Annotated in this window: 61 protein-coding genes (1 of these 61 running past the window's edge); all 61 read left to right on the forward strand. The window is 35.5% G+C overall.

The features are described from left to right. Positions 1–212 precede the first annotated feature (212 nt). Positions 213–557, forward strand: a complete 345-nt coding sequence (gene rplS, locus AC6HVZ_RS08305) for a 50S ribosomal protein L19 (protein ID WP_497557682.1) — start codon at positions 213–215, stop codon at positions 555–557. Between the two features lie 166 nt (positions 558–723). Beyond that, complete coding sequence (gene lepB, locus AC6HVZ_RS08310) at positions 724–1,284, forward strand: signal peptidase I (RefSeq protein WP_497557683.1); 561 nt, start codon at positions 724–726, stop codon at positions 1,282–1,284. Positions 1,285–1,291: 7 nt separating this feature from the next. Then, positions 1,292–2,140, forward strand: coding sequence for a ribosome biogenesis GTPase YlqF (gene ylqF, locus AC6HVZ_RS08315; protein ID WP_497557684.1), 849 nt, complete (start codon positions 1,292–1,294; stop codon positions 2,138–2,140). A 90-nt stretch (positions 2,141–2,230) separates the two neighbouring features. Beyond that, the gene (gene rnhB, locus AC6HVZ_RS08320) at positions 2,231–3,004 is read left to right on the forward strand and encodes a ribonuclease HII (protein ID WP_497557685.1); all 774 of its coding nucleotides are present in this window, start codon (positions 2,231–2,233) and stop codon (positions 3,002–3,004) included. 18 nt (positions 3,005–3,022) lie between these two features. Continuing rightward, on the forward strand, positions 3,023–4,816 hold the full coding sequence (locus AC6HVZ_RS08325; protein WP_497557686.1) for a TP0910 N-terminal domain-containing protein: 1,794 nt from the start codon (positions 3,023–3,025) through the stop codon (positions 4,814–4,816). Continuing rightward, on the forward strand, positions 4,813–5,085 hold the full coding sequence (locus AC6HVZ_RS08330; RefSeq protein ID WP_497557687.1) for an EscU/YscU/HrcU family type III secretion system export apparatus switch protein: 273 nt from the start codon (positions 4,813–4,815) through the stop codon (positions 5,083–5,085). The genes AC6HVZ_RS08325 and AC6HVZ_RS08330 overlap by 4 nt, the downstream gene beginning before the upstream one ends. A 347-nt stretch (positions 5,086–5,432) precedes the next feature. Further along, entirely contained in the window at positions 5,433–6,593 is a 1,161-nt protein-coding gene (sucC, locus tag AC6HVZ_RS08335; protein WP_497557688.1) for an ADP-forming succinate--CoA ligase subunit beta, read from the forward strand. A gap of 276 nt (positions 6,594–6,869) precedes the next feature. Continuing rightward, positions 6,870–7,772, forward strand: coding sequence for a succinate--CoA ligase subunit alpha (gene sucD, locus AC6HVZ_RS08340; RefSeq protein ID WP_497557689.1), 903 nt, complete (start codon positions 6,870–6,872; stop codon positions 7,770–7,772). Positions 7,773–7,832: 60 nt separating this feature from the next. Beyond that, positions 7,833–8,744 carry a DNA-processing protein DprA gene (gene dprA, locus AC6HVZ_RS08345; RefSeq protein WP_497557690.1) on the forward strand — a complete coding sequence of 304 codons (912 nt, stop codon included), beginning with the start codon at positions 7,833–7,835 and terminating at the stop codon, positions 8,742–8,744. A 122-nt stretch (positions 8,745–8,866) separates the two neighbouring features. After that, a complete protein-coding gene (gene topA / locus AC6HVZ_RS08350; RefSeq protein ID WP_497557691.1) occupies positions 8,867–10,945 on the forward strand; it encodes a type I DNA topoisomerase in 2,079 nt (692 codons plus the stop codon). A gap of 204 nt (positions 10,946–11,149) precedes the next feature. After that, entirely contained in the window at positions 11,150–11,305 is a 156-nt protein-coding gene (locus AC6HVZ_RS08355; RefSeq protein ID WP_497557692.1) for a hypothetical protein, read from the forward strand. Then, entirely contained in the window at positions 11,268–11,465 is a 198-nt protein-coding gene (locus AC6HVZ_RS08360) for a hypothetical protein (RefSeq protein ID WP_497557693.1), read from the forward strand. The genes AC6HVZ_RS08355 and AC6HVZ_RS08360 overlap by 38 nt, the downstream gene beginning before the upstream one ends. 273 nt (positions 11,466–11,738) lie before the next feature. Then, complete coding sequence (xerC, locus tag AC6HVZ_RS08365; RefSeq protein ID WP_497557794.1) at positions 11,739–12,680, forward strand: tyrosine recombinase XerC; 942 nt, start codon at positions 11,739–11,741, stop codon at positions 12,678–12,680. 26 nt (positions 12,681–12,706) lie between these two features. Further along, a complete protein-coding gene (gene hslV / locus AC6HVZ_RS08370; protein ID WP_497557694.1) occupies positions 12,707–13,252 on the forward strand; it encodes an ATP-dependent protease subunit HslV in 546 nt (181 codons plus the stop codon). A 181-nt stretch (positions 13,253–13,433) separates the two neighbouring features. After that, positions 13,434–14,840 carry an ATP-dependent protease ATPase subunit HslU gene (gene hslU / locus AC6HVZ_RS08375; protein WP_497557695.1) on the forward strand — a complete coding sequence of 469 codons (1,407 nt, stop codon included), beginning with the start codon at positions 13,434–13,436 and terminating at the stop codon, positions 14,838–14,840. A 25-nt stretch (positions 14,841–14,865) separates the two neighbouring features. Next, on the forward strand, positions 14,866–15,645 hold the full coding sequence (codY, locus tag AC6HVZ_RS08380) for a GTP-sensing pleiotropic transcriptional regulator CodY (protein WP_497557696.1): 780 nt from the start codon (positions 14,866–14,868) through the stop codon (positions 15,643–15,645). Between the two features lie 339 nt (positions 15,646–15,984). Beyond that, a complete protein-coding gene (gene flgB / locus AC6HVZ_RS08385; protein ID WP_497557697.1) occupies positions 15,985–16,380 on the forward strand; it encodes a flagellar basal body rod protein FlgB in 396 nt (131 codons plus the stop codon). Positions 16,381–16,382: 2 nt separating this feature from the next. Further along, positions 16,383–16,832, forward strand: a complete 450-nt coding sequence (flgC, locus tag AC6HVZ_RS08390) for a flagellar basal body rod protein FlgC (protein WP_497557698.1) — start codon at positions 16,383–16,385, stop codon at positions 16,830–16,832. A gap of 22 nt (positions 16,833–16,854) precedes the next feature. Then, positions 16,855–17,163: a flagellar hook-basal body complex protein FliE gene (gene fliE, locus AC6HVZ_RS08395; protein WP_497557699.1), complete on the forward strand. Its 309-nt coding sequence runs from the start codon at positions 16,855–16,857 to the stop codon at positions 17,161–17,163. Between the two features lie 72 nt (positions 17,164–17,235). After that, on the forward strand, positions 17,236–18,828 hold the full coding sequence (gene fliF / locus AC6HVZ_RS08400) for a flagellar basal-body MS-ring/collar protein FliF (RefSeq protein WP_497557700.1): 1,593 nt from the start codon (positions 17,236–17,238) through the stop codon (positions 18,826–18,828). Positions 18,829–18,840: 12 nt separating this feature from the next. After that, positions 18,841–19,854: a flagellar motor switch protein FliG gene (gene fliG / locus AC6HVZ_RS08405; protein ID WP_497557701.1), complete on the forward strand. Its 1,014-nt coding sequence runs from the start codon at positions 18,841–18,843 to the stop codon at positions 19,852–19,854. Further along, positions 19,847–20,587 carry a flagellar assembly protein FliH gene (fliH, locus tag AC6HVZ_RS08410; protein WP_497557702.1) on the forward strand — a complete coding sequence of 247 codons (741 nt, stop codon included), beginning with the start codon at positions 19,847–19,849 and terminating at the stop codon, positions 20,585–20,587. The genes fliG and fliH overlap by 8 nt, the downstream gene beginning before the upstream one ends. Positions 20,588–20,589: 2 nt before the next feature. After that, a complete protein-coding gene (gene fliI / locus AC6HVZ_RS08415) occupies positions 20,590–21,909 on the forward strand; it encodes a flagellar protein export ATPase FliI (RefSeq protein ID WP_497557795.1) in 1,320 nt (439 codons plus the stop codon). Beyond that, positions 21,909–22,355, forward strand: coding sequence for a flagellar export protein FliJ (fliJ, locus tag AC6HVZ_RS08420; RefSeq protein ID WP_497557703.1), 447 nt, complete (start codon positions 21,909–21,911; stop codon positions 22,353–22,355). The genes fliI and fliJ overlap by 1 nt, the downstream gene beginning before the upstream one ends. A 5-nt stretch (positions 22,356–22,360) precedes the next feature. Continuing rightward, the gene (locus AC6HVZ_RS08425) at positions 22,361–22,954 is read left to right on the forward strand and encodes a MotE family protein (protein WP_497557704.1); all 594 of its coding nucleotides are present in this window, start codon (positions 22,361–22,363) and stop codon (positions 22,952–22,954) included. Between the two features lie 36 nt (positions 22,955–22,990). Beyond that, positions 22,991–24,361, forward strand: a complete 1,371-nt coding sequence (locus AC6HVZ_RS08430) for a flagellar hook-length control protein FliK (protein ID WP_497557705.1) — start codon at positions 22,991–22,993, stop codon at positions 24,359–24,361. A gap of 9 nt (positions 24,362–24,370) precedes the next feature. Then, on the forward strand, positions 24,371–24,856 hold the full coding sequence (gene flgD / locus AC6HVZ_RS08435; RefSeq protein ID WP_497557706.1) for a flagellar hook assembly protein FlgD: 486 nt from the start codon (positions 24,371–24,373) through the stop codon (positions 24,854–24,856). 1 nt (position 24,857) lies between these two features. After that, a complete protein-coding gene (locus AC6HVZ_RS08440; protein WP_497557707.1) occupies positions 24,858–25,232 on the forward strand; it encodes a TIGR02530 family flagellar biosynthesis protein in 375 nt (124 codons plus the stop codon). Positions 25,233–25,315: 83 nt separating this feature from the next. Then, positions 25,316–26,155, forward strand: a complete 840-nt coding sequence (flgG, locus tag AC6HVZ_RS08445) for a flagellar basal body rod protein FlgG (protein WP_497557708.1) — start codon at positions 25,316–25,318, stop codon at positions 26,153–26,155. Between the two features lie 48 nt (positions 26,156–26,203). Beyond that, positions 26,204–26,422, forward strand: a complete 219-nt coding sequence (locus tag AC6HVZ_RS08450) for a flagellar FlbD family protein (protein ID WP_497557709.1) — start codon at positions 26,204–26,206, stop codon at positions 26,420–26,422. Continuing rightward, the gene (gene fliL / locus AC6HVZ_RS08455) at positions 26,415–26,834 is read left to right on the forward strand and encodes a flagellar basal body-associated protein FliL (RefSeq protein WP_497557710.1); all 420 of its coding nucleotides are present in this window, start codon (positions 26,415–26,417) and stop codon (positions 26,832–26,834) included. The genes AC6HVZ_RS08450 and fliL overlap by 8 nt, the downstream gene beginning before the upstream one ends. Positions 26,835–26,870: 36 nt before the next feature. Further along, positions 26,871–27,869, forward strand: coding sequence for a flagellar motor switch protein FliM (fliM, locus tag AC6HVZ_RS08460; RefSeq protein ID WP_497557711.1), 999 nt, complete (start codon positions 26,871–26,873; stop codon positions 27,867–27,869). Beyond that, positions 27,859–28,977, forward strand: coding sequence for a flagellar motor switch phosphatase FliY (gene fliY, locus AC6HVZ_RS08465; protein WP_497557796.1), 1,119 nt, complete (start codon positions 27,859–27,861; stop codon positions 28,975–28,977). Before fliM ends, fliY begins: the two co-directional genes overlap by 11 nt. 25 nt (positions 28,978–29,002) lie before the next feature. Beyond that, a complete protein-coding gene (locus AC6HVZ_RS08470) occupies positions 29,003–29,365 on the forward strand; it encodes a response regulator (protein WP_497557712.1) in 363 nt (120 codons plus the stop codon). A 40-nt stretch (positions 29,366–29,405) separates the two neighbouring features. Beyond that, the gene (locus tag AC6HVZ_RS08475) at positions 29,406–30,038 is read left to right on the forward strand and encodes a flagellar biosynthetic protein FliO (RefSeq protein WP_497557713.1); all 633 of its coding nucleotides are present in this window, start codon (positions 29,406–29,408) and stop codon (positions 30,036–30,038) included. Continuing rightward, entirely contained in the window at positions 30,031–30,696 is a 666-nt protein-coding gene (gene fliP / locus AC6HVZ_RS08480; protein WP_497557714.1) for a flagellar type III secretion system pore protein FliP, read from the forward strand. Before AC6HVZ_RS08475 ends, fliP begins: the two co-directional genes overlap by 8 nt. 37 nt (positions 30,697–30,733) lie before the next feature. Beyond that, positions 30,734–31,003, forward strand: a complete 270-nt coding sequence (gene fliQ, locus AC6HVZ_RS08485) for a flagellar biosynthesis protein FliQ (protein WP_497557715.1) — start codon at positions 30,734–30,736, stop codon at positions 31,001–31,003. Between the two features lie 3 nt (positions 31,004–31,006). Further along, entirely contained in the window at positions 31,007–31,786 is a 780-nt protein-coding gene (gene fliR, locus AC6HVZ_RS08490) for a flagellar biosynthetic protein FliR (RefSeq protein ID WP_497557716.1), read from the forward strand. 1 nt (position 31,787) lies between these two features. Then, positions 31,788–32,867: a flagellar biosynthesis protein FlhB gene (gene flhB, locus AC6HVZ_RS08495; RefSeq protein WP_497557717.1), complete on the forward strand. Its 1,080-nt coding sequence runs from the start codon at positions 31,788–31,790 to the stop codon at positions 32,865–32,867. Positions 32,868–33,033: 166 nt separating this feature from the next. Next, on the forward strand, positions 33,034–35,067 hold the full coding sequence (gene flhA, locus AC6HVZ_RS08500) for a flagellar biosynthesis protein FlhA (RefSeq protein ID WP_497557718.1): 2,034 nt from the start codon (positions 33,034–33,036) through the stop codon (positions 35,065–35,067). Beyond that, a complete protein-coding gene (gene flhF / locus AC6HVZ_RS08505) occupies positions 35,064–36,191 on the forward strand; it encodes a flagellar biosynthesis GTPase FlhF (protein ID WP_497557719.1) in 1,128 nt (375 codons plus the stop codon). The genes flhA and flhF overlap by 4 nt, the downstream gene beginning before the upstream one ends. Continuing rightward, the gene (locus AC6HVZ_RS08510; protein WP_497557720.1) at positions 36,184–37,047 is read left to right on the forward strand and encodes a MinD/ParA family protein; all 864 of its coding nucleotides are present in this window, start codon (positions 36,184–36,186) and stop codon (positions 37,045–37,047) included. Before flhF ends, AC6HVZ_RS08510 begins: the two co-directional genes overlap by 8 nt. A gap of 5 nt (positions 37,048–37,052) precedes the next feature. Next, complete coding sequence (locus AC6HVZ_RS08515; RefSeq protein ID WP_497557721.1) at positions 37,053–38,108, forward strand: protein-glutamate methylesterase/protein-glutamine glutaminase; 1,056 nt, start codon at positions 37,053–37,055, stop codon at positions 38,106–38,108. A 1-nt stretch (position 38,109) separates the two neighbouring features. Beyond that, positions 38,110–40,128 (forward strand): chemotaxis protein CheW, encoded by a 2,019-nt coding sequence (locus AC6HVZ_RS08520; RefSeq protein ID WP_497557722.1) that lies wholly within the window; start codon positions 38,110–38,112, stop codon positions 40,126–40,128. A 423-nt stretch (positions 40,129–40,551) separates the two neighbouring features. After that, positions 40,552–41,025 (forward strand): chemotaxis protein CheW, encoded by a 474-nt coding sequence (locus AC6HVZ_RS08525; protein ID WP_497557797.1) that lies wholly within the window; start codon positions 40,552–40,554, stop codon positions 41,023–41,025. Positions 41,026–41,029: 4 nt separating this feature from the next. Continuing rightward, positions 41,030–41,665: a chemotaxis protein CheC gene (locus AC6HVZ_RS08530; protein WP_497557723.1), complete on the forward strand. Its 636-nt coding sequence runs from the start codon at positions 41,030–41,032 to the stop codon at positions 41,663–41,665. Continuing rightward, complete coding sequence (locus AC6HVZ_RS08535; RefSeq protein ID WP_497557724.1) at positions 41,658–42,155, forward strand: chemotaxis protein CheD; 498 nt, start codon at positions 41,658–41,660, stop codon at positions 42,153–42,155. The genes AC6HVZ_RS08530 and AC6HVZ_RS08535 overlap by 8 nt, the downstream gene beginning before the upstream one ends. Before the next feature lie 34 nt (positions 42,156–42,189). Then, positions 42,190–42,963 (forward strand): FliA/WhiG family RNA polymerase sigma factor, encoded by a 774-nt coding sequence (locus AC6HVZ_RS08540; protein ID WP_497557725.1) that lies wholly within the window; start codon positions 42,190–42,192, stop codon positions 42,961–42,963. Positions 42,964–42,983: 20 nt separating this feature from the next. Continuing rightward, positions 42,984–44,357: a flagellar assembly protein A gene (locus AC6HVZ_RS08545; protein WP_497557726.1), complete on the forward strand. Its 1,374-nt coding sequence runs from the start codon at positions 42,984–42,986 to the stop codon at positions 44,355–44,357. Positions 44,358–44,401: 44 nt separating this feature from the next. Then, positions 44,402–44,704, forward strand: a complete 303-nt coding sequence (locus tag AC6HVZ_RS08550) for a hypothetical protein (RefSeq protein WP_497557727.1) — start codon at positions 44,402–44,404, stop codon at positions 44,702–44,704. A gap of 12 nt (positions 44,705–44,716) precedes the next feature. Continuing rightward, the gene (locus tag AC6HVZ_RS08555) at positions 44,717–45,151 is read left to right on the forward strand and encodes a hypothetical protein (RefSeq protein WP_497557728.1); all 435 of its coding nucleotides are present in this window, start codon (positions 44,717–44,719) and stop codon (positions 45,149–45,151) included. Positions 45,152–45,472: 321 nt separating this feature from the next. Further along, the gene (gene rpsB / locus AC6HVZ_RS08560; RefSeq protein ID WP_497557729.1) at positions 45,473–46,219 is read left to right on the forward strand and encodes a 30S ribosomal protein S2; all 747 of its coding nucleotides are present in this window, start codon (positions 45,473–45,475) and stop codon (positions 46,217–46,219) included. Between the two features lie 342 nt (positions 46,220–46,561). Next, positions 46,562–47,446, forward strand: coding sequence for a translation elongation factor Ts (gene tsf, locus AC6HVZ_RS08565; protein ID WP_497557730.1), 885 nt, complete (start codon positions 46,562–46,564; stop codon positions 47,444–47,446). Positions 47,447–47,546: 100 nt separating this feature from the next. After that, the gene (gene pyrH / locus AC6HVZ_RS08570) at positions 47,547–48,269 is read left to right on the forward strand and encodes a UMP kinase (RefSeq protein WP_497557731.1); all 723 of its coding nucleotides are present in this window, start codon (positions 47,547–47,549) and stop codon (positions 48,267–48,269) included. A 2-nt stretch (positions 48,270–48,271) separates the two neighbouring features. Then, positions 48,272–48,829: a ribosome recycling factor gene (gene frr / locus AC6HVZ_RS08575; protein ID WP_497557732.1), complete on the forward strand. Its 558-nt coding sequence runs from the start codon at positions 48,272–48,274 to the stop codon at positions 48,827–48,829. A 212-nt stretch (positions 48,830–49,041) separates the two neighbouring features. Continuing rightward, complete coding sequence (uppS, locus tag AC6HVZ_RS08580; RefSeq protein ID WP_497557733.1) at positions 49,042–49,803, forward strand: undecaprenyl pyrophosphate synthase; 762 nt, start codon at positions 49,042–49,044, stop codon at positions 49,801–49,803. 15 nt (positions 49,804–49,818) lie between these two features. Continuing rightward, positions 49,819–50,613 carry a phosphatidate cytidylyltransferase gene (locus AC6HVZ_RS08585; protein WP_497557734.1) on the forward strand — a complete coding sequence of 265 codons (795 nt, stop codon included), beginning with the start codon at positions 49,819–49,821 and terminating at the stop codon, positions 50,611–50,613. 126 nt (positions 50,614–50,739) lie between these two features. Further along, entirely contained in the window at positions 50,740–52,005 is a 1,266-nt protein-coding gene (gene rseP, locus AC6HVZ_RS08590; protein ID WP_497557735.1) for an RIP metalloprotease RseP, read from the forward strand. Positions 52,006–52,132: 127 nt separating this feature from the next. Next, on the forward strand, positions 52,133–56,422 hold the full coding sequence (locus AC6HVZ_RS08595) for a PolC-type DNA polymerase III (RefSeq protein WP_497557736.1): 4,290 nt from the start codon (positions 52,133–52,135) through the stop codon (positions 56,420–56,422). A gap of 321 nt (positions 56,423–56,743) precedes the next feature. Further along, positions 56,744–57,214: a ribosome maturation factor RimP gene (gene rimP, locus AC6HVZ_RS08600; RefSeq protein ID WP_497557737.1), complete on the forward strand. Its 471-nt coding sequence runs from the start codon at positions 56,744–56,746 to the stop codon at positions 57,212–57,214. Positions 57,215–57,229: 15 nt separating this feature from the next. After that, on the forward strand, positions 57,230–57,671 hold the 5' end (the start) of the coding sequence (gene nusA / locus AC6HVZ_RS08605) for a transcription termination factor NusA (protein ID WP_497557738.1). 659 nt of this gene lie beyond the right edge of the window; 442 of the gene's 1,101 nt are visible here — the first part of the coding sequence; the start codon lies at positions 57,230–57,232; its stop codon lies off the right edge, out of view.

Genomic DNA, 57,671 nt, shown 5'->3' on the forward strand with positions numbered 1-57,671 from the left:
TTTTCAAAAAAAATAAAACCTTTATTTTTTTGCTCGTAAAACTAAAAAAGTGGCACATCGCAAAAAGTTCAGTTCTGAAATTAGTTGAACTTAAGATTGTATTGTGCTATATTAATAGTTGTGCTTAAAGTAATAACTTTAAGGCTTATAAACGATGTTCCGCTGTCACCTTAAGAGAGATAAGAGCATTGGTTTGGAAGGAGTGAAGTAGGATGCAAAACCTAATTGAAGACATCACAAAAGATCAACTTCGCACAGATCATCCTGATTTTCGCCCGGGTGACACTGTAAAAGTTCATGTTAAAGTTGTAGAAGGAACACGTGAACGTATTCAGGTATTCGAAGGTGTTGTAATCAAACGCCAAAATGGTGGAATTAGCCAAACATTTACAGTAAGAAAGATTTCTTACGGTGTAGGTGTTGAACGTACTTTCCCAGTACATTCCCCTCGTATTGATAAAATCGAAGTAAGTCGCCGTGGAATTGTACGTCGTGCAAAACTATACTATCTACGTAATCTACGCGGTAAAGCAGCACGTATTAAAGAACGTCGCTAAACTGCTTAGACTGGATAAAGATGTGATTGGAAAGGAGCTTGGCAATTATGCACAAGCTCCTTTTTGTTTTAATCGATAAATAAATGTGGAATGATTAGGTACAGTTAGTTTAAAATAAGCTATAAGGAATGTTAATGGAATATAAACGGTTGTCGGAGGAAAATTCATGGAAAAACGAAAAAAGAAAAAGAGTGAATGGTTTGATTGGGTTAAGGCAATATTAATTGCCTTTGGACTGGCGTTTATTGTAAGAATGTTCTTTTTTGCACCAATAGTTGTGGATGGTCCATCGATGTTGCCGACTTTACATGATGGGGATCAAATGATTGTCAACAAATTTACTTACCGAATAAACGAACCCGACCGTTTTGATATTATCGTTTTTCATGCATCAATACAAAAGGATTTTATTAAGCGAGTTATTGGGCTACCAGGTGAACATGTTGAAGTAATAGAAAACGTGTTATATATTGATGGTAAAGAAATAGAAGAACCATTTTTAGAGGGAAAAGATGGTTTGTACCAAGCGGTTACAAATGATTTCACGCTTGAGAGTCTGCCTGGAGAATATGAAACCATACCTGAAGGACATGTGCTTGTTTTGGGTGACAATCGAGGAAATTCAACAGACAGTCGCATGATAGGCGTCATTTCAATGGATCAAATTGTGGGAAAAACAAGTTTAGTTTATTGGCCTTTAGATCGTATGCAAATGATAGGAGAGTAGATTTAAAATGACAATACAGTGGTTTCCTGGACATATGGCGAAGGCAAGGCGGGAAGTAGAAGAAAAACTAAAATTAGTAGATTTTGTCATGGAATTAGTCGATGCACGAGCACCACTATCATCACAAAATCCCATGTTGCAACAAGTTTTGCAGAACAAATCAAAAATGATTATCTTAATGAAAAGGGATTTGGCCGATAGTCAGGAAACAGAAAAGTGGACTTCCTATTTTAAAGAAAAAGATATTATGGCAATTGCAATTAATGTAAATGATAAGGCTGATATCAAACGGGTTATTCAATTTGCAAAAGAACTGGGACAGGTAAAGATGGATAAACGAATTAAAAAAGGAATTCAACCTCGTCCTGCAAGAGCAATGATTGTTGGTATTCCAAATGTTGGTAAGTCCTCCCTAATTAATCGACTTGCGAGTAAGAAAATTGCTAAAACAGGTGACAGACCTGGTGTAACAAAACAGCAGCTTTGGATTAAAGTAAAAAAGGATTTTGAACTGCTTGATACACCAGGTATATTATGGCCGAAATTCGAGGATGAACTAGTAGGCTACCGTTTAGCAGCAATTGGTACAATTAAGGATCAATTACTTTCACTTCAGGATATTGTTGCTTTTGTTATTAAATATATGCAGGAACACTATCCTAACTTAATTGAAGAGCGATATAATATATCTCGTGATATGGATGATATGTGGCAAATATTTGAAGATATCGGAAAGCAAAGAGGTGCACTTGAAAGTGGTGGAAGTGTTAGCTTTGATAAAGTTTCAGATATTGTTATACGTGACTTGCGTACAGGAAAGCTAGGTAATATTACGCTGGAATCAGCCCAGGATTAAATGGCATTTATCTTAGGATAGATGTCATCTTTTTTTCTGTTAACATAATTGTTGCAGAAGCCGATATAAGATAGAGAGACAGGGTGTATAATGAAAAAAAAATCAATTATTGATCTAAAACAATTATTTAAAGCTGGAGAAATGAGTGAAGAATTAATTTTAAAATTGAAATTGGATGAACGAAAAGGAGTTCAACAGCTAATAAAAGTCTATGAAAGGCAAAAGTTAAAGGAATCAGCACTGGAAAAACAATTTGCTAATATGTGTATTTATGAAGAAAAGAGTTATCAGAATGGTGGGCAGTATGTAGCTGGTATTGACGAAGCGGGCAGAGGTCCACTGGCAGGTCCTGTTGTTGCTGCAGCAGTTATTTTACCAAAAGACTTTAAATTGCTTGGATTAAATGATTCGAAACAGATAAATGAAGCAACACGTAATAAATTTTATACAATTATCAAGGAAAAAGCAGTTAGCTATGGGATATCAATTATTAGTAATCAAAAAATAGATGAAATTAATATATTTGAAGCAACAAAATTAGCGATGCATGAAGCCATCAATCAATTGCAGATAAAACCGGATCATGTATTGATTGACGCAGTCGATCTTAAAGGCTTACCCTGTACATCAGAAGCCATTACAAAAGGCGATGCAAAAAGTATTTCCATTGCTGCTGCAAGTATTTTGGCAAAGGTTACACGGGATAATTTGATGAAGGATTTACATAAAGAATATCCGGTATATGATTTCGCATCAAATATGGGATATGGAACAAAACGTCATATGGATAATTTACTGGAATATGGCGCTTCACCATACCATAGAAACTCATTTGCACCAGTTCGAAGTTTAGTTAATCATTAAATTGGAGGGTGGTTCTGCATGAGTATACATAATGTAACTGGTGAACGATTAGCTAAGATTATAAAATCACAGCAATCACTTCGAGAGGGTCAGATTATTCAAGGCAAAATCCTGAATATTTATCCGGATAATAAAGCGCAATTACAGCTTGGCACACAAAAAATGGTTGCTCAATTAGAAGCTTCCTTAATGGTTGGTGAGAAATACCATTTTCAGGTACAAACAACAGATGATGTTATTCATTTAAAGGTATTAGGAGATAGAATAAAAAGTCAGGCAAATGCAATCAATCTCATGAAACAGCTTGGCTTGGGGACATCGAGAATAAATACCGCATTTATTCAAACACTCTTAAATGAAAAAATACCATTTGATAAAAATCAATTGGCTAAAGCTCTACCGCTGTTGTCTGATAATGTAAAAAGTACAAGTCAAACACAGCAAATTTTAAAAGAAATGATACGAAGAAAACTTCCGATGAATGACTCAGTATTTCAAGCTTTATTGATAAAGAATTCACATACTTTATCTTCACAAATGAAAGGGTTACTGGGTCAATTAAAATCCGATATGAACTATTCACAATTAGTGGAACGTCTAAGCCTAATGATTGAACGCCCATTGACTGCCAGGCCAGCCATTTTAAATGAAATTATTACAGAGACAGCTAGTAATAATCAACAATTTTTCAATACTTTAAAAGCAACCGGAACCATAGACCCGTCAATTGATTTCAATTCATGGAGATCACAATGGGAGCCAATTCAAGCACTTATGAAGCAAAATGGAAATGTAACTAATGAACAGTTTTCCGGGATTAAATTGCCAATCCAGCTAAATGAAATGAAGATCGTTCAGGCGTTAGAACAAATGATTAATAATAAGTCCGGGTTATTTAATCAAACACAGGAAATCATCCAATTATATGACAATAAAATTAATCAGGCCGCAATAAATAATCTCGGATTAACAGAGCAAGATTTCACAAAATTAAAACAACAGATTTCACAAACTTTAATACCACTTTTAACAACTGAACAGCAGGTACGAATGACAGGTCTTTTGGAAAATCATCCACCTAAATTGCAGCAACTCTTAGCTTTAGTAAAAATATTAAATTCAGAACAGGTTTATACAAAGGCAGATAATTTTGTGAAATTATTAAATCAAGATAAAATGTTCATGCTATCGAATCCAAAAGAACAACTTCTATCACAGATTAGACAAACACTGCTTTTCACAGGTCTGTCCTATGAGAGCCAGCTAGTTAATAATAATTTGCAGCAGGAAATTACACCTGTAAAGGCGATGCTTTTGCAGTTAATACAGCAAAGTAAAGGGATAACACATGAACGTTCCCAGCAGCTTTTACATTTTATTAATGGCATGCAGATACAATCCGTAAATGAAACCAATAATTTTATTCAGGCAAATTTACAAATACCTGGGGATAAGCTTGGTTTGAGCAATGATTTTGAACTGCAATTTGAAGGCGGGAAGATGGAGAATGGAGAAATTAATCCTGATTATTGCCGGATTTTATTTTATTTGGATCTTGCACATTTAAATAAAACCGTTATAAACATGAAGATACAAAAAAGGTCGGTAGCGGTAACGATATTCAATGATCAGGAAAATATGAGAGAGAAATCACTAAGTTTACAGCCCATGTTAAAGAAAGGGTTGGAACAATTAAATTATCACCTGTCAACCGTTTCATTTAAACCGTTAAAGCAAACTGAAAATCAAAAAATAAATCAACTTGTAAAATCTGCCAATCCATCCTATAAAGGAGTTGATTACCTGATATGAGTGAGATCAGAAAAAAAGCTGCAGCACTTCGTTACGATCAAACGAAAGAAGGTGCTCCAGTCATTGCTGCAGCAGGAAAAGGACTATTAGCAGATAATATACTAGAAAAAGCGAAGGAAAATAATGTACCGATTCTTGAGGATTCCTCTCTAGTAGAGTTATTGGCTGAATTAAATATCAATGAAACGATTCCGGAAGAATTATATCAGGCCGTTGCGGAAGTTTTTGCATTTATTTATCGTACGGATCAGCAAATAGGAAAGGCTTAAAAATAGGTTCTTTTTCGTAAATTTTGGCACTAAACTTCGTTCGCCTTACCAAAATACTGGGAATGCGTACTACTCGCCCCATCAAGAACCATTGTCAAAGGCGCCTTCATGACTAACATCTTGTTAGCCCGAGGAGGATGTACCCGCTAAAAAGCAACGATCCCCAGTGGAAAACAACCAAGCACATATGGCGCAATATATATATTTTGTAATAAAAAGACAATCTTTTAGAAAACATATCATACAAAAGCGACCATCTTTTGGCGACAAATTTCGCTTATTCTTGTGAAATTTGTTGTTTTTTAATACAATGGAAATGCAGTTGAATTTTGATGGGAGGATTAAGGATGAATATTCATGAATATCAAGGAAAAGATATTTTGCGAAGCTATGGCGTAAATGTTCCGGCAGGCTATGTTGCATACACAGTAGATGAAGCTGTCGAAGCTGCAGAAAAACTGGGAAGCTCAGTTACCGTAGTTAAAGCACAAATCCATGCTGGTGGAAGAGGTAAAGCCGGTGGGGTAAAAATCGCAAAAAATCTAGAAGAAGTGCGTACATACGCTGATGAAATTCTTGGGAAAACTTTAGTAACACATCAAACAGGCCCTGAAGGTAAGGTGGTAAAACGTTTACTTATTGAAGAGGGTTGTGATATCAAGAAAGAATATTATGTTGGAGTAGTTTTAGATCGTGCAACTTCCCGTGTTGTTATGATGGCATCAGAAGAAGGCGGTACAGAAATTGAAGAGGTAGCTGAAGCAACACCTGAAAAAATATTTAAAGAAGTAATTGATCCGGTTGTTGGACTTTCAGGTTATCAAGCTCGAAGACTAGCATTTAATATAAATATTCCAAATGAATTAATCGGCAAAGCCGTTAAATTCATGTCAAGTCTATATACTGCATTTGTTGAAAAAGACTGCTCCATTGCAGAAATTAATCCACTTGTAACTACTGGTGATGGTGAAGTTTTGGCACTTGACGCAAAATTAAATTTTGACGATAATGGATTATTCCGTCAAAAGGATATACAGGAACTTAGGGATTTAGATGAAGAAGACGAAAAAGAAATCGAAGCATCTAAATACGACTTAAGCTATATTTCATTAAATGGAAATATTGGTTGTATGGTAAATGGTGCCGGACTTGCAATGTCTACAATGGATATTATTAAGCATTATGGCGGCGATCCCGCAAACTTCCTTGATGTTGGGGGCGGTGCAACTGCTGAAAAAGTAACGGAGGCATTTAAAATTATTTTGTCCGATTCCAATGTAAAAGGAATCTTTGTAAACATTTTTGGTGGAATTATGAAATGTGATGTGATCGCTGAAGGTGTAGTGGAAGCAACGAAACAAGTTGGCCTTGAAATTCCGCTTGTTGTGCGTTTAGAAGGTACAAATGTTGACTTAGGTAAGAATATTCTAAACGAGTCAGGGTTAAATATTACATCAGCTGATTCGATGGCAGATGGCGCAGAAAAAATCGTTTCCATGGTCAAATAATAGTTTAAAGTGTAGGCTTACCGTATAGCGAGGTATGGACTGGACTTAGCCGAATGGGATAAAGAAAACACGGAGGGCCTGCAGGATGTAGGTCAGTTCAGTGTTGCGACAAAAATTTTCGGGGGAGACGAGTAAGCGCAGTCCCTGGACGTTGTGATTTTACCTGAACTTCCCCTGGCAGGTTCGTACTTGACTTATCGTAAAGAGGGGAAAGAACTACATTAGTCGCTGGTAGCTGGAACTGGATAAAAGATTATGTAGAAAGGACGGACAAAAATGAGTGTATATATTAATAAAGATACAAAAGTAATTGTTCAAGGAATTACTGGTGGTACTGCTAAATTCCATACAAAACAAATGCTTGAATATGGTACAAAAATCGTTGGTGGCGTAACGCCGAAAAAGGGCGGTACAGAAGTAGAGGGTGTTCCTGTATTTAATACAGTACAAGAAGCTGTTGAACAAACAGGTGCAACTGCATCTGTAATCTATGTACCAGCTCCATTTGCTGCAGATGCAATTATCGAAGCAGTTGATGCAAATTTAGATATTGCCATTTGTATTACAGAGCATATTCCTGTGTTGGATATGGTAAAAGTAAAACGTTATATGGAAGGCAAGAAAACTCGTTTAGTCGGACCAAACTGTCCTGGTGTCATTACTGCAGATGAAAGTAAAATTGGAATTATGCCGGGATACATTCACAAAAAAGGACATATCGGAGTTGTTTCACGCTCAGGTACATTAACATATGAAGCTGTTCATCAATTGTCTGAAGCAGGTTATGGTCAAACTACTGCAGTAGGTATTGGTGGCGACCCTGTTAATGGAACTAACTTTATTGATGTATTATCAGCATTTAATGAAGATTCAGAAACAGAAGCGGTTATTATGATTGGTGAAATTGGTGGGACAGCGGAAGAGGAAGCAGCTGAATGGGTAAAGGCAAATATGACGAAGCCCGTAGTCGGTTTCATCGGTGGTGCAACAGCTCCTCCAGGAAAACGTATGGGACATGCTGGTGCGATTATTTCCGGTGGTAAAGGTACTGCTGCAGAGAAAATCCGCGTGATGAACGAATGTGGTATCCAAGTTGCTGAAACACCGGCAGTTATGGGTGAAACTATGATTAAAGTTTTAGAAGAAAATGGCTTAAAAGAAAAATGTAAAACGCATTAAACTTAAAATTGGAACCTGAAAGCTTAAGATACTTTTAGGTTCCAACTATATAAAAAGGACGTGATTACACTGAGATCTACAAGAGATCGATTAATTCATTTACATCGATGCCGTGGTATTACTCGACGAATACTTCGAAAAATCATCCATCATGACCCTACATTAAATAATATTTACCTTTTGTCTTCCACACAAATCAGCCAACAATATTTACTATCTTCTAAGAATGCAACATTACTTTTTTCAGATCTCCATAGCGAAACCATCAAACAGCAAATTATAAAAGATATTGCAAGATATACCGTCATCACTATAGTTGACGAATTCTATCCACCTGTGTTAAAAACAATTAAAGATCCACCATTAGTATTATATACGTTAGGAAATAATTCTTTATTAACCTATTCACCTGTGATAAGTGTGATCGGAACAAGAAATCCTTCAAATGAAGCAAATGGAAAAATAGACCTATTCGTGAAGCCATTAATATTAACGGATTGGTTAATTGTAAGCGGGATGGCTAAGGGAATTGATAGCTATTCACATATAGCGGCACTAGAAAATATGGGTAAAACGATTGCAGTGTTAGGTGGTGGTTTTCATCATATTTATCCAAAACAAAATACATCATTGTTTAAACATATTGCGGAAAAAGGATTAGTAATATCTGAATACCCTCCAGATACACCTCCTAAAAGATATCATTTTCCTGAAAGAAACCGAATTATAAGTGGTTTGAGTTTTGGAACACTTGTCATTGAAGCAACTGAAAAAAGTGGTACATTAATTACTGTTGATCAAGCACTTGATCAAGGTAGAGAAGTATATGCAGTACCAGGTTCCCCCTTGAGTCCTCAAACAAAAGGATGCCACAAGATGATCCAGGATGGAGCTAAACTGGTTCATGATGTGCATGACATCCTAGAAGATTGGGAAAGCATAGGAGTGAATTTGTTCAATATGTCAAAGTAAGGGAAACACTTCACTTTTTAAAAAATATTTCACAGTATGTTTGACAAATGTATAGTATATATTTAATATTAGTGAAGATTTCTAAATTTATTATGCTAACACCTCATTATAGGAGGAATTCCATGTCAGATTATCTAGTAATTGTAGAATCACCGGCAAAAGCGAAAACAATTGAACGTTATTTAGGAAAGAAATATAAAGTGAAAGCATCCATGGGGCATGTGAGAGACCTGCCCAAAAGTCAAATGGGTGTTGATACTGATGCAAACTATAAATTGAAATATATTACAATCCGTGGAAAAGGTGACGTTTTAAAAGAACTCAGATCGGCAGCAAAAAAGGCAAAAAAAGTATATCTTGCTGCCGACCCCGACAGAGAAGGAGAGGCAATTGCTTGGCATTTAGCGTATATATTGAATATCGATGAGAACTCCAAATGCCGTGTTGTATTTAATGAAATTACTAAAGATGCAATTAAGGAATCGTTTAAAAATCCACGATCCATTGATACTGATCTGGTTGATGCCCAACAGGCTAGAAGAGTTCTAGATCGTCTGGTAGGCTACAACATCAGTCCATTGCTTTGGAAAAAGGTAAAAAAAGGATTGAGTGCTGGAAGGGTTCAGTCTGTTGCATTGAAAATGATTATCGACAGAGAGAAGGAAATTGAAGAATTCAAACCGGAAGAATACTGGTCAATTGAAGCTGATTTTCAAAAGGACAAAGAATTGTTCGAAGGTACATTTTTCGGAATCAATGGCAAAAAACAAGCACTAAAAACAGAAGATGATGTGAAAGAAATATTAAATAAGATGAAAGAAAAGAGTTTCACTGTTGATAAGGTCAATAAAAAGGAAAGAGAAAGAAATCCCTCAAAGCCTTTTATCACTTCATCCCTTCAGCAGGAAGCAGCACGGAAGCTAAACTTCCGTGCCAGAAAGACCATGATGGTTGCCCAGCAATTATATGAAGGTATTGATCTAGGTAAAAAAGCTGGTGGGATCACCGGGTTAATCACCTATATGCGTACAGATTCCACACGTATTTCAGAGACAGCTAAAGAGGAAGCAAAAGGATATATTGAAGAGAAATATGGCAAGGAATATCTGCGTGCCAGCAAAGTCAGCAAGACAAAGAAAGGAACACAGGATGCACATGAGGCTATTCGCCCAACAGCTGTACTCAGAGATCCGAAGACACTGAAGAATATACTATCAAGAGATCAACTGAGATTATACAAATTGATCTGGGAACGTTTTTTAGCCAGTCAAATGGCTCCTGCAGTCATGGATACAATGACTGTTCATTTGCTGAATAATGATGTGGAATTTAAGGCAACAGGTTCCAAAGTTAAATTCAAAGGTTTCATGAAGGTATATGTAGAAGGAACAGACGATAATAAAAAGGTCGAGAATAAGCTTCTTCCGGAATTAATCGAAGGGATGAAAGTAGAAGCCAAAGAGATCGCTCCTAGTCAGCACTTTACTCAGCCTCCTCCAAGATATACGGAAGCACGACTGGTTCGGACAATGGAGGAATTAGGGATAGGACGTCCATCCACATACGCTCCTACAATTGATACCATCCAGCGAAGAAACTATGTAAGCATCGATAATAAACGTTTTATTCCGACAGAGCTTGGAACCATTGTTAATGACTTAGTGGAAGAATTTTTCCCGAAAATTATTGATGTTGATTTTACTGTGAAAATGGAAGATGATCTGGATTCAATTGAAGAAGGAAAAAGAGAATGGATAAAAATTATTGATGATTTTTATCAGGACTTCGAAAAGCGTCTGGAATTAGCGGAAAAGGAAATGGAAAAAGTAGAAATCAAGGATGAACCTGCTGGTGAGACCTGCGAAAATTGTGGTCATGAGATGGTTTACAAAATGGGGCGCTACGGTAAATTCCTTGCTTGTTCAAACTTCCCTGAATGCAGAAATACAAAGCCGATATTAAAAGAAATCGGTGTGAAATGTCCAAAATGTAAAGACGGTAATGTGGTCGAAAGAAAATCCAAAAAAAGAAGGACATTTTATGGCTGTGATCGTTATCCGGATTGTGATTTCATTTCATGGGATAAGCCAATAGCGAGACCATGTCCAAAGTGTGAATCATTACTTGTAGAAAAGAAAAGCAAGAAAGAAACGCAAATACAATGTACAAATTGTGACTACAAAGAAAATACACAAAATTAAGAAATAAAAGTTAGATATGGCTAGATAATTTAATTCTCATAAAATCTATAATTACCTATACAATCATAAAACTGCTTGTTCCTCGGAATGAACAGTTTTATTTTCGGTATATTTAAACCCTGACATTGTACCGTCCACTTCGATTTATGATAAGTTTTAACTATCAAAAAAAAGGGGAAACCTCTATACAAGGAGGTTTTCAATATGATTAAACGAAAAAAATATTTCGTAACGGTTGATACAAATAATATTCGTGAGATGTCTATCCCAGATAGTGGAATTGAATATGAAATTATCGCAAGTCAAAATGAAATAGAAGAAATTGAACAGTTATTTTATCAAAAAAGACAAAAATGCTAAAAAGGAAGTACAATATTTAGCGAAGCCATTTGATGAATGGGGAGCAGATAGTGAAAGAGAAGGCTATGACAATCATTTAATAGACATATACCGTAAGATCTATGAATTAGGTACTGTGGAAACAAAAGGAAAAATTAAAGAAATAGGGTTATTTGATTAAAAAGATGTCAATAACAGTAATAACCTTAATTTCATAAAGTTTATATCGTATCAAATATTCTAAACCAAACGAATTGTTTATTGTTGACTATTTATTTTGAAAAGGATATAATTACGCATTGGTAAGGTTATTTACTTGACACCTTCTTAAAGCATGAAAAAACATGGATAATAATACAACGGTTAACTGATTTATGCTATAATATTTCTGAGGTCAATTCAGAATTTTGTTACAATTGTGTTAAATTTGTTGCATATCAATTTTTTATATGGTATGATTTATTTTGTTGTTTATTGGGGTGGAAAATTGAAAAATTTCACTTTTGAATGCAATGCATTCATCGAGTATTTACAAATTGAGAAAAACGCATCCCCATATACTGTAAAATATTATCTGAATGATCTGGAAACTTTCTTTTCTTTTTTAACAAGTGAAGGAATCGATCAATTGAATAATGTAGATCAGCGTATGGTTCGCACATTTTTAACCAGTCTTTATAATAGACAATTAGGAAGAAGATCTGTTTCTAGAAAAATCTCTACATTAAAAAGCTTTTATAGGTTTCTGGAGCGTGAAAATATTACTCCAATAAATCCGTTTATGCATGTAACTTTACCAAAAACAAAAAAGTCAATTCCAGGTTTTTTATATATGGAAGAGTTAGAGAAATTATTTGAAGTAAATGATGGTACGGATTCATTGGGGCAACGCAATCAAGCAATTCTTGAGACTCTATATGGTACAGGTATAAGGGTTAGTGAGTGTGTAGGTTTACAAATGGATGATATAGACTTTTCAATTGGGACAATATTTGTAAGAGGTAAAGGAAATAAGGAACGATATGTACCTTTCGGGAGCTTTGCAGAAGTCGCCTTGAAACGTTACATAAATGAAGGCAGAAGTCAGCTTTTAAAGAAAACTAAAAACGATTCTGATTTTGTTTTTTTAAATGCTCGTGGTACTCCCTTAACTGGAAGAGGGGTAAGGATGATACTTAATAAAATAGTGGAAAAAGCTGCGTTGACCATTCATGTACATCCACATAAGCTTCGTCATACCTTTGCTACACATATGTTGAATGAAGGTGCTGATTTGCGCAGCGTACAAGAGTTACTTGGACATGAAAATTTATCATCTACACAAATTTATACCCACGTAACAAAGGATCATTTGCGAAAAGTATATATGAACAGCCATCCTAGAGCAAATAAATAATATTAAACCTGAAGAGGTGATTTGAATTGTCAACGGAAATGCATGCTACTACTATTTTTGCAATAATGCATAATGGGCAATGTGCGATGAGTGGTGACGGTCAAGTGACACTAGGAAATGCAGTTGTTATGAAACATAAGGCAAAAAAAGTACGTACCTTATATAATGGACAAATTTTGGCAGGCTTTGCAGGTTCTGTTGCAGATGCATTTACATTATTTGAGAAGTTTGAAGGAAAGCTTGAGACCTTTAACGGTAATTTAGCAAGGGCAGCTGTTGAACTGGCGCAAGAATGGCGTAGTGACAAAGTATTGCGCAAGCTAGAGGCAATGCTTATTGTGTTGAATAAAGAAAATATGTTTTTAGTTTCTGGAACAGGTGAGGTTATTGAACCAGATGATGGAATATTGGCAATAGGCTCTGGTGGGAATTATGCCTTAAGTGCAGGTAGAGCACTTGTTAAACATTCCAGTCAATTATCAGCAAAAGAAATTGCACAATCAGCCCTTGAGATCGCCGGAGAAATATGTGTTTATACGAATGACCAGATTACTTTAGAGGTACTTAACTAATAGAACGTGTTCAAAAAGGAGGATAAAAAGGATCGAGAAGTTTGAGGCAGCGTAGTTTTGAGCAACGGAGCGTATACTATTGATACGTGCGTAGCGGAAAAGCAAGCTAACGAAGAAATCCGATGTGTCATTTTTACCGGACTTTTTTGAACATCAACTAATAAGGAGGCCATTTGAAAGCATGGGAATAGATTACACTCCAAAACAAATTGTGGGTCAATTAGATAAATATATTATTGGACAGCAAAATGCAAAAAAGTCTGTTGCGATTGCATTGAGAAATCGTTACAGGCGAATGCAACTTGATGAATCAATCAAAGATGAAATTGTTCCTAAAAATATTTTAATGATTGGGCCAACTGGGGTAGGTAAAACTGAAATTGCGAGAAGGTTGGCAAAGCTTGTGGGAGCTCCTTTCATAAAAGTGGAAGCAACTAAATTTACAGAAGTAGGATATGTTGGCCGTGATGTTGAATCAATGGTTCGTGATCTTGTAGAGATGTCTATGCGAATGGTTAAAGAAGAAAAAATGGATGAAGTAAAAGGAAAAGCAGAAGTGGAAGCGAATAAGCAACTTATTAATCTGTTAGTACCTCAAGCTACTAAAAAAGAATCAACAATGAAGAATCCATTTGAAATGCTTTTTTCCGGTCAGATAAATAGTGACGATGAATCCGGTGGTGAAAAAGAAAAAGCTAAAGATGAAGAAATAAGAAATAAGCGTAAACGTGTGGAGCACAAGCTCGCACTCGGTGAACTAGAAGATCATCTGGTGACAGTTGAAATTGATGAACTCCCCCCATCCATGTTTGACATGCTGCAAGGTTCGGGTATGGAACAAATGGGAATGAACATGCAGGATGCTCTTGGGCAGTTTATGCCGAAAAAGAAAAAGAGGAGAAAGCTCCCCGTTTCCGAGGCAAGAAAAGTGTTAACACAGCAAGAGGCCGGGAAACTTGTTGATATGGAAGAAGCAGCACAAGAAGCAATCGCTCGAGCGGAACAATCTGGTATCATTTTTGTTGATGAAATTGATAAAGTGGCAGGTAAGCAGGATAGTTCTGCAAATGTATCCAGAGAAGGTGTCCAGCGCGATATACTCCCTATTGTAGAAGGTTCAACAGTTGTTACAAAACACGGTCCGGTAAAAACAGATCATATGCTGTTTATCGCAGCGGGGGCATTTCATATGTCAAAGCCATCTGATCTGATTCCGGAATTACAAGGGAGATTTCCAATACGAGTTGAATTGGAAAAATTGACAACTGAAGATTTTAAACGAATATTAAGTGAACCTTCAAATGCTTTATTAAAACAATACAAGGCAATGTTACAAACAGAAGGTATAAATGTTGATTTTACAGACGAAGCTATTACAAGGCTTGCAGAAATTGCATTTAAGGTAAATCAAGAGACTGACAACATAGGAGCAAGAAGGCTGCATACGATTTTGGAGAAGCTATTGGAGGATTTATCCTTTGAAGCGCCGGATATTAATATGGATAAAATCGAAATTACTCCCGCCTATGTTGATGAAAAACTAAGTTCAATTGCAAAAAATAAAGATTTAAGTCAATTTATATTATAATTTTAACTAAAAAAGGAGAATCATTATGGAACTATTAGATCGCGCAAGAAAAATTAATGCAATGTTGCAAAAAGCTACAGGAAAATCGGTGAATTTCAATGATATGTCTGCATCATTACGAGATGTAATCACCGGGAATGTATACATTGTAAGCAGAAGAGGAAAATTATTAGGTTTTGCAATTAACCAAGAAATTGAAAATGAGAGAATGAAAGGAATGCTTGAGGAAAGACAATTTCCAGAAGAGTATATTCAAGGATTATCTAATATTTTTGAAACCACAGCAAACCTTGATATCGATAGCAAACATACCGTATTTCCTGTTGAAAACCGCGAATTATTTAAAAATGGTTTGACAACAATTGTCCCGATTATCGGTGGAGGAGAACGTCTGGGAACACTTGTCTTAGGCAGACTTACAGAAAGCTTTAATGACGATGATTTATTACTTGCTGAGTATGGTGCTACAGTAGTTGGTATGGAAATTTTGCATGAGAAAACAGAAGAAATAGAAATGGAAGCAAGAAGTAAAGCAGTGGTTCAAATGGCGATCAGTTCCCTCTCATACAGTGAATTAGAAGCAATTGATCATATTTTTGAAGAGTTAAATGGAAACGAAGGACTACTTGTAGCAAGTAAAATAGCTGATAGAGTTGGTATAACTAGATCGGTAATTGTAAATGCACTTAGAAAGCTTGAAAGTGCAGGGGTAATTGAATCTCGTTCACTCGGAATGAAAGGAACCTATATTAAAGTTCTAAATGATAAATTCCTAGTAGAGCTTGAAAAGTTACGTTCAAGATAATATTAAGAACATTAAAAAAAACCAGGGAAACCTGGTTTTTTTTAATGTATAAAATTCATAGTACTTTATATACAGAAAGGAATTACTAAAAATGAATTTTTGGGTTATTTTTTGACATAAAAACAGTAAATCACACATCTTTTTCAATTTTGATAACTAATATTTCCATATAAAGACATTTTGATATATAATTTTACCTAGGAAAATATAACTATTATTTTTTCATTTCGATGAAAATGTCGAAATATAATAGACTTTAGATGTGAGATAATCTACAATGTTCGTAGAAGCCATAAATTTTATAACTGTTGTTATTAAAGTTTAATAGGAGGAATTTAATTGGAATTATTCAGTGGGACAATTCGTACATTAGAAGATTCGCTTCATTATGCTTCGGCAAAAAATCGAGCAATTTCTACTAATATTTCAAATGTCGATACACCGAACTATAAAGCTAAAGATGTCGTGTTTAAGAACGTTTTAAATGATGCAATTTCAAGTTCAATAGAATCAAAACAAACAAACGAAAGACATTTGCCATTTAATAGTACGACACACTCGTCTTTTCAGGTTATTGAGAAGAATAACACAATGTATAATCATAATGGCAATAATGTGGATGTTGATAAGGAAATGACTGATCTAGCGAAGAACCAAATTTATTATCAAGCATTAGTTGACCGGATCAATGGGAAATTCAGCAGTCTTCAACGTGTTATTCGAGGAGGAAATTAGGTATGTCACTATTTAATGCTATTAATTCAAGTGCCAGTGCACTGACAGCTCAGCGACTCAGAATGGATATTGTTTCTGCCAATATTGCTAATGCACAAACAACAAGGGCCACTGTAAATGAAAATGGAGAGTATGAACCTTATCGCAGAAAAATGGTAGTGATGGAGCCACAGAATCAGAGTTTTAAATCATTTTTACATAAAGCAGCGAATCGTAATGGATCGTCAGGTGTTAAAGTAACAGAAATTGTAGAGGACGAAGAACCTTTTAAGCTTATATTTAATCCGACTCATCCGGATGCTAATGAAGCAGGTTATGTTCAATTACCGAATGTAGATCCATTGAAAGAGATGGTGGATATGATGAGTGCTACCAGATCCTATGAAGCAAATATCACATCATTAAACGCTAGTAAAAGTATGCTTTTGAAAGCGTTGGAGATTGGGAAATAGAATAGATGGGAGCAATTAAATAATGAATAATTTACTACTTAATTCCATACCTCAGACTACTTTACCCGTTTCTGAGGTTTCAAAACACGCAATTTCACCAGGCGAGGCACAGGCGAATTTTGCCAACGTTTTAAAAACAGCCATCGAAGGTGTGAACAACGCACAAATTGCATCAGATAAAAAGACGCAGAACTTAGCGAATGGCAGTATTGATGATTTGCATGATGTAATGATTACTGCTCAAAAAGCTAGTATTACATTAGAAACTACGGTGCAAATACAACGTAAAGCAATTGATGCCTACAACGAAATTATGCGCATGCAGGTGTAATTTTAACAAAAATAGATTTAAAAACATGCTTAATAAAGGCATTTTATTTTTTGCGCTTTGGTGGGGGAATATATGAAAGAAAAAATGACAAAATGGAAAGAAACGAGTACAGCTTTTTGGTCAAGTCGTTCAAAAAGTCAAAAAGGGATATTTATTGGATCTATTCTAATTCCGATTTTTTTAGTTGTTGGAATAGCTCTATTTACTTTCAATTCAAAGCTTGTTCCATTATATAATAATTTATCTTTACAGGAAGTTGGTCAAATAAAAACGGAATTAGATGCAAGAGGAATTCCTTATGAACTAGAAGATGGCGGTAAAACAATTACTGTACCAGAAGAACAAGTGGACACCCTGCTGGTTGACCTTGCGGGGCAAGGGATTCCAAACAGTGGAAACATTGATTATTCATTTTTTAGTGAAAATACTTCATGGGGAATAACGGATAATGAATTTAACATTATGAAGCTTGATGCCATGCAGACAGAGCTTGCTAACCTAATTCGTAGTATTGATGGAATTGAAAATGCCAAAGTGATGATTAATATCCCTGAAGAACCTGTATTTGTGAGTGATTCTACTGAGCAGGCAAGTGCCTCCATTGTGATCAATACACAGCCGGGTTACCAATTTCAAGGCAATCAAATTGACTCCCTATACCATTTGGTTTCAAAAGCTGTACCTGATTTGCCACAAGACAACATTGTGATTATGAATCAGTACTTTGAATATTATGATCGTAATTCACAAACAGCTTTTGGTACTCAGGAAGCACATACATATCAGCAAACAGTTAAAAAAGATATCGAACGTGATATCCAAAGAAGACTTCAACAAATGCTAGGAGCTATGGTAGGTGGAGAAAATGTCATTGTTTCTGTTACAGCAGATATAGACTTCACCCAAGAAAATCGTACAGAAGAGCTTGTGGAACCTGTAGATCTTGAAAATATGGAAGGACTGCCGGTAAGCATTGAAACCATTCAGGAAACCTATTTAGGAAATCCTCCTGTTGGTGGGGAGATTGGGACTGGTGATGGTGATGTTGCAAATTACCCAGCTGAGGAAGGTGGAGATAACGGTGAATATGAATTAGCCAAAGAAACAATTAACAATGAATTTAATCGTATTCAGAAAAACATTGTAGAAAGTCCATACAAAGTCCGTGACTTGGGTATTCAAGTTGCTGTTGACAGCGTGGTAAATTCAGAAGATAATGAGCTGCAATATTTAACACAAGCGGATGAAAATACGGTAGAGGCAGGCATTTCTTCTATATTGGGATCAATTATTGGTACTTCCATTGATAAAGAATATGGAGAAGTAATACCAGAAGAAAAATTCTCTATTGTGTTTCAGGAATTTAATAGTGATCGATCAGTTCCACAGCCAATATCTTCAATCATTCCTATGTGGCTGTATATTGCAGGAGCAGTATTACTATTAATTATTATTATATTAATTGTTCTACTAATCCGGAATAAAAAAGAGGAAGAGGAAGTTATGGAAGAAGTGGTTACTGCTGGACCGAGTGTAGAAGTACCAGAAATCCCTGAAAATCAGGATTCCGAAGCGGTTATTCGCAGAAAACAACTGGAGAAAATAGCGAAGGATAAGCCGGAAGAGTTTGCGAAATTGTTAAGAAGTTGGATCGGGGAAGAGTAGGAGTGATTTTAAATGGTAAGAACAAAAAGTGCATTAACAGGAAAACAGAAGGCAGCTATTCTTTTAATCTCCTTAGGTCCAGATGTATCAGCACAGGTTTATAAACATTTAACAGAAGAGGAAATTGAGAAATTAAGTTTGGAGATTTCATCTGTTAAAAAAGTAGATTCCAGTTTAAAAGAGGATGTTCTTGATCAGTTTCACCAAATAGCTTTGGCACAGGATTATATCTCACAAGGGGGAGTAGGGTATGCGAAAACGGTATTAGAAAAAGCTTTTGGTGCACAGGAAGCTACAACTATTATAAACCGCTTGACATCTTCCCTGCAGGTAAGGCCATTTGACTTTGCTAGAAAGGCTGATCCACAACAGGTTTTAAATTTTATTCAAGGAGAACATCCGCAAACGATTGCATTAGTTTTATCCTATCTTGATTCTGAGCAGGCAGGGCAAATATTATCTGCATTGCCACAAGAAATGCAGGCAGATATAGCAAAACGTATTGCGACAATGGACTCTACATCACCTGAAATTATCAGCCAGGTAGAACAAGTGCTTGAAAGGAATATTTCTTCTTCGCTAACAGAGGACTATACACAGACTGGTGGGATACAAGCTGTAGTTGAAGTCTTAAATGGTGTGGACAGAAGTACAGAAAGAACAATACTTGATGCACTTGAAATTCAAGATCCTGAACTAGCTGACGAAATTAAAAAACGCATGTTTGTATTTGAAGATATTGTTATCCTGGATAATCGGGCAATTCAACGAGTAATACGTGAAGTTGAAAATGAAGATTTGCGCCTGTCACTAAGGGTTGCCAGTGATGAGGTGAAAGATATTGTCTTTAAAAATATGTCACAGCGAATGGCCGAAACTTTTAAAGAAGAAATGGAATATATGGGGCCTGTAAGATTAAAAGATGTTGAAGAAGCACAAACCAGGATTGTTTCTATTATCCGAAGACTGGAGGATATTGGAGAAATTGTTATAGCACGCGGTGGGGGTGACGATATTATTGTCTGATATCGAGAACTATCCTAGTAAAGTGATAAGAATTAAGCCAATAGAGCTACCCCAAAATGAGTCTACTCTAAAAGAGAGTGATGAAAATAATGATATACAGAATCAACTGCAAGGAGAAAAGGATGAATTACAACGTATTATAAAACAAAAAGAAAAACTTATTAATGAAACAAAAGCAGTAATCGAGAATGAAAAAAGCAATTGGGACAATGAAAAACAACAATATATCGAGATAGCAAAAGAAGAAGGGTATCGTGCGGGTTTTTCACTTGGAAAAGAAGAAAGTCTTAAACAATATAAACAGGTATTGGAAAAGGCAAATTCAATTACGGATTTGGCAATAAAAGATTATTATTCCACCATTGAAAAAAGTGAGAAAACGATCCTAACCCTTTCCTTGTATTCGGCAGAGAAAATTATCAAACAACAGATTAGAGAAGAACCAGCATTGTTTTTGCCAATTGTAAAGGCTGCTATAAAAGAGTTAAAAGATCAATCTGTTATATCTATATATCTGCATCCGAATAATTATGAATTTGTTCTACAGCAAAAAGATGAATTGGTTCATATTTTAGAAGATGATACAAAACTATCTATCTACATAAAGGAAGAGATGGTTGAAAATAGTTGTATAATCCAGCATCCATTTGGCCAAATAGATGCTGGTATTGATACACAATTACAGCAATTACGTTCTGTTTTACATGAAATAGCATTGGAGAATAATTCATGAGTATGAATATAAATCCTTATCTTTCTGCCATTGATCATGCAGATACTTACAAACGATATGGAAAAGTGTTACGTGTGGTTGGACTTATGATTGAATCACGGGGGCCAGAAGCAAATATTGGTGAGGTATGTTATATACACGCATCTACAAATACTAAAGCGCCTATACTTTGTGAAGTAGTTGGTTTTAATAAAGAAAAAATCATCTTAATGCCATACTCGGAAGTAACGGAAATTGGCTCTGGTTGTTTAGTAGAATCTACCGGTAAAGCATTGAGTATAAAAGTTGGACGTGGACTAATTGGGAAAGTTGTTGATTCATTGGGAAAGAGACTAGATGATTCCCCTTTGCCGAAAGGATTAACAAATTACTTAACAGAACAGTCACCGCCAAATCCAATGCTGCGTCCACTAATAGCTGAACCTATCCAGGTTGGCGTTAAAGCTATTGACTCCCTCTTAACAGTTGGAAAAGGCCAACGAATTGGCATATTTGCTGGTAGTGGGGTAGGAAAAAGCACCTTGCTTGGGATGATTGCCAGAAATAGCAATGCAGATATCAATGTAATTGCACTGATAGGTGAGCGTGGCCGCGAAGTTAGAGAATTTATTGAAAATGATCTAGGTGAAGAAGGACTAAAAAAGTCAATTGTTGTTGTAGCTACTTCAGATCAACCAGCTTTGATGCGGATCAAAGGTGCTTATACAGCAACTGCGATTAGTGAATATTTTCGTGATCTTGGCCTACAGGTAAATTTAATGATGGACTCGGTTACGAGGGTTGCAATGGCAAGTAGAGAAATAGGACTCGCAACAGGGGAACCACCGACTACAAAAGGATATCCGCCTTCCGTTTTTGCAACGTTGCCAAAGCTATTGGAGCGAACTGGTACGAATGAGCATGGAACGATTACTGCGTTTTACACGGTACTCGTTGATGGGGATGATATGAATGAACCGATAGCAGATACAGTCAGAGGAATACTTGATGGTCACTTTGTAATGGATCGTAAATTGGCTGAGCGTGGTCAATTTCCAGCAATTAATATTCTTAAATCAATAAGCAGAGTGATGAATCAAATAGCAAGTGAGGATCATAAGGAAATCGCCCAGGAAATACGTTCGCTTATGGCTACATATGAAGAAAATAGTGAATTGATTCAAATTGGCGCATATAAACGCGGGACAGATCACGAAATAGATAAAGCAATTTTATATTACCCAAAAATACAGGCATTTTTAAAACAGGAAGTATTCGAAGATGTAACCCTCGATCAATCTATCAAAAAGATGAAAGCTTTGATTTATGGAGGTACTGATTAATGGCTGAAACTATCGTATTATCAAAAATATTGAATGTATATGAAAAGGAAAAAAATGATGCAGAAAAAGCGTATCATCAGTCCATGGATTTTTTCGAAAAGGTAGCAACACAACTATATACATTATTAAGAAAAAAGGAATCAGCTGAAGAATGCTATGAAGAATATATAACGACAACCACATCATTGGATAAAATTAGAGAACAGATAGCATATATTGAAAAGTTAAATACGCAAATTATGAGTCTACAGCAAGATGTGCAACATGCAAGAACAGCTATGGAATCCAGACAATTGCAATTAACAGATGCACATATAGAGGTAAAGAAATATGAAAGAATCATTGATATACGAAAGAAAGCAAAAGAAGACACGGAAAGAAAAATGGAAAACTTAGCAATGGATGAGATTTCGATCCAACAATATCTAACTAATAAAAACAGGTGACGCTAATGACTAGGCAAGATACAGCAGAAAAGAAAAAAATGAATCCAGTTCTTTGGTTTCTTTTTGCAATAATTATTCCAATCGCAGTCGTATTAACCTTAACGATTATTATATTATCGGTTGCAGGTGTTAATGTAATCGATTGGGCAAAGGAAAAGGGTAATAATATTCCAGTCATTTCATCTTTAATCACAACACCAGAAGAAGAAAATAATGAACCTGAAACAGAAAAAGCGCAGGCTACAATAGATAATAAAGATGCAGAAATTCAAGCATTAAGCCAGGAAAACAGTGATCTAAAAGCAACGATAGAACATTTGGAGCAGGAAATAGTCAAGCTGGAAAACAATATTACCAGTGCAGGCCCGGAGGCTGATAATGAAGAGCAACAAACAAACAGCACAGTTAAAACAGTTTCGGGTTCTTTTAAGGATATGGATAATGAACAGGCTGCATTAATTATTCAAAATTTGGATAAGGACACTGCCGTTTCCATCTTAAAAGAAGTGTCAAATAAAGTCCGTGGTGAAATTCTGGAAGCAATGGATGTAGAGAATGCAGCAGATTTAACACAGTTGTTTATAAATAGTGGTGAATGATAAGGAGTGATCACTTGAAAGGGGGTGAGAGAAAAAATGAACGCTATGGGAATGCTATTCCAATCCGTACAATCACCGATAACACTGCAGGGCGATTCAAAAGGGAAAACCACAGGCGAAAACCCGGTTTTATTTCAGTCATTGCTAGGTGATGTACAAACTAAGCGGGAGAAAGCAGCTGGTAATAGGTTACAAGTAAATGATCTGAGTCTGAAAAAGACGGATAACTTATTATCAGATTTACAGGAAATTTTGCGTTCCATGGTAAATGGATCAGATGAACTGCACAGCTACTTAAGTAAATTAACAGATGAAGCAGATCTTGAATGGAATATGGTAAATATTGATAGTTTGCCAGCAGAATTACAATCCCTATTCAAGAACATGACAATAGGATCGGAAGAATTAGAAAAAATGGTAAATAATATTTTATTATCAAAAGTTAAAACAAAAATTAATTTTGATAATCTGTTACATAAGCAGGTAATTCCTGTACTTGGCCAAGGAAATGTTGATCAAGCGAATATGACTCTAATACAAAAGCAATTTACTGATATTTTTGCCAAGGTGGAAGCAATTTTAACTCAAATGAATAACCAAATAGATATCACAAAAGCAGCACCGAAGATTTTAGAGTTATTACAGCAATGGACAGCATTGGAAAAAAGAATGGCGAAAAGTCATGTATTAGATGCTGTAAATGGAGCATTAAAAAATGAAGCTGCTAAAGAGCAAACTGTTTGGACCAATTTGCTGCAAGCTTTTCAAAAGAGGAATCAATTGGCTCAGAAGCACCAATACAATAGTGATGCTAAAGTGACAAATGTGGATGTAGCAAAATGGATATCGAAAGCCTTGGAAAATTATGGTCAGATCGATAGAGGAATTACTCAACAAACCATTACAACATCAACACAGCCTATTTCTAGATTGGAACAGTTTGTTATTCATCTGAATCAAACACAAAGCTCACAGACTGATAATCAGCAGGTAATCGAACAATTTGAGAAGATAATGAAATCGAGTAGATTTTTAAGTATGTCAAATGGGAAGAATCAACTTACTATAGCATTACGCCCGGATAACTTAGGAGAAATGATGGTGCGTTTTACACAGATAAATGGAGAAATGGCTGTGAAAATGTTGGTTACATCTCAAGCTGCTAAAGAAATGCTTGAATCGAACTTGCATCAACTAAGAAATATGTTTTCACCACATCAGGTAGTGGTTGAAAAACAGGAAGCAACAGTACAACAAGGTCCGGATGTGCAGAAGGATAAAAATGATGAGCAATTAGCGGATCATGAGCAAAATCAATCTGAGCACCCAGATAAAAATGGCAAGCAACAATCAGGGGAAAATTTGGAAACAACATTTCATGATTTATTAATGAATGAGAAAGTGTAGGTGATTGCTATGACAACAATAGATCCATCGTTATACTTAAGTAATCAGAATACTTCTAGAACGCCAAGTCCAGATCTTGGCAAGGATGAATTTTTAAAAATATTAATGACGCAACTACAAAACCAGGATCCATTAAGTCCAATGGATGACCGTGAGTTTATATCGCAAATGGCTACATTCTCACAATTAGAACAAACGATGAATATGGCAAGTTCAATTGAAGCTCTTGTTCAGAGTCAGTTAATTTCGCCGGTTATTCAATATAGTCACATGATTGGTAAAGAGGTTTCCTACCAGGCTTATGATCAAGAAACCGGAGAGAAATTAGAGGTGGAAACAAGTAGTGTTGTTGCTGTCAGTCAAAAAGAAGGCTGGGCTATATTAGAACTTAAGAATGGTGAAAAAATATATGCTGATGCCATTTTGAAAATTGGTACACCAAATTCTGATGGAGCAAACGAGGAAGCGGAGTTACCGGACGAAGGAAGTGAATAATATGGATCATCGGATTCATCAAGTACCACAGCAGCAAGTTTTGCAATTTCCAACTGTACAAAAACCGAAATTGAATCAATCGAATCCAAATTTTAAAGATATTTTAGCAGAACAGCAAGCTTTAAAAATCAGCAAACATGCTACAGAGCGTTTGCATGAAAGAAATATTCATATTAATGAGCAGCAGTGGCAGACAATTGGCGAAAAAATGATGGAAGCAAAGCAAAAAGGCATAACTGATTCATTAGTTGTGATGAATCATGCGGCTTTACTTGTAAGTGCAAAAAATAATACGGTTGTAACTGCAATGGATCGTGAAGAGGCAACAAGCAGAATTTTCACAAACATAAATGGAACAATTTTAATAAACGACTAGGCTGGACCCTTTTGGGAGGCCAATAAAGCTGTTGACTGATGGATACAGCAATTAAAATTTAACCAATAAAGGGGAAAAATAAAATGTTACGTTCAATGTATGCAGGGATTTCAGGTATGAAAAACTTTCAAACAAAGCTGGATGTTATTGGTAATAATATTGCCAATGTGAATACAGCAGGCTTTAAAAAAGGAAGAGTTACCTTTCAGGATATGATGAGTCAAACAACTGCCGGTGCTCAAGGGCCAACAGATAACCGTGGTGGGGTTAACCCAATGCAGGTTGGTTTGGGCTCACAGATGGGTTCTATTGATAATATTCATACACAGGGATTTCGTCAAACAACAAATATTCCGCTTGATCTTCAACTGGAAGGGGACGGGATGTTTGTCTTAGAAGATGAAGATGGTTCAAGGTATTATACACGGGCAGGTAATTTTTATTTAGATGATGAGGATAATATTGTTAATCCAGATGGGTATTATCTTAGAGGATTTCCTGCAGATGAGAATGGAAATTTAGCAAATATGATAGGTAATTTGAGTATACCTGAAAATGCAAATAGCTTCAGCATCCAAACAGATGGTACTGTTAATTATGTAAATGATCAGAATGAAACAATAGTAGCAGGACAAATACTATTGGCGAGTTTTTCCAATCCAGCAGGTCTTGAAAAGGCTGGAAGTAACCTATTTATTGATTCACCAAATGCTGGTTTAAATGTTGGTGAAGAAGGCGGTTTATTTATACCAGAATCTGAAGGTACTGCATCCATCATCAGCGGTGCTCTCGAAATGTCCAATGTTGACCTTGCTGAAGAATTCACAGAAATGATCACAGCGCAGCGTGGATTCCAGGCAAATACTAGAATTATCACAACATCTGATGAGATTCTGCAGGAGCTTGTTAACTTAAAACGATAATAGGGAGGTAGGGGGTGCCTAAATAGGTAAGGTGCTCCCGCCAACATTATGATTCAACTAACACGTTTAAATGGTGATGTCTTTAGTTTGAATGCGGTAATGATAGAACAAATTCAATCATTACCAGACACTACCATTACATTATCTAGTGGAAAGAAACTGATTGTTAAAGATGCTGAGGGAGAAGTTGTTCATAAAATTACAGCATACTATCAGGAAATCGGAATTCAAAAAGCAATGAGTAAGGCAGGTGAGACTGGTGAATAGATTGGTAAAAACAATGGTTACGTCTTTAGCAATTCTATTAATAGGAGGCTCAATTGCACTGGTTGTCATATGGGGCGTAAATGGAGAAGAACATAAAGGACAAGCTGATTCTATTGATGAGATCGTAAAGCATTCCTACCAATCTCCAGAGGTTACGACAGATCTGCAAGATGGTAGCTTTGTCCGGATCCAATTTCAAATTTTGACAGATGGAAAAGATGCTAAAGAAGAAATAAGCAAACGTGATTTTCAATTGAAAAATATCTTAATAAAAGAATTGGCGAAATTAACAGAAGAAGATTTTAAATCAGGCCTGTCCAACCTGGAAGATGTTGTACAGACAAAGTTAAATGAGGTAATGACAGATGGCAGAATAACAGATGTTTATACCATAAATAAAATACTTCAATAATGAAGAAGGAATACTCCAGTATGGAGGTGAGTGTTTTTGGTGGATGAGATTCTTTCACAAAATGAGATTGATGCACTGCTATCCGCAATTACTTCAGGTGAGATGGATGCAGACGAGTTAAAAAATGAAGAAAATGAAAAAAAAGTACGTGTATATGATTTTAAGAGAGCACTCCGTTTTTCTAAAGATCAAATTCGAAGTATAGCGAGACTTCATGAAAATTATGCACGCTTGTTAACAACATTCTTTTCCGCACAGTTAAGAACATATGTTAATATTTCCGTAGCTTCCGTAGATCAGTTACCATATGAGGAATTTATCAGATCTGTTCCTAAGATGACTGTGATGAATGTTTATAGTGTAGCCCCGCTTGATGGAAGACTGATCATGGAGGTAAATCCCAATATTGCATATGCCTTGTTGGATCGGATTCTCGGAGGAAAGGGCAATAGTGTTAATAAAGTAGATAGTTTAACAGAAATTGAGACAATATTGATGTCACAGCTTTTTGAGAAAGCGATAGGTAATTTGCAGGAAGCTTGGTCTTCTATTGTAGAAATAGATCCAATACTGGAAGATTTTGAAGTAAATCCACAGTTTTTACAATTGGTGTCACCGAATGAAACAGTCGTTGTGGTTTCACTAAATACAGCAATTGGAGAAACGAGTGGGATGATTAACATTTGTATTCCGCATATTGTACTGGAACCGATTGTTTCAAAATTATCCGTACACTACTGGATGCAGACGACTACAAAGAACAGGGATATAGATGCATATAAAAAGCTTTCTAAAAGTATTCAACATGCTGAAATTGAAGCAAAAACAATTTTAGGCGAAGCAAGCATCAATATCCAGCAATTTTTAAATTTAAATAAAAATGATGTAATAACATTAAATCAACCAATTGATCATCCACTTATATTGGCAGTTAATAATGAGCCTAAATTTTATGTGCAGCCTGGCAAGTATAAAAATAAAATGTCAGTACAAGTATTGGAAGAAATTAAAGGGGTGAACGTAAATAATGAATGATGGTATGCTTTCTCAAGAGGAAATTGATGCACTTTTAAATATTAGTACGAAAGCAGAAAATGACGATTCTATACATAATGATGATACTGCGTATTTATCCACGATTGAAGAGGATACACTGGGGGAGATTGGCAATATTTCCTTTGGCAGTTCTGCAACAACATTGTCTCTGCTGTTAAATCAAAAGGTGGAAATCACTACACCTAAGGTTTCTGTTATACAAAAGAATGAATTAGATAAAGAATTTACTTTTGAGCCTGTAAGTATTCAAGTGAATTATATCGAAGGTTTTACTGGTAATAATTTACTCGTGATTAAAGCGGAGGATGCTGCAGTTATTTCAGATATTATGCTGGGCGGGGATGGTACAGCACCCGCTGAGGAACTAAATGATATTCATCTTAGTGCCGTACAGGAAGCGATGAATCAAATGATGGGTGCTGCAGCCACAAGTATGTCTACCGTTTTCAATAAAAAAATAGATATTTCACCACCTATCATCAAAAATGAAGATGATGGAACTATTTTTGAAGAAGATGCCTATGTGAAGGTATTCTTCCAGTTAAAAGTAGGAAGTTTAATAGATTCAAATATTATGCAGTTAATCCCAATTAACTTTGCAAGACATCTTGTTGATCAATTACTTAATGATTCTGCCGAAAGTGAAGCAGCAGCTGCGGTGGAGGAAATAGAAAAACCTGTTGAACAGATTACTAAACCTAAAGAACAAATAGATACGAAGCAGGAAATGCCACAGTATTTAGGAAGTAATATTGATCAAAATAATTCAACGATTCAGCAAGCAGATTTTTCAACGTTTCATCAAGTAGAATTAAACAAAACAGAACAGCGCAACCTTGACTTGTTATTGGATATACCGTTAAAGGTTACTGTCGAACTAGGAAGAACAAAACGAACGATCAAGGATATCCTTGATTTATCCTCTGGTTCCATTATCGAATTGGATAAATTAGCAGGTGAGCCTGTGGATATTTTAGTAAATGAAAAACTGATAGCTAAAGGAGAAGTTGTTGTAATCGATGAAAACTTTGGGGTCAGGGTTACAGATATAATAAGTCAAACTGACCGTTTAATGAAACTAAAATAATTTTTTGTTCTAGGGGGATTTAAAAATGGCAAAGCGTATTTTAATTGTAGATGATGCAGCATTTATGCGTATGATGATTAAAGATATTTTGACAAAAAATGGATTTGAAGTAGTTGGTGAAGCACAGGATGGGGTAGATGCAGTCGAGAAATATAAAGACTTATCACCAGACCTTGTCACGATGGATATTACCATGCCTGAAATGGATGGAATTACATCGTTAAAGAAAATAAAAGAAATAAATTCTGAAGCAAAAATAATTATGTGCTCAGCAATGGGACAGCAAGCAATGGTCATTGATGCCATTCAAGCTGGAGCGAAGGACTTTATCGTAAAACCCTTCCAGGCAGACAGGGTAATTGAAGCAATCCAAAAGGCTATAAGTTAAGAAACGAGTGGGTATGTTGAATAGAATATGTAGTATCTGTATGATAGGTTTTTTCCTCACCATTGGTTTTGCTGTTCAGGTTGAAGCAAATACCGTCGATGATTGGTTGAAGGATGCAGATTATAAAGATAAGGATAACAAGACAACACCAACTGAGTCTGAGTCTAGTGAAAATGAATCTGAAGAAACGATTGGAAGCAATGGGTCATTACTATTTGATTTGGTTAAAATGGTTTTTGCATTATTGCTTGTACTTGCACTTATTTATTTACTATTAAAGTTTTTGAATAAACGTAATAAACTATTTCAACAAATAAAGGCTTTGGAGAATTTAGGTGGAATTTCAGTTGGACAGAATAAATCAATCCAGATTGTTCGAATCGGAAATCGATTGTATTTAATAGGTGTTGGAGAAAATGTTGAAATGCTTCAAGAGATTACCGACGAAGAAATGAAGAAAGATTTATTAGAGCGTAAGCAGGAAACTGGTAATTATAATGCCGGTGCACTCGTAGCATCATTTTTTCAGCGAAAGGCTAAGGAGGAAAGTAATAGTAATAATCAAGCGAAAGAGGATTTTAAAAATCTATTTTCTAGTGAACTGGATAAGCTTAGAAAAAACAGAGGCAAACTAATCAATCAACAGAAACCCAAGGATGATAATCATGAATGAATTTATCGATATGTTTTCCAGTTCAGATCCTTCAAACGTTTCGACATCTGTTAAATTAATTCTATTATTAACTGTTCTATCATTAGCGCCAAGTATATTAATCTTAATGACCAGTTTTACCAGAATTATAATTGTATTGTCATTTGTCAGAACATCATTAGCAACACAGCAAATGCCACCAAATCAAGTACTTGTTGGACTTGCTTTATTTCTTACATTTTTTATTATGGCACCAGTATTTGGAGAGGTCTATGATGGTGCATTACAACCGCTTTTTGATCAAGAAATCACCTTGGATGAAGCATATGAGGAAGCAAGTATTCCAATGAAAGAGTTTATGGCAAAACATACAAGGCAAAAAGATCTGGGATTGTTTATAAATTATGCTGAGCTGGATCAGCCTAAGAGTTTACAAGATATTCCGTTAACCACACTTATTCCAGCGTTTGCCATCAGTGAATTAAAAACAGCCTTTCAAATGGGTTTTATGATTTTTGTCCCATTTTTAATTATTGATATGGCTGTTGCAAGTGTTTTAATGTCAATGGGGATGATGATGTTACCGCCAGTAATGATTTCATTGCCGTTTAAAATATTATTATTCGTCTTGGTTGATGGATGGTATTTGATTACTCATTCCTTGTTGGACGGGTTTTAATGCTGACTTAAGATAAAGGAGAAGGAGGTTATGTTGCTTGAGTAATGAATTTGTTTTGTCATTGGCTGAGAAAGGAATTTATACGGTCTTACTAGTATCTGGACCGTTGCTAATTCTCGCCCTTGCTGTTGGACTGCTTGTAAGTATATTTCAGGCAACAACACAAATACAAGAACAAACCCTAGCCTTTATTCCCAAAATAGTAGCTGTTTTAGTAGGACTTATTTTTTTTGGCCCCTGGATGCTGACAAAAATGATTGAGTTTACCACCGAGTTATTTCAAAATTTAAATCAGTTTGTAGGTTAAATTATGCTTGAGGTAATTAATATAAATAGTATTCCTGTATTTTTACTCATCTTTGTCCGGGTGATTGCTTTTTTTGTGACACTTCCTTTATTTTCGTATCGTACAATACCAATGCCATTTAAAATAGGATTTAGTTTCTTTTTAGCTTTTATTATGTTTTATACAGTTGATGCAACAACTATTTTAATTGATGAAATGTATGTTTTTTTAATTGTGAAAGAGGCACTTGTTGGTTTATTAATTGGATTAATCGCCTATATTATTTTATCAGCTGTACAGATTACCGGGGGGTTTATTGATTTTCAAATGGGTTTTGCCATTGCAAATGTAATGGATCCACAAACAGGTGCTCAAAGTCCTTTAACAGGTCAATATTTTTATATTATTGCATTGTTATTTCTATTATCGGTTAATGGCCATCATTTGCTAATCGATGGAATTTTTAACAGTTATCATTTTATACCAATAGATGCATTTATACCTTTTGCGGATCGAACAATTGCGGATTTTGTTATCGATGCATTTAATAATATGTTTCTCATTGCGTTTCAAATGGCTATTCCTATTGTAGGCTGTCTGTTCCTGGTGGATGTAGCTCTAGGGATAATAGCTAGAGTTGTTCCACAGTTAAATGTATTTGTTGTTGGTCTGCCTTTGAAAATTCTAGTCAGTTTTATTGTAATTTTATTTTTCCTAAGTTTGTATATTGTTCTGGTTAAAAGTTTATTCGAAACAATGTTTGATGCGATGCGAGGACTAATGCAACTATTCGGAGGTGCTTAACTTGCAATTAAAGGCGGATCTACAATTTTTTGCAGGTGAAAAAACAGAAAAAGCAACTCCAAAGAAAAGACAGGATGAGCGAAAAAAAGGCAAGGTTGCTAAGAGTCAGGATGTCAATACTGCTTTCCTTCTGCTATTTGTGTTTATTATATTGATTGTTTTTGGTAATGCAATGAAAGGGAGTATGACAACATTATATGAACAAACTTTTACAGAATTTATTCACTGGGAAGTGACGGAAAACAGTGTGCATCAAATTTTTTCCGGAGCGACAATCGAAGTTGCAAAAATGCTTGCACCAATTATGATTATTGCCATTATTGCGGGATTCGCTTCTAATCTAATGCAAATTGGATTCTTGTTCACGACAGAACCTTTAAAATTTGATCTAAAAAAGATCGATCCAATTCAAGGTGCAAAACGAATATTTTCAATCAGAGCGATCGTTGAATTACTAAAATCATTTTTAAAAATAGTCTTTATCGGTATCATTACATTTATGGTTATTTGGCTTTACAAAGATGAAATGATGATGCTTTCTTTTAAAAATGCTGAAAATTCCTTAGCTTTTTTTGGAAGAGTGACGGTGATCATGGGAATTTCTGCAACCATTGCACTACTTTTTTTATCTGTTTTTGATTATGCTTATCAACGCTATGATTTTGAAAAAAATATGAAAATGTCAAAGCAGGATGTTAAAGATGAATATAAAAATATCGAAGGAGACCCCTTAATAAAATCTAAGATTAAAGAAAGACAAAGGCAAATGGCAACAAGGCGTATGATGAGTGAGGTGCCAACAGCAGATGTTGTAATTACAAACCCTACACATTATGCAGTTGCCATTAAATATGATGAAGAAAAAGCTGCAGCTCCTTATGTAGTTGCAAAAGGGGCAGATCAAATAGCTTTAAAAATAAAGGAAATTGCCAAGGCAAATAATGTTATAACAGTTGAAAACAGACAACTTGCGAGAGCCCTACATAGTGCAATTGAAATTGGGGATATAATACCGGAGGATTTCTATCAAGCTGTTGCTGAAATCTTGGCATATGTATACAGTTTAGAAAAAAAAGCATAAAGATTGTATTTACTAGGAGGATAAATACCTAAGAAGTTTTAGTTAGAGTAGTTTTGAGTGTTTTTTTAAAGTACATATCGTCCTTAGTTGAAGATTCCCTATTTCGATATGTTATTTTTACTGGTTCTTTTTGGATATCCACTTGAAGCAATGAGGAGTGACATCAATGAAAGCGCGTGACCTATCCGTACTTCTAGCCGTTATTTTAATTATTATTATGTTAGTTATCCCATTACCAGGATGGCTATTAAGTGTACTTATTTTAATTAATATAACACTTGCATTAATCGTTATATTAGTATCAATGAACACACAGGAAGCACTGCAATTTTCCGTTTTTCCTACCCTTATATTGCTGTTAACTTTATTTCGTCTTGCGTTAAATGTTTCCACAACTCGCTCGATATTATCTGAAGCAGAAGCTGGTGGTGTAGTAGATACATTTGGGTCATTTGTAATTGGTGGAAATCCATTGGTTGGCTTTGTCGTATTTATTATCTTAGTTATTATTAATTTTCTTGTAATTACGAAAGGTTCAGAGCGCGTTTCAGAGGTGGCAGCAAGGTTTTCTCTTGACGCAATGCCAGGAAAGCAAATGAGTATTGATGCTGATTTAAATGCTGGTTTAATTTCAGAAACTCAAGCAAGAGAAAGACGTGAAAAAGTAGAAAGAGAAGCAGATTTCCATGGTTCAATGGATGGCGCGAGTAAGTTTGTGAAAGGTGATGCAATTGCTGGGATTATCATTGTATTAATAAATATTATGTTTGGCCTTATCATTGGTATGGTTCAAATGGATATGTCTTTTCAAGAAGCTATTAATGTCTTTATGCGACTCACTGTTGGAGACGGATTAGTTAGTCAAATCCCTGCATTATTAATCTCAACAGCAACAGGGATCGTTGTGACAAGAGCGACTAGTGAAGGAAACTTGGGGAATGAAGTAACAGGCCAGCTTTTACAATATCCAAAACTACTTTTTATAGCTGCTGGTACTATTTTTCTGCTTGGATTAACACCAATTAACTTTTTCTTAACAACAATAATAGCAGGGTTTCTGGCACTCAGCGGTTATTTACTGCAAAAGCAGTCGAGTGAGCCTGATATTCCAGATATTGAAAAAGAGGATCAAACAGAGAGCTCGCAGATGAAGTCACCGGAAAATGTAGTAAATCTATTAAATATGGATCCTATTGAATTTGAATTCGGCTATGGATTAATACCTTTGGCAGATACAAATCAAGGTGGAGATCTATTGGATCGTATTATTATGATACGACGTCAATTAGCGATTGAATTAGGGGTTGTTATTCCTGTCGTTCGTATTCGTGACAACATTCAATTGAATCCAAATGAATATCGCTTAAAGATAAAGGGGAATGAAGTGGCTTTTGGAGAATTATTACTCGACCATTATTTAGCAATGGCACCAGACCTTGATGATGATCAAATTGAAGGGATCGATACAAAGGAACCAGCATTTGGTCTGCCGGCAAAATGGATTAATGAAGAAAGTAAAGACGAGGCTGAACTATCAGGTTATACAGTAGTTGACCCTCCTTCTGTTGTTTCTACACACATAACGGAAGTGATAAAGCAATATGCCCATACCTTGCTGGGTAGAGAGGAAACAAAACAATTAATTGATCATTTAAAAGAAAATTACCCAATTCTCGTTGAAGAGGTTACACCAGAACCACTTGCCACTGGTGACATTCAAAAAGTACTTGCTAAACTGCTAAAAGAGAATATATCCATTCGCAATTTACCAATTATATTTGAAACACTGGCTGATTTTGCAAAAATGACAAATGACACGGAATTATTGGCAGAGTATGCAAGACAGGGATTGTCATCACAAATTACAAAACAATTTGTACAGGATGATATGGTTTTAAAAGTGATCACTGTATCTGGTAAAGTGGAAAAAATGCTTGCCGAAAATATTCAACAAACAGAGCATGGAAATTATTTATCACTGGATCCAGAATCACAGCAGACGATTATTAAAACAATTCATGAGGAAGTTGAGAAGCTATCGTTACAGGAAGAAACAGCTGTTTTATTATGTTCCCCAGCTATACGAATGTATTTAAAACAATTGCTGGAGCGGTTTTTACCACAGGTGGTTGTATTATCCTATAATGAATTAGAACCTACTGTAAATGTCCAAAGTGTTGGGGTGGTGAATATAGCATGAAGGTAAAAAAATATGTGGCGCTAACAATGCCAGAAGTAATGCACCAAATTAGAAAAGAGCTTGGTTCAGATGCAGTTATTTTAAATTCCAGAGAAGTTGTCCGAAGAAGGTTTTTTGGCTTATTTAAAAAGAAGCAAATAGAGGTCGTAGCAGCACTAGATCCGCAACCGGTGGACATCAAAGCAAATAAATCTAGGATGCCGGTAAAAGAACATTACTCTATTAAGAAAAGTGATGTTAAAAGTAATTTGAACACAGAAGTGCTGAGTGAAATCAAACACTTAAAGAAAATTATCGAGCTTCAATCCATTCAGGTGAAAAACAATTACTCAACAGATTATAAAATAGTCCATCAGTATTTGATAGATCAGGAGATTGAGAAACGTTTAGCAGATCAAATAATTAATAAAGTAATCGATAAACATACTGAAAGCGAAATCAAACCAAATCAGGATCAAATTATACTTGATGTTAAACTGGAATTGGAAAAGAGTCTAAGTGAATTATCATTTGAAGGGATAACGTATGAGAAAAAAATCATTCATTTTATTGGACCAACAGGTGTAGGGAAGACAACTACTCTTGCCAAAATCGCTGCTAACTGTATGTTAAAAGATCATAAAAAAGTTGCATTTATTACAACCGATACGTACCGGATAGCGGCAATAGAGCAATTGAAAACATATGCACGGATTTTAGATGTACCTTTAGAAGTTGCATATACGATTGAAGATTATAAAAATGCGATACATAAATTTGCATCATTTGATTTAGTACTCGTTGATACTGCTGGTCGTAATTTTCGTAATGAAAAGTATGTGAAAGAGTTAAAGGAAAATCTGGATATTCATTTGAATGTGGATACATACCTAGTGTTGGCACTAACTGCAAAGCCAAAGGATATTAGCGAGATTTACGATCAATTTTATCATGTACCTATTAAAGCTGTTATATTTACGAAAATTGATGAGACGAAGCAATTTGGAAGTATGTTTAATATTGCTGTTAATAAACAAACTGGAATTGCGTACCTAACAAATGGACAGGATGTGCCTGATGACATGATTAATGTTACCCCAGCTATCATTAGTGAATATATTATGGGAGTGAATGCTGATGCGTGATCAAGCTTCAGGTTTACGCAGACAGTTGCAGGTATCGAAAGAGCAAAGGCAAGCAAAAACCCTTTCATTTATAAGTGGAAAGGGAGGAGTTGGAAAGTCAAATGTTGCTCTGAATTTTTCGTTGGAATTAATCAAACATGATAAAAAAGTACTCTTATTCGATTTAGACATCGGAATGGGGAATATAGATATTCTGTTAGGTTTATTTGCTAAGAAAACAATTATCGATATGTTAAACGAACGTTTATCTATTCATGACATTATAGAAAATGGACCAAATAATCTGGCTTATATAGCAGGTGGTTCAGGTTCAAGTAACTTATTTACATTGGATGCTGTGAAAATAGACTATTTCTTTGATCAATACAATGAATTAGTACAAATGTATGATTATATCATTTTTGATATGGGAGCTGGTGCTACAAAGGATGGCTTATCTTTCGTTCTAGCTTCAGACGACTGTATTGTAATAACAACCCCAGAACCTACGTCTATCACCGATGCATATGGAATGATAAAACATGTTATTAACAATCAACCTGAAATGCCGATATATGTAGTAATGAACCGTTGTAATACGCAAAAAGAAGGCTTGAAATCCTTGGAAAGATTTAAGGATGTTATTCATAAGTTTTTACATATTAATATTCATACGATGGGAATACTTCCCGAGGATAAGACGGTAATCCGTGCGGTCAAACGGCAAATTCCTTTTCTATTATTAAATGAAAAATCACCTGTATCAAAAGCTGTCAAACAAATTAGTTTATTTTATCTGACTAGGTCAAAAGCAGTAAATACGATGGAACCGACTTCTTTTGTACAGAAACTAAAACAATATATTATGGCGAGGTAATATAGATGAGTTCTATTCGTGTAATCGTTATTGATGATTCCGCATTTATGAGAAAAGTAGTCAAGGACATACTAGACAGCGATCATCGGATACAAGTTATTGCAACTGCAAGAAATGGTGAAGACGGTCTCAATAAAATTAAAAAACTAGTACCAGATGTAGTTACTCTAGATGTTCATATGCCGGTGATGGATGGATTTACAACCCTAAAGGAGATTATGAAAAACCATCCATTACCTGTAGTTATGCTATCAAGTATTTCCGAAGCAGGAAAAACAAAAACAGTTCAAGCAATTTCAAATGGAGCTGTTGATTTTATTCCAAAACCATCTGGATCAATTTCTTTAGATATTAGTACCATTAAACAGGAGATAATAGCTAAAGTAATAACAGCTTCTGAGGTTACAATGAAACCATCAATGCAAGCAAAGGCAATCCAGACAACACAGACTACCACAACCCGAATACATGACAATACCATTGTTGTAATTGGAGCATCAACAGGTGGACCAAGAGCATTGCAAGCTGTACTTAAAGATTTGCCAAGTGATTTTACTGCACCAATTCTAATTGTTCAGCATATGCCGGCAGGATTCACTAAATCACTAGCCGCAAGACTTGATTCAATAGCTCCTATTCATGTAAAAGAAGCTGTACATGGCGAAAAATTAAAAAATAACACTGCATATATAGCACCCGGAGATTATCATATGCTAGCAAGTAATGCTGGCAATTCAATTGTGATTGAGCTAAACAAAGACTCTCCATTACATGGACATCGGCCAGCAGTAGATTTGTTAGTTGAATCGATAGGTGATTTGAAAAATAGAAATAAAATTGCTGTTATTTTAACTGGGATGGGCAGTGACGGATCAGCAAGTATCAAGCAGTTGAAACAGACTGATCCAACTGCTGTCGTTATTGCTGAGGCTGAAGAAACTTCGATTGTGTACGGGATGCCTAAAGCGGCTATTAAGACAAATTGTGTAAATTACGTGGTACCATTAAATCGAGTTAGTGAAACTATAGTAAATCTGGTGCATCGTACGAGGGGGAAATAGTATGGATACAGCTGATTATTTAGATGTTTTTGTTGATGAAAGCAAAGAGCACATTGAGGTTTTATATAAACAGTTACTGGCACTTGAAAAGAAACCTACTGAAAAAGCAATTATAGACGAAATTTTTCGTGCGGCTCATACGCTTAAAGGTATGTCGGCAACGATGGGTTATAATGATTTAGCCAGTCTTACGCATACATTAGAAAATGTTTTCGATGCGATTAAATACGACAAAATTTCAGTGGATATCGACATGATGGATATTATGTTTGAGACAGTCGATCATTTAACTGAAATTGTTGAAGATATAGCTAATGGGGGAAATGGTGTACGAGATGTTGAGCAAGTTATTTTAAAACTGGATAGACTGGAGAAGGGAAAACCAACACAAGTTTTACCAAATAGTACAATCAGTGAAGATGTTAAAACAAATACATTGCAAACAATTGATACACTAAACGAATTTGAATTATCGATTCTAAACGAATCAGCAGAAAGAGGTTTTTTTAGTTATGAAATTACGATTACACTACGAGAGGGTTGTTTATTAAAAGGCGCTCGTGTGTTTATGATATTTGAGGTCTTGGAAAAGTTGGGTGAAGTAATTAAAACACAACCAACAGTAAATGATCTAGAGGAAGAAAACTTTGATTTATCTTTTACTATTATACTTGTCTCAACACATGACAAAAAAGAAATAGCTGAAAAAATTTATAAAGTATCTGAAATAGAAAACGTGCAAGTGAATCAATTTTCCACCGCAACCTATAAAGAAAAAGAAGAAAAACAGAGTACAGAGAACCTGAAAAAAGAGCAGGAAAGGGATGATAAGCAACATAAAAACTTGCCTGCTTCCAGTAAAACTTCAACAAATAAAACGATTAGAGTCAATATTGACAGACTCGATGTTCTAATGAATTTATTTGAAGAGTTTGTAATCGACAAAGGTCGCTTGGAACAAATATCATTAGAATTGGATCATCATGACCTGCAGGATACCATTGAGCATATTTCCCGAGTATCTGCTGATTTACAAAATACAATTTTAACGATGAGAATGGTTCCAATTGATCAGGTATTCAATCGATTCCCACGAATGATACGACAACTGGCAAGAGACCTTAAGAAAAATATGGAAATAGAAATTATTGGTGCGGATACCGAATTGGATCGTACTGTAATCGATGAAATTGGGGATCCGTTGGTTCACTTAATACGGAATGCGATTGATCATGGCATTGAAAAACCCGAGGAACGCAGGAGGAAGGGCAAGCCTGAACAAGGGATTATCAAACTCAAAGCATACCATAGCGGAAATCATGTGTTTATCGAAATTGCAGATGATGGTGCTGGTATAAATAAAGAAAAAGTATTAAAGAAAGCAATAGATAATGGGATTGTAAGTGAGAACCAAGTTGGAATTTTAACAGATCAGCAAGTATTTGAATTAATCATGGAAAGCGGATTTTCAACAGCAGAAAAAATATCGGATATTTCCGGTCGTGGTGTTGGTTTGGATGTCGTTAAGAATACGATTGAATCATTAGGTGGCAGCATAACCATTGATGCTCAACAAGATATGGGATCTACCTTTTCAATTCAGCTCCCTCTTACATTAACCATTATTTCAGTATTGCTAGTTGAATTAAAGAATGAAAAGTATGCAATTCCGTTATCATCTATTTTAGAAACAGCTATTATTCATAAGGATCAAATATGGCATGCCCACACTAAAAAAGTAATTGATTTTCGCGGTAAAATAGTACCATTAGCTTTTCTAAGTGATATATTCGCTGTAAGGGAAAATGAAGATGAAGATAATGATTATATTTCGATTGTTATTGTAAAAAAAGGGGATAAAATGACTGGATTGATAGTAGATTCCTTTATAGGTCAGCAGGAAGTTGTTTTAAAATCTCTTGGTGCCTATTTATCAAACACATTTGCAATATCAGGTGCTACAATCCTTGGTGATGGTGAAGTAGCCTTGATCATTGATAGTAATGCCTTAATAAAATAAGACTCATTTTGCAGGTATTGATGATTCTTTATCTCGCAATCGATATAAAAGACGACGTATACGCTAGGTTGTTTTCCGCTGCGGACCGCTGCTTTTTAGCGGGCATGGCCTAAGCCTCCTCGAGAAAACAACTCTGCTTAGGTCTTTGGACACGTGCTGGGACTGCGATAACTCGCCCCACCGAAATCCTTTATTCTGAGCAGGAGTCAACGGTCCTCTGCTCCAAGCAACCGCTACAAATGTGCTAGTATTTGTTTAAATTAATCAAGAAGTTTTTTAAAAGTTGTAAAACACATTTCTAGCGGAGTGGGTTTCCGGAGCGGGCGTTGAGACCTACTACTATTGATTTTACGTCGTCTTTTATATCAATAGTTACAAACGATATGAAAAGAGCCTAAAATAATAATTTTTCTGGGAGGAATTATAGTGGAAAATGACAATCGGGTTGATCGCAAAGTAATTGTATTTCAATTGAAAGAGGAGGAATATGCAGTATCTGTTCAACAGATCGGTTCAATTGAGCGTATGCAGCCAATAACAAGGGTTCCTCAAACTGCTGATTTTGTAAAAGGTGTAATTAATCTAAGGGGGGTTGTTACGCCAATCATAGATTTAAGAGTTCGCTTTGGTTTAGAGGAAACTGAGAATAGTGAATCTACTCGTATTATTATTGTATATTTGGAGGAGATGGAAGTCGGTTTGATTGTTGATTCTGCAAATGATGTCATTGATATCCCCGAACCCATAATAGAGCCTGCACCAGAAGTAATTGGAACGGTTGATGTAGACTATATTGAAGGTGTAGCCAAGCTTGAGGATCGTCTGCTTATATTACTTAACTTACAAAAGGTTTTAACACATGAAGAAATGAATGAGTTAAAAACAGTGGAAGGCTAATCAAATGGAATTTACGAATCTAACTAGTGTTCAAAAAGATGCGCTTAAAGAGATTGGTAATATTGGTGCAGGCAATGCAGCAACTTCTATGTCGAAATTAATTAATAAAAAAGTAGATATGCAGGTTCCTTCTGTAAATATAGTTAGTTACGATGAAATGATGGAACTGATTGGTGGAGCCGAAGAAACAATTGCGGCAGTTTTTTTCAGAATCAATGGAGAGGCACCAGGAACCGTTTATTTTATCCTTTCAATAGAAGAGGCCGAATTTTTAATAAGTCAGATGACAAATAAATCGGAATTTGATTTATTGACAGGAGAACCTATAAATGAACTGACAACATCAGTATTACAGGAAGCTGGAAATATTTTAACTGGTTCCTATTTATCAGCATTATCTGATTTCACAAATATAAACATGCAACCATCCATACCATACTTGAGTATAGATATGGCAGGTGCAATATTAACTGCAGGAATACTGGAGCTTTCACAAGTAACTGATTATGCCATTATAATAGATACAAAGATTAATCATAGTGATTCCAATAATGGAATACACGGTAATTTTCTGTTTCTGCCAGATCCTGATTCCTTTTCAAAAATTTTTAGTGCATTGGGAATCAACGGTCATGAGTGAATTACAAACAGTTGTTAAGGTAGGCATTGCTGACTTAAATGTTGTTCGGGAACCTGATTTAATCCGAACTACGGGACTAGGTTCATGTGTTGGCACCGTTTTATATGATTCATCAAAAAGAATCGCTGGCCTCGCTCATGTATTACTACCTGATTCAAGTTTAACGAAGCAATCCAGTATCAATAAATGTAAATTTGCAGATACTGCTATCCCGCTTTTAATCGAAAGACTGATGGAAACAGGTGCTGGAAAAAGTCAGCTTAAAGCAAAAATAGCAGGTGGTGCACAAATGTTTCAGTTTACTTCTAATTCGGATATTATGCGAATTGGTCCTAGAAATGTTGAAGCTGTACAGAATATATTGCATTGGTTTAAGATTCCGATTGTTTCAGCTGATATAGGTGGAAATGTTGGTAGAACGATTGAGTTTGATCCGGTCACAAGCAAACTGAAAATACGCAAAGTTAGCAAAGAAGAAATAGTTATTTAATAAATATAAAACTGTGGTAGGGAGGAGTGGATATATGGAAACCAATAATTCTCCTCAGGAACAAAAGCTATGGAATGATTGGTTGAGCAATAACTGCAATGATACTGCTAATAAACTAATCCAAAATTATATGTATTTAGTTAGTTTTCATGTAGAGCGAATCTCAAGCCATTTACCAAACAATGCAAATAAAGACGATGTTAGAAGCTTTGGATTAATAGGCTTATACGATGCATTAAAAAAGTTTGAACCAAGTCGCGATTTGAAATTCGATACTTATGCTTCATTCCGTATACGTGGATCAATTATGGATGGATTGAGAAAGGAGGATTGGCTCCCAAGGTCTTTAAGGGAGAAAGCAAAAAAAATAGAGCGAATGTCAAGTGAGCTAGAACAGCGTTTGCAACGAATTCCGACAGCTGAGGAAATTGCTGTACAAGTAGATATGACATCACAGGAAGTGGAAAATTTGATAAATGATTCGCTTTTTGCAAATGTTTTATCGATTGAAGAAAAACCAAAGGACGAGACACATAAAGAAGGTGTCGGATATACAATTCCTGATGAAACAGCAGTAATGCCAGAGGATTATATACTAAATAATGAAGTAAATACGGAGCTTATCCAAGGCATAAAATTATTAAATGAAAATGAACAAATGGTAATTAGTTTATTTTATCATGATGAATTAACATTAACGGAAATTGGACAGGTTTTAGGTCTAACAACTTCCAGAATTTCGCAAATACACAAAAAATCTATATTTAAACTAAGAAATACACTAACAAAAATTCAAGCATTCTCTTAAAAAAAGAGAGGGGAATGGGCATGGATGATTTAAATGAATACTTTTACATTAAACTGTCCAGTGATAAAATGTTTGCCAAACTCTATTGTACTGAATCCTATAAATCTGATATAGAGTTGGATGAAGCTTCCTTGAAACTATTTTTACTGGAAAATAAAGTAGTTTACGGCATTGATCAGAACATGGTTAAACAAGTAGTAACTGCTCCAGGAGCTGAAGCTTTCCCAATAACGGTTGCTCAAGGAATTTTACCTGAACAAGGGAAAAACGGAAAAATTATTTATGAAATAAAATATACGAGTGAAATAGACCGGACGCCAGATTGGAATTTTCGGGATGTGATGCATATCCCATCTGTTCAAAAAGGACAAAAGATAGCTACACACATAATGCCGACAGAAGGGAAACACGGAATAAATGTGAATGGGATTAAAGTGCAGGGAGCTAATGGTAAGCCTGTATCTGAAAAGGCAGGGAAAAATGTTGTATACAGGGAGGAAGATAAATCTTTTTATGCTATATCAGAAGGACAATTTAGTGTTAGCAGTAGATCAATACAAGTTCAACCAGTATTTGAAGTAAAAGATACACTTTCAATGAAAAACGGCAATCTTGATTTTGTTGGATCGATTGTTATCCACGGTGATGTTCCAGCAGGATATAAAGTGAAAGCAGATGGTGACGTTAAAATCCATGGAATGGTCGAAGCTGCTACTGTCATTGCGGGTGGTTCCATTTATATATCTGAAGGAGTTGCAGGACAGAAAAAAGGGTATATTAAAGCAACTGAAAATATACATATTGGCTATATAAATCAAGGGAATGTTGTTGCCGGGAATGATTTGTATGTGGAGAACTCTATTTTACATAGTGAATGTACGGCTAAAAACCATGTGTTTTGTCAAAGAGGAAACATAATTGGCGGATCGCTGTCAGCAGGTAAATCTGTTGAAGCAAAAGATATTGGAAATCGAATGAGCACAAAAACGGAAATACTATTTGGGGTAGACAATGCGATTGAAAAAAAAGCAAAAAGTTACCTTACTAAAAAAGAGGAATTACAGGCAACATTGGAGAAATTAGCGATACTGGGTGAAAAACTACATAACCAGGGTAGTTTTAATAACCCTAAACTTCGTATAACAATGCTTAAACAAAAAAACTCCTATAATAAAACGCAGCAGCAAATAGAGGAAATTGATTCTTTACTGGAACAGTTGAATTCCTCTATTGGCAGTGAAAAAGAAGCTAAGCTAGTAGTAAATAATAATATATACCAAAATGTTATCGTTACGTTTGGAAAATACAAGCGATTAATCCATACCAATCATCATTATGTTCAAATAAAGCTAAGCCAAAATGAAATTGTAATTCATTCTAATGAATTACATTAGATGCGTGCTCTTCACGTAATAAATTATTTAGGAAGTGATTCTAGTTGAGCTGGAAATCGATAGAATTGCAGGTGGCACTTCCAAGGACACAGGACGCTGGAAAACTTCAAGATCAAATGTTGAAGCAAAATCAACATTTTCAAGCGTCACTTGCTCAAAGTCAATTAAAGCAAGAAGAATTAAAACGAAAAACAATTAATGAATCTGAAGAGATAAATGATTTGAAGAATAAGAAAGAGAATGACAATGACTCTAATGATAATGACCACAAGCAGAAGCAATTGCAGCAACCGGAGGAAAGGATTAACCATCCATATTTAGGTAATAGGTTAGATTTAAATGGATAGAAGGGGTCTTAAATGGTTTCATTTTTACTGATTATTAGTTTTATATTGCATTTGATTACAATATTCGTGATTTACCAATTGCTGAAACAAGTTCAAGAACAAAAAGAATCCAGTAATATAACTGAATTATTTGAGGTATATTTACAGGAAGTAAAAAATGAAAATAAACTGCTGCAGAAAGAACTGTTGAAAAGTAATTCTAATCAAAATGCAGTAATAGGAAAGCAAGACGAAATGGTTAATTCAGAAATTAGCCAAGCACATGATGAAAAAACCAATAACTATATCCCCCCAGAAATTAATATGGATGATAAAGTAGAAGCATCCTTACAAGGAAGAATTTTGCAATTACACATGGAAGGCTTTTCTGAAACAGAAATTGCTCAACAATTAAACTGTGGAAAAACGGAAGCAGCTCTGATTATAAAGTTATATGAAAAAAAATAAAAAAACTTGATTACATGGACTCTATATGATATAGTAACTTTTGGTGTAAATGCTATGTTCAGTGCAAAAGTATGAACAAGTTATAAAAACACACGCTTAGTAATTTGTATATGGGTTGCTATTTTTAGAGAAACTGGATATCCACCAGGTCCATAGGCGATGTATTAATATAGGTGAAAATACTTTTCGTCAGAGATCTGAATTTTCTTCTTGGTATTACTTATGCTCAAAAGAAATATGGATATACTTTCTTGTAAATTAATAGTCTTTATACAAAAATGATCTAAAGCGGAGGAAAAAACCATTTAGGAGGAAATATTTATGTCAGCAATTTCTATGAAGCAATTGTTAGAGGCTGGTGTGCATTTTGGACATCAGACACGTCGTTGGAATCCGAAGATGAAAAAATACATCTTTACGGAGCGGAACGGAATTTATATCATTGACCTGCAAAAAACAGTTAAAAAGGTTGATGAAGCGTACAAATATGTAAAAGAGATCGCATCAAATGGTGGTACGGTTCTTTTCGTAGGTACAAAAAAACAAGCGCAGGATTCTGTGCGTGATGAAGCAACTCGTTCAGGTATGTATTATGTTAACCAACGTTGGTTAGGTGGTACACTTACAAACTTCCAAACGATTCGTAAACGTATTAATCGATTGAAAGACATTGAGCGTATGGAAGAAGATGGAACATTTGAAGTATTACCGAAAAAAGAAGTTGTCGATTTATTAAAAGAAAAAGATCGTTTAGTTAAGTTCTTAGGCGGAATTAAAGAAATGACAAAGCTTCCAGATGCATTATTTGTTATTGATCCCCGTAAAGAACGTATTGCGATTGCTGAAGCACATAAATTAAACATTCCTATTATTGGAATTGTTGATACAAACTGTGATCCGGATGAAATTGATTATGTTATACCAGCAAATGATGATGCTATTCGTGCAGTGAAACTGTTAACTTCAAAAATGGCTGATGCTATTTTAGAAGTTAAACAGGGTGAAGAAACAGAAGAAGTTCAAGCAGAAGAAACTGTTCCAGCTAATTCTGAATCAAATCAAGAGTAACCGATTAAAAAAAGGTGAGGGTGATAAGAGGATAAAAGCCTTTTATCACCTTTTTTAAGAAAACATTCAAGCAACATTTACAAAAGCGTGTTCAAAAAGGAAGATAAAAAAGGTCTAGGTCAGCTAAAATCGCAAGTGTCCTCGGTTGCAACGTCGAAACTAGCACGTCAGGTTTGAAGCGGTATAGTTTTAAGCACAAGGCAAGCTTCCCTGAACTTACTTCTTCATGAGGGAAAGTGTTTATCTTTTTCAAGGACGTGTCGTTTAGTCAAAGATCCCTATTTCGAATTGTTATTTTTACCGGACTTTTTGATCATCCAATAAAAGGAGGATTAACTAACTATGGCTATTACTGCTAAGATGGTTAAAGAATTACGTGAAAAAACTGGTGCAGGTATGATGGATTGTAAGAAAGCACTGCAGGAAATGGATGGTAATATTGATAAAGCAATTGATTACCTACGTGAAAAAGGTATATCAAAAGCTGCGAAAAAAGCCGATCGTATCGCAGCAGAAGGTTCCACATATATAGAAGTAGATAATAATACAGCAGTTCTACTAGAAGTGAATTGTGAAACGGATTTTGTTACTAAAAATGATCAATTTAAACAATTACTAGCCGAACTTGGAAAACATATTGTTAAACAACAACCGGCAACTGTTGAAGAAGCATTGAAACAGAAGCTTCATGGAAATGGTGAAATAGTTGAAACTTATATTAATTCAGTTATTTCAACAATTGGTGAAAAAATTTCACTACGTCGTTTTGCAGTATTAAATAAATCTGCAAACGATGCATTTGGTGCATATCTTCATATGGGTGGCCGAATTGGTGTATTATCACTGATCGAGGGTTCTTCAGATGAAGTGCTTGCTAAAGATGTAGCGATGCACGTAGCTGCAGCTAATCCGCGTTATGTTTCCCGTGACGCAGTTTCGGAAGATGAGGTAAATCATGAACGCGAAGTATTAAAATCACAAGCCCTCAATGAAGGAAAACCAGAAAAAATAGTTAAAAAAATGGTAGAAGGACGGCTTGGTAAATTCTTTGAAGAAATTTGTCTGCTTGATCAAAGCTTTGTTAAAGATCCAGATCAAAAAGTTAAAAAATATGTTGCTGATAAAGGTGCTTCAGTACAAACGTTCGTGCGCTATGAAGTAGGCGAAGGAATGGAAAAACGTGAAGAAAACTTTGCTGATGAAGTTATGAATCAAATGAATCAATAACTTGAATGTTTAAAAAGGGGACACTTGTTGTTCCCTATTTCTTAAGTAATTTTATAAAACGATACCATATACAAACAAATGAATTTCTATGGAGGTTATTATGACAACAGCTCGTTACCGTAGAATTGTGCTAAAAATTAGTGGAGAAGCTTTAAGTGGCGAACAAGGATTCGGCATTGAACCGAAAATTATTCATTCTGTTGCAACCCAGGTAAAAGAGGTGGCTGAATTAGGAGTCGAAATTGCTATTGTGGTTGGCGGAGGAAATATTTGGCGTGGAAAAGTAGGTAGTGAAATGGGAATGGATCGTGCTACGGCTGATTATATGGGCATGTTAGCAACGATTATGAATTCACTTGCGCTTCAGGATGGTCTGGAAACGATTGGTGTGGAAACAAGGGTTCAGACTTCTATTGAAATGCGCCAGGTTGCTGAGCCTTACATAAGGAGGAAAGCAATACGTCATTTAGAAAAAAAGCGTGTTGTCATTTTTGCAGCAGGTACAGGAAATCCATATTTTTCTACAGATACTACTGCTGCTTTACGTGCAGCCGAAATTGAAGCAGATGTCATTTTAATGGCAAAAAATAATGTAGATGGTGTTTATACGGATGATCCAAAAATTAATAAAGATGCCCTCAAATATGATAACCTTTCTTATATGGAGATGTTAAATAAGGGGCTTGGTGTAATGGACTCAACAGCCTCCTCACTATGTATGGATAATGATATTTCATTAATTGTTTTTTCTATTACGGAAGAAGGAAATATTAAAAAAGTTGTCCAAGGTGAGACAATTGGAACAACAATAAGGGGGAAATAGGCATGTCGGAAAAAATTATGAAGCAAATGCGAGAGAAAATGACACAGGCTGTGCAGGCATTTTCTAGAAACTTAGCAACGGTTAGAGCTGGAAGAGCTAATCCAAGTTTATTAGACAGTGTTTATGTTGATTATTATGGTGCATCGACACCACTAAATCAGCTGGCAACTGTGTCAGCTCCAGAAGCACGATTACTTGTAATTACGCCGTATGATAAATCAGCAATTTCTGATATGGAAAAAGCAATTCAAAAAGCAGACCTTGGATTATCACCATCAAATGATGGAAATGTAATCCGTATCAGTATCCCTACTTTAACAGAGGAGAGACGTAAAGAATTAGTTAAAGTTGTTGGTAAATATGCAGAGGAATCCCGTGTACAAGTAAGAAACGTACGTCGTGATGCAAATGATCAATTGAAAAAAGTAGAGAAAAATGGGGAATTAACAGAAGATGAATTGCGTTTTGCTCAAGACGATGTTCAAAAAGAAACAAATGATCAAATTGGTGATATTGATCAGTTAGCAAAAAATAAAGAAAAAGAAATCATGGAAGTATAGTCCAATTCAATGTAGAATAAGATGTAATAGCCCTCTTGTTTAAGGGGGCTTTTGTATTCTTATTTAATAAATATTATAATTAGAATGATTTTAATGATATAATGATGATTCATCCAGATAGGATATGATTGTAATATAATTCTTTTTCCTTCATATTGATTATAGTTGTAAGGATTTTAAATGGATAATCAACAGCATTCGGAGGACCGAACATGTCAATGAAACTTCCTTTTTTTAAAAATAAACAAATTGAACCAAATGACGAAAATATAGTGGAAAATATTCCAAACCATGTTGCAATAATTATGGATGGCAATGGTCGATGGGCGAAAAAACGTGGATTGCCACGGATAGCGGGGCATAAAGAAGGTGTGAATGCCGTTAATAAAGTGGTAAGAGTCGCAAGTAAATGTAATGTACAGATTCTTACACTATACGCATTTTCAACTGAAAATTGGAAAAGACCAAAATCCGAAATTGATTTTTTGTTGAAACTCCCGAAAGAATTTTTACATATTTATTTGCCTGAATTAATGCAAAATAACGTAAGAATTAATACGATTGGAGATTTCGATGCGTTACCTGATCACACAAAAGAAGCAGTCCAATATGCGAAAGACAAAACAAAGAATAATAATGGATTATTATTAAATTTTGCATTAAACTATGGTAGTAGATTAGAAATCATGCGTGCAATTAAACAAATTATGACAGATATCGATTGTTCAAAAATTTCGCTGGAATCTTTGGATGAAAAAGTGTTTTCGGAATACTTATATACACAGGGGTTAAGCGATCCGGATTTATTAATACGTACCAGTGGCGAACAGCGATTGAGTAATTTTTTATTATGGCAATTAGCCTACACTGAATTTTGGTTTACGGATGTGTTTTGGCCGGATTTTGATGAAGAAGTTTTTAAGCAAGCCCTTATGGAGTATCAGCAGCGCAAAAGAAGATATGGGGGCATTTAAGGTGATGAATGTTACATGAAACAACGAGTGATCACAGCAATTTTAGCGATAATCATATTTCTGCCCTTTGTTCTATATGGGAATTTACCATTTACATTGTTTGTTTATATTATTGCAACAATTGGCTTAATTGAACTAATGAGAATGCATAAGATAGCAATGTATTCTGTGCCATCTATCTTGTCTATTGCTCTATTATGGATAATACTATCATCCAATATGGATGGTTCTGATATTGTTCCATATATTTGGTTTACACAGGCGGAATTAATCATGTTGGTTGTAATTCTACTCCTGTCCTATACAGTGTTGGTGAAAAACAAATTTACATTTGATGATGCTGGATTTATACTGATGTCAGTAATATATATTGGTATGGGTTTTTATTATTTAATTGAGACTCGTCACGCGGGGCTCAGTTATATTATTTATGCTTTATTCATTATTTGGGCGACAGATACAGGTGCGTATTTTTTTGGACGTGCATTTGGCAAAAGAAAACTTTGGCCGAAGATAAGTCCGAAGAAAACTGTCGAAGGGGCACTTGGAGGAATTTTCACCGCATGTATTGTTGCAGTAATCTTCCAACTTGTTAACCCATTACCTTCAGCCATGCTGATAGTGATAGGAGCAACCATTTTAGCATCAGTTTCCGGACAAGTTGGTGATCTGGTTGAGTCTGCATTAAAACGTCACTACGGCGTGAAGGATTCAGGAAATATATTGCCAGGGCATGGAGGAATATTAGATCGTTTTGATAGTCTGCTTTTTGTTTTACCGTTATTGCATTTTGTAGGGTTTATACAATAAAAAAGCTATGTCGTACAAATAATTTAGGCTTTCAATTAATATACTGATAAAATAAATCCTACTCGAAAATTGTATCTATCAGAGCTCAAGGCGTATTCCCATACCGAATAAAGGAAGGTGCTTCTTTTGACTACAGTTATTGCGTTTATATTGATGTTTGGTTTACTTGTGTTTATCCATGAGTGGGGCCATTTGATTTTTGCCAAACGTGCTGGAATGCTCGCACGTGAATTTGCAATTGGCTTCGGACCAAAAATATTCTCATTTACGAGAAATGAAACATTATATACGATTCGATTGATCCCTGCTGGTGGATATGTAAGGGTTGCTGGAGAGGACCCTGAAATTGTAGAATTAAAACCAGGTCATCATATCGGACTCGAATTCAACGATGCGGGAGAAGTTAATAAAATAATTGTTAATAATAAATCTAAACATCCAAATGCACGGGTGATTGAGGTTGAATATGCTGATTTGGATCACAACTTGCGCATTGAAGGTTATGAGATTGATGAACATGATGAAAAACTCATCTTTGATGTAAACCGAAAAGCATCGTTTGTGATGGATGAAAAAGAAACACAGATCGCTCCATATGATCGGCAATTTGCTTCAAAAAGTGTTGGTCAAAGAGCCATGCAATTATTTGCTGGTCCAATGATGAACTTCATTTTGGCAATTGTAATCTTTGTTCTTATTGGACTGGTTAATGGAATTCCCACAGAAGAAGCTAAAATGGGTGATATACAATCAGGAAGTCCTGCAGAAGAAGCTGGACTACAGGAAAATGATGAGATTATAGAAATTGAAGGCAGTACTATTTCTACTTGGGATGAGTTTACTTCGATTGTTAGAGATAATCCAGGGCAGGAATTAGATATGGTTGTACAGCGAGGCGATTCTCGGGAAACATTAACTGTTATTCCGAAAGAGGTATCATTGGAAGGCCAGGAAGAAACAATTGGTCAAATTGGTGTATACACAGCAATTGAAAAATCATTTTTTGGTACATTTAAATATGGTTTTACACAAACATATGATTATACTAAATTAATTTTGACAAATCTGATGATGTTGGTTACAGGTCAATATTCGATTGAGATGCTATCAGGTCCTGTGGGGATTTATGACGCTACAGATCAAGTTGTTCAAACAGGCTTTATGAACTTCATGATGTGGACTGCAATCCTGAGTGTTAATTTAGGGATTGTTAATTTAGTACCACTCCCAGCACTTGATGGAGGTCGATTAATGTTTGTCGGAATCGAAGCGGTGAGAGGCAAGCCGATTGCCCCTGAAAAAGAAGGAATCTTCCACTTTGTTGGATTTGCATTATTAATGCTTCTAATGATTGTAGTAACATGGAATGATATACAGCGTTTGTTTCTATAAAAAAGCGTCCATTTGAAAGAAAGCATACTCAATGATTAGCATGATATAAAAACCCTTGTCTTTTTACCTACGACAAGGGTTTCCATTATTATAGTTAAATTGCGAGCTTTAGGCAGGAGGGGTACCTATGGATATATCAAAAATAGAAAAGATGAATTTATTATTAAAACAGCTTCAAATGCCGGAAGAATATATTGAAAATCATTTTAAGGATAGCTATCTGGAAAAGCTTGAAGTGTATAAGAAAACCAAGACTTGGCATTTTTATGTTAATGTAAAAAGAATTCTTCCGATCAACATTTATCAGCTTTTTATCTCCAAACTTAATGACTCATTTCAGAATGTTGCAAAAATAGAATTAACCATTGAGGCTGATGATAAGGTATGTGATGAGGAAACAATTTGCGGGTATTGGAAAAGTTTCATACAGTCATTACACAATCTGTCTCCTGCATATAAAGATTTAGTTCATAATCAAACACCCCGAGTTAATAATAATATTATTATGTTAACTGCGAGAAACAGTGCAGAAGCTAGCGCATTAAAAAAACGTTTAGAAGATAACTTCAGGCAGTATTGTAAAAAGGTAGGTACATTATCGTATACCCTTGATATAGAAGTGAAATCTGAACCAGTAGATATGCAAAAATTCAAAGAACAAAAAGCATTGGAAGACAAGCAAATCGTCTTAAAAACTGTTAAAGAAAAAGAGATCCGGGATAAAGAGAAAATACATGATAACAACAAACCAGTAATGCTTGGCTATAAAATACAGGATGAAGCACTTCAAATGGAAGAAATCCAGGAAGAAGAGCGCCGTGTGACTGTTCAGGGATATATTTTTTCATCAGAAATTCGCGAACTGCGCTCAGGCAGAAGTCTCTTAATCGCAAAAGCAACAGATTATACAGATTCCTTGCAAATTAAAATGTTTTCCAAAGGTGACGAGGATGCAGAGAAATTTAAATCTGTAGAAAAAGGAATGTGGATTAAAGCAAGAGGTAGTATACAAACAGACATGTATACAAATGAATTAGCGATGATGGCTAATGACATCCAAGAGATAAAAGTTGAAACACGTCTTGATAAGGCTGCAGAAGAAGAGAAAAGAGTTGAACTTCATGCACATACAACGATGAGTCAGCTGGATGCTGTTATTTCACCATCAAACCTAGTCAAGCAGGCGGCAAAATGGGGACATAAAGCTGTAGCTATTACAGACCATGCTGGAGTTCAAGGATTTCCGGAAGCACATGCTGCAGCACAAAATAATGGGATTAAAGTGTTATATGGGGTGGAAGCAAATCTGGTTGATGATGGTGTACCGATTGCTTACAACGAACATGATGTCAATTTGGAAACAGGAACCTATGTAGTATTCGATGTGGAAACAACAGGTCTTTCTGCAGTTTATGATACGATCATCGAGCTTGCAGGTGTAAAAATTCACCAGGGTGAAGTTATTGATCGATTCGAATCATTTGCTAATCCACATCATCCATTATCGCAAACAACTACTGATCTTACTGGAATTACAGATGATATGGTTCGGGATGCACCAGAAATTGATGATGTTCTAAAAGATTTTTACGACTGGATGGAAGACAGTGTGCTAGTAGCTCATAATGCCAGTTTTGATATTGGATTTTTAAATCAAGGGTTTAATAGAATAGACTATGAAAAAGTGAAAAATCCGGTAATCGATACATTAGAGCTTGCAAGATTCTTGTATCCAGAACTAAAAAACCATCGTTTAAATACGTTATGTAAGTATTTAGACATTGAATTAACACAGCATCACCGAGCAATTTATGATGCGGAGGCTACCGGCTATTTGCTGTGGAAATTAGTACAAGGGCTTTTGAAAAAAAATATTAGAAATCATCATCAGTTGAATAATCATATGGGTGAGGGAAATGCATACCAGCGCTCACGCCCATATCATTGTATATTACTTGCTAAAAACGACGAAGGCTTAAAAAATATATACAAATTGGTGTCTCGAGCACATATTGATTATTTTTACCGGGTTCCACGGATACCGCGCTCACTGTTGCAAAAAATGCGGGAAGGTATTCTCGTCGGCTCTGCATGTGATAAAGGAGAAGTCTTTGAAACAATGATGCAAAAATCAGCAGAAGAGGCTGAAAGTGTTGCTGAATTTTATGATTATATTGAAGTGCAGCCACCTGCTAATTATGTACATTTAATAGATAAAGATCTTGTTCAAAATGAAGCTCAATTACTAGATATTATTACAAAACTGACAGAGCTCGGAAAGAGGATGGATAAAAGAGTTGTAGCAACTGGCAATGTTCATTACATTGATGAACATGATAAATTGTATAGACAAATACTGATTGCTTCACAGGCTGGGAATCCGCTAAACCGTCAGACATTACCTGATACACCGTTTAGGACAACAAATGAAATGCTGGAATGCTTTCGTTTTCTAGGAGAAGAGAAAGCTAAGGAAATAGTTGTTACAAATACAAATGCTTTAGCTGAATCAATCGAAGACATTTCCCCTGTTAAAGATGGGTTATTCACACCAACGATCGAAGGTGCTGAGCAGGAAATGCGTGATCTTTGCTATAATCGAGCAAAAGCTATTTATGGAGAGGAAGTTCCGCAAATAGTTGTTGACCGTTTGGAGAAAGAATTGGCTAGTATAATTGGACATGGCTTTGCTGTGATTTATTTAATTTCACATAAGTTGGTAAAAAAATCACTGGATGATGGATATCTCGTTGGTTCTCGTGGTTCTGTAGGTTCTTCCTTAGTTGCAACAATGACAGAGATTACAGAGGTTAATCCACTTCCACCACATTATGTTTGTTCAGAATGTCATCACCATGAATTTATTACAGATGGATCAGTTGGAAGTGGTTTTGATTTGCCTGATAAAAATTGCCCGAATTGTAATCTGCCACTAACCAAAGATGGCCAGGATATTCCTTTTGAGACTTTCTTAGGCTTTAAAGGTGACAAGGTGCCTGATATTGATTTGAATTTCTCTGGGGATTATCAGCCAAGAGCACATAATTATACGAAGGAACTATTTGGTGAAGACAATGTATATCGTGCAGGTACTATTGGTACAATAGCGGAAAAAACAGCGTATGGATATGTTAAAGGTTATGCATCAGATAAACAGCTTGTGTATAAAAATGCTGAGGTTGAACGTCTAGTACAGGGATGTACCGGAGTAAAAAGAACAACAGGGCAGCATCCGGGTGGAATTATTGTTGTACCAGATGATAAAGAAATCTATGATTTTACCCCCATTCAATTTCCGGCAGATGATCGTAAAAGCGAATGGAAAACGACACATTTTGACTTTCATTCCATTGATGCTAATTTACTGAAGCTTGATATACTCGGACATGATGATCCAACAGTGATTCGTATGCTTCAGGATTTAAGTGGGATTGATCCAAAAACAATTCCTACAGATGATCCGGATGTAATGAAAATATTTTCCGGACCGGAGTCACTTGGAGTTACTTCGGAACAGATTAATTGTAAAACCGGAACATTAGGTGTACCTGAATTTGGAACAAAATTTGTTAGGCAAATGCTTGAAGATACAAAACCGAGTACGTTTGCAGAACTTGTTATTATATCCGGTCTGTCCCATGGTACAGATGTGTGGTTAGGAAATGCGCAGGAATTAATAAATGATGGAATCTGTGAACTGCCTGACGTTATTGGTTGTCGTGATGATATTATGGTTTACTTAATGCATAAAGGCTTAGATGCATCGTTAGCCTTCAAAATAATGGAGTTTGTTCGTAAAGGAAAAGGACTGCAGGATGAATGGATTTATGAAATGAAGAAATACGGTGTACCGGACTGGTATATTGAATCTTGTAAAAAGATCAAATATATGTTTCCGAAAGCCCATGCTGCTGCATATGTATTAATGGCAGTCCGCATTGCCTATTTCAAAGTACATCACCCAATACTTTTCTATGCTGCTTATTTTACTGTACGGGCAGATGACTTTGAACTGGATACGATGATTCAAGGTTCACAAGCTATAAATCAGCGCATTGATAGTATTACGATAAAAGGAAATGATGCTTCCCCTAAAGAAAAGAATTTGTTAACTGTATTGGAAATCTCCCTGGAAATGTGTGAGCGAGGATTTTCATTTAATAAAGTTGATTTATATAAATCAAGTGCAACAGAGTTTATTGTGAATGGAAATTCGCTAATTCCCCCATTTAACGCAGTTGATGGACTTGGTACAAATGCAGCGATTAATATTGTTAAAGCTCGTGAAAAAGGAGAATTCCTATCGAAAGAAGATCTGCGTGAACGAAGCAAAATCTCAAAAACGGTTTTGGAATATCTTGATAATCACGGGTGTTTAGAGGGAATGGCAGAGCAAAATCAGTTATCATTGTTTTAATCAGAAAAGTAATGTATTCGATTTAGATTAAATGATACAGATTGCGGATATAATAAGAATAAATCGGTAGACCTTGCGTCACTTATATTCTTATGATATAATTTTTTTGGTAAGCAATGATACGAACGGTTTAAAGAGTGGGTGAATGCCCACTCTTTCTTCATACTTCTAATTTACTTCCAGTGATAAACTTCCCCTTGCCACGTCTTTCAGGCAGGGGTTTTATATTGATTTATGAGAAGAATCCAAATGAAAATCGGTATGATTGTTCATAATAAGGATGTCGTGTAACTTATACAACTGAATAAAGGAGGATGAATGTTGAGTTCTCAAGTAATTAAAACAACGGAGGAATTAGTTCAACCTATTTTAGAAGATAAAGACTTGGAATTGGTCGATATTGAATATGTAAAAGAAGGAAAAAATTGGTTTCTGCGTGTTTATATTGACAAAGAAGATGGCGTTGATATTGCAGAATGTGGTGAAGTTTCAGAAGAACTAAGTGAAAAACTTGATAGAATGGATCCCATCAAGGAAGCCTATTTTCTGGAAGTATCATCACCAGGTGTTGAGCGTCCTTTAAAAACAATAGACGATTTTGCAAGAAACGTGAACAAAAATGTGTTTATCAAATTGTATGAACCAATTGAAGGTGAAAAAGAATTTCAAGGTATCTTAAAAGAGTTTACGAATACGATGCTTACTATAGAGTACAAAGTGAAAACTCGAAAAAAACAAGTGGAAATTCCATATGACAAGATAGCAAAAGCTAGACTTGCTGTAATGTTCTAAAGGGGGAAAAGAAAAGTGAGCAGTCAGTTGTTTGATGCGATTGATTATTTAGCTAAAGAAAAAGGTATTAATAAAGATGTTCTTATGGAAGCATTGGAAGCAGCTTTAATATCCGCATATAAGAAGAATTTTAAATCTGCAACAAATGTCCGTGTTGAATTGAATGAAGAAACAGGTAAAATGGGTGTCTTTTCAAGGAAAACTGTTGTAGAGGAAGTGGAAGATAAACAACAGGAATTGTCCATAGATGAAGCTAAGGAAATAGATCCGAATTATCAGCTTGAAGACGTGATTGAAGTGGAGGTAACCCCCAAAGACTTTGGGCGTATTGCAGCGCAAGCGGCAAAACAGGTTGTTACACAGCGTGTAAGAGAAGCGGAACGCGGAGTTATTTTTAGTGAATACGCTGACCGTGAGGAAGATGTGATGACAGGAATTATTCAGCGTAAGGATCCAA

The sequence above is a fragment of the Oceanobacillus sp. NCCP-135 genome (genome assembly GCF_059698015.1).

What these genes read in the sequence shown, in the direction of transcription:
- rplS (WP_497557682.1), top strand. Translation starts at nt 213, where the DNA reads ATGCAAAACCTAATTGAAGACATCACAAAAGATCAACTTCGCACAGAT.
- lepB (WP_497557683.1), top strand. Translation starts at nt 724, where the DNA reads ATGGAAAAACGAAAAAAGAAAAAGAGTGAATGGTTTGATTGGGTTAAG.
- ylqF (WP_497557684.1), top strand. Translation starts at nt 1,292, where the DNA reads ATGACAATACAGTGGTTTCCTGGACATATGGCGAAGGCAAGGCGGGAA.
- rnhB (WP_497557685.1), top strand. Translation starts at nt 2,231, where the DNA reads ATGAAAAAAAAATCAATTATTGATCTAAAACAATTATTTAAAGCTGGA.
- AC6HVZ_RS08325 (WP_497557686.1), top strand. Translation starts at nt 3,023, where the DNA reads ATGAGTATACATAATGTAACTGGTGAACGATTAGCTAAGATTATAAAA.
- AC6HVZ_RS08330 (WP_497557687.1), top strand. Translation starts at nt 4,813, where the DNA reads ATGAGTGAGATCAGAAAAAAAGCTGCAGCACTTCGTTACGATCAAACG.
- sucC (WP_497557688.1), top strand. Translation starts at nt 5,433, where the DNA reads ATGAATATTCATGAATATCAAGGAAAAGATATTTTGCGAAGCTATGGC.
- sucD (WP_497557689.1), top strand. Translation starts at nt 6,870, where the DNA reads ATGAGTGTATATATTAATAAAGATACAAAAGTAATTGTTCAAGGAATT.
- topA (WP_497557691.1), top strand. Translation starts at nt 8,867, where the DNA reads ATGTCAGATTATCTAGTAATTGTAGAATCACCGGCAAAAGCGAAAACA.
- AC6HVZ_RS08355 (WP_497557692.1), top strand. Translation starts at nt 11,150, where the DNA reads ATGATTAAACGAAAAAAATATTTCGTAACGGTTGATACAAATAATATT.
- xerC (WP_497557794.1), top strand. Translation starts at nt 11,739, where the DNA reads ATGATTTATTTTGTTGTTTATTGGGGTGGAAAATTGAAAAATTTCACT.
- hslU (WP_497557695.1), top strand. Translation starts at nt 13,434, where the DNA reads ATGGGAATAGATTACACTCCAAAACAAATTGTGGGTCAATTAGATAAA.
- codY (WP_497557696.1), top strand. Translation starts at nt 14,866, where the DNA reads ATGGAACTATTAGATCGCGCAAGAAAAATTAATGCAATGTTGCAAAAA.
- flgC (WP_497557698.1), top strand. Translation starts at nt 16,383, where the DNA reads ATGTCACTATTTAATGCTATTAATTCAAGTGCCAGTGCACTGACAGCT.
- fliE (WP_497557699.1), top strand. Translation starts at nt 16,855, where the DNA reads ATGAATAATTTACTACTTAATTCCATACCTCAGACTACTTTACCCGTT.
- fliF (WP_497557700.1), top strand. Translation starts at nt 17,236, where the DNA reads ATGAAAGAAAAAATGACAAAATGGAAAGAAACGAGTACAGCTTTTTGG.
- fliG (WP_497557701.1), top strand. Translation starts at nt 18,841, where the DNA reads ATGGTAAGAACAAAAAGTGCATTAACAGGAAAACAGAAGGCAGCTATT.
- fliI (WP_497557795.1), top strand. Translation starts at nt 20,590, where the DNA reads ATGAATATAAATCCTTATCTTTCTGCCATTGATCATGCAGATACTTAC.
- fliJ (WP_497557703.1), top strand. Translation starts at nt 21,909, where the DNA reads ATGGCTGAAACTATCGTATTATCAAAAATATTGAATGTATATGAAAAG.
- AC6HVZ_RS08425 (WP_497557704.1), top strand. Translation starts at nt 22,361, where the DNA reads ATGACTAGGCAAGATACAGCAGAAAAGAAAAAAATGAATCCAGTTCTT.
- AC6HVZ_RS08430 (WP_497557705.1), top strand. Translation starts at nt 22,991, where the DNA reads ATGAACGCTATGGGAATGCTATTCCAATCCGTACAATCACCGATAACA.
- flgD (WP_497557706.1), top strand. Translation starts at nt 24,371, where the DNA reads ATGACAACAATAGATCCATCGTTATACTTAAGTAATCAGAATACTTCT.
- AC6HVZ_RS08440 (WP_497557707.1), top strand. Translation starts at nt 24,858, where the DNA reads ATGGATCATCGGATTCATCAAGTACCACAGCAGCAAGTTTTGCAATTT.
- flgG (WP_497557708.1), top strand. Translation starts at nt 25,316, where the DNA reads ATGTTACGTTCAATGTATGCAGGGATTTCAGGTATGAAAAACTTTCAA.
- AC6HVZ_RS08450 (WP_497557709.1), top strand. Translation starts at nt 26,204, where the DNA reads ATGATTCAACTAACACGTTTAAATGGTGATGTCTTTAGTTTGAATGCG.
- AC6HVZ_RS08470 (WP_497557712.1), top strand. Translation starts at nt 29,003, where the DNA reads ATGGCAAAGCGTATTTTAATTGTAGATGATGCAGCATTTATGCGTATG.
- AC6HVZ_RS08475 (WP_497557713.1), top strand. Translation starts at nt 29,406, where the DNA reads ATGATAGGTTTTTTCCTCACCATTGGTTTTGCTGTTCAGGTTGAAGCA.
- fliP (WP_497557714.1), top strand. Translation starts at nt 30,031, where the DNA reads ATGAATGAATTTATCGATATGTTTTCCAGTTCAGATCCTTCAAACGTT.
- fliR (WP_497557716.1), top strand. Translation starts at nt 31,007, where the DNA reads ATGCTTGAGGTAATTAATATAAATAGTATTCCTGTATTTTTACTCATC.
- flhA (WP_497557718.1), top strand. Translation starts at nt 33,034, where the DNA reads ATGAAAGCGCGTGACCTATCCGTACTTCTAGCCGTTATTTTAATTATT.
- flhF (WP_497557719.1), top strand. Translation starts at nt 35,064, where the DNA reads ATGAAGGTAAAAAAATATGTGGCGCTAACAATGCCAGAAGTAATGCAC.
- AC6HVZ_RS08510 (WP_497557720.1), top strand. Translation starts at nt 36,184, where the DNA reads ATGCGTGATCAAGCTTCAGGTTTACGCAGACAGTTGCAGGTATCGAAA.
- AC6HVZ_RS08515 (WP_497557721.1), top strand. Translation starts at nt 37,053, where the DNA reads ATGAGTTCTATTCGTGTAATCGTTATTGATGATTCCGCATTTATGAGA.
- AC6HVZ_RS08520 (WP_497557722.1), top strand. Translation starts at nt 38,110, where the DNA reads ATGGATACAGCTGATTATTTAGATGTTTTTGTTGATGAAAGCAAAGAG.
- AC6HVZ_RS08530 (WP_497557723.1), top strand. Translation starts at nt 41,030, where the DNA reads ATGGAATTTACGAATCTAACTAGTGTTCAAAAAGATGCGCTTAAAGAG.
- AC6HVZ_RS08535 (WP_497557724.1), top strand. Translation starts at nt 41,658, where the DNA reads ATGAGTGAATTACAAACAGTTGTTAAGGTAGGCATTGCTGACTTAAAT.
- AC6HVZ_RS08540 (WP_497557725.1), top strand. Translation starts at nt 42,190, where the DNA reads ATGGAAACCAATAATTCTCCTCAGGAACAAAAGCTATGGAATGATTGG.
- AC6HVZ_RS08545 (WP_497557726.1), top strand. Translation starts at nt 42,984, where the DNA reads ATGGATGATTTAAATGAATACTTTTACATTAAACTGTCCAGTGATAAA.
- AC6HVZ_RS08555 (WP_497557728.1), top strand. Translation starts at nt 44,717, where the DNA reads ATGGTTTCATTTTTACTGATTATTAGTTTTATATTGCATTTGATTACA.
- rpsB (WP_497557729.1), top strand. Translation starts at nt 45,473, where the DNA reads ATGTCAGCAATTTCTATGAAGCAATTGTTAGAGGCTGGTGTGCATTTT.
- tsf (WP_497557730.1), top strand. Translation starts at nt 46,562, where the DNA reads ATGGCTATTACTGCTAAGATGGTTAAAGAATTACGTGAAAAAACTGGT.
- pyrH (WP_497557731.1), top strand. Translation starts at nt 47,547, where the DNA reads ATGACAACAGCTCGTTACCGTAGAATTGTGCTAAAAATTAGTGGAGAA.
- frr (WP_497557732.1), top strand. Translation starts at nt 48,272, where the DNA reads ATGTCGGAAAAAATTATGAAGCAAATGCGAGAGAAAATGACACAGGCT.
- uppS (WP_497557733.1), top strand. Translation starts at nt 49,042, where the DNA reads ATGTCAATGAAACTTCCTTTTTTTAAAAATAAACAAATTGAACCAAAT.
- AC6HVZ_RS08585 (WP_497557734.1), top strand. Translation starts at nt 49,819, where the DNA reads ATGAAACAACGAGTGATCACAGCAATTTTAGCGATAATCATATTTCTG.
- AC6HVZ_RS08595 (WP_497557736.1), top strand. Translation starts at nt 52,133, where the DNA reads ATGGATATATCAAAAATAGAAAAGATGAATTTATTATTAAAACAGCTT.